The sequence below is a fragment of the Sphingobacterium endophyticum genome (genome assembly GCF_009733535.1).
GTDB lineage: Bacteria > Bacteroidota > Bacteroidia > Sphingobacteriales > Sphingobacteriaceae > Sphingobacterium > Sphingobacterium endophyticum.
Genome location: NZ_SMMI01000004.1, coordinates 1 through 57,671, shown reverse-complemented (window position 1 = coordinate 57,671; position 57,671 = coordinate 1). Strand labels below are relative to the sequence as shown.

The 57,671-nt window shown below is 35.2% G+C and carries 50 protein-coding genes and 1 tRNA gene (1 of these 51 running past the window's edge); 29 read left to right on the top strand and 22 right to left on the bottom strand.

The annotated features are described in order from the left end of the window. A protein-coding gene (locus tag E0Y80_RS06065) for a hypothetical protein (protein ID WP_156306723.1) crosses the window boundary here: on the top strand, positions 1-27 show its 3' portion. 549 nt of this gene lie to the left of the window's left edge; the window shows 27 of its 576 coding nt (coding positions 550-576); the start codon falls outside the window, past its left edge; the stop codon is at positions 25-27. A gap of 15 nt (positions 28-42) precedes the next feature. Here E0Y80_RS06065 and idi read toward each other — a convergent pair whose 3' ends face one another. The 3 genes from idi to E0Y80_RS06050 all read right to left on the bottom strand — a co-directional run bounded on the left by idi (position 43) and on the right by E0Y80_RS06050 (position 2,437). Continuing rightward, entirely contained in the window at positions 43-561 is a 519-nt protein-coding gene (idi, locus tag E0Y80_RS06060) for an isopentenyl-diphosphate Delta-isomerase (RefSeq protein ID WP_156306721.1), read from the bottom strand. 51 nt (positions 562-612) lie between these two features. Further along, the gene (locus E0Y80_RS06055; protein WP_156306719.1) at positions 613-1,650 is read right to left on the bottom strand and encodes a threonine aldolase family protein; all 1,038 of its coding nucleotides are present in this window, start codon (positions 1,648-1,650) and stop codon (positions 613-615) included. A 97-nt stretch (positions 1,651-1,747) separates the two neighbouring features. Next, positions 1,748-2,437 (bottom strand): DUF937 domain-containing protein, encoded by a 690-nt coding sequence (locus tag E0Y80_RS06050; protein ID WP_156306717.1) that lies wholly within the window; start codon positions 2,435-2,437, stop codon positions 1,748-1,750. A 66-nt stretch (positions 2,438-2,503) separates the two neighbouring features. Here E0Y80_RS06050 and E0Y80_RS06045 point away from each other — a divergent pair, with 66 nt between their 5' ends. Then, positions 2,504-3,601, top strand: coding sequence for a DUF2891 domain-containing protein (locus tag E0Y80_RS06045; protein ID WP_156306714.1), 1,098 nt, complete (start codon positions 2,504-2,506; stop codon positions 3,599-3,601). A gap of 321 nt (positions 3,602-3,922) precedes the next feature. On the opposite strand, the gene E0Y80_RS06040 is transcribed toward E0Y80_RS06045, so the two are convergent. Both E0Y80_RS06040 and rpoN read right to left on the bottom strand, forming a co-directional pair. Beyond that, complete coding sequence (locus E0Y80_RS06040; protein WP_156306712.1) at positions 3,923-4,183, bottom strand: 5-oxoprolinase; 261 nt, start codon at positions 4,181-4,183, stop codon at positions 3,923-3,925. A gap of 213 nt (positions 4,184-4,396) precedes the next feature. Next, positions 4,397-5,860 carry an RNA polymerase factor sigma-54 gene (rpoN, locus tag E0Y80_RS06035; RefSeq protein ID WP_156306710.1) on the bottom strand — a complete coding sequence of 488 codons (1,464 nt, stop codon included), beginning with the start codon at positions 5,858-5,860 and terminating at the stop codon, positions 4,397-4,399. Between the two features lie 225 nt (positions 5,861-6,085). On the opposite strand from rpoN, the gene E0Y80_RS06030 reads away from it, so the two are divergent. Together E0Y80_RS06030 and E0Y80_RS06025 are read left to right on the top strand one after the other, a co-directional pair. Further along, a complete protein-coding gene (locus E0Y80_RS06030; protein WP_156306708.1) occupies positions 6,086-8,413 on the top strand; it encodes a transglycosylase domain-containing protein in 2,328 nt (775 codons plus the stop codon). A 49-nt stretch (positions 8,414-8,462) separates the two neighbouring features. Beyond that, entirely contained in the window at positions 8,463-11,585 is a 3,123-nt protein-coding gene (locus E0Y80_RS06025; RefSeq protein ID WP_156306706.1) for a DPP IV N-terminal domain-containing protein, read from the top strand. 62 nt (positions 11,586-11,647) lie between these two features. Here the strand turns inward: E0Y80_RS06025 and E0Y80_RS06020 are convergent, their stop codons facing one another. Beyond that, positions 11,648-11,971, bottom strand: coding sequence for a GIY-YIG nuclease family protein (locus tag E0Y80_RS06020; protein WP_156306704.1), 324 nt, complete (start codon positions 11,969-11,971; stop codon positions 11,648-11,650). Positions 11,972-12,082: 111 nt separating this feature from the next. Between E0Y80_RS06020 and E0Y80_RS06015 the strand changes: the two genes are divergently transcribed. The 6 genes from E0Y80_RS06015 (at position 12,083) to E0Y80_RS05990 (ending at position 20,716) form a co-directional block, all read left to right on the top strand. Further along, a complete protein-coding gene (locus E0Y80_RS06015; RefSeq protein ID WP_156306701.1) occupies positions 12,083-12,856 on the top strand; it encodes an XRE family transcriptional regulator in 774 nt (257 codons plus the stop codon). 104 nt (positions 12,857-12,960) lie between these two features. Next, a complete protein-coding gene (gene rimP / locus E0Y80_RS06010; protein ID WP_156306699.1) occupies positions 12,961-13,425 on the top strand; it encodes a ribosome assembly cofactor RimP in 465 nt (154 codons plus the stop codon). Positions 13,426-13,427: 2 nt separating this feature from the next. Further along, positions 13,428-14,666 (top strand): transcription termination factor NusA, encoded by a 1,239-nt coding sequence (gene nusA / locus E0Y80_RS06005; protein ID WP_156306697.1) that lies wholly within the window; start codon positions 13,428-13,430, stop codon positions 14,664-14,666. Between the two features lie 102 nt (positions 14,667-14,768). Then, positions 14,769-17,879: a translation initiation factor IF-2 gene (gene infB, locus E0Y80_RS06000; protein ID WP_156306695.1), complete on the top strand. Its 3,111-nt coding sequence runs from the start codon at positions 14,769-14,771 to the stop codon at positions 17,877-17,879. A gap of 127 nt (positions 17,880-18,006) precedes the next feature. After that, positions 18,007-19,050 carry a ferredoxin--NADP reductase gene (locus E0Y80_RS05995; protein ID WP_156306694.1) on the top strand — a complete coding sequence of 348 codons (1,044 nt, stop codon included), beginning with the start codon at positions 18,007-18,009 and terminating at the stop codon, positions 19,048-19,050. Between the two features lie 4 nt (positions 19,051-19,054). Continuing rightward, the gene (locus E0Y80_RS05990; RefSeq protein WP_156306692.1) at positions 19,055-20,716 is read left to right on the top strand and encodes a PNGase F N-terminal domain-containing protein; all 1,662 of its coding nucleotides are present in this window, start codon (positions 19,055-19,057) and stop codon (positions 20,714-20,716) included. Between the two features lie 5 nt (positions 20,717-20,721). Here the strand turns inward: E0Y80_RS05990 and E0Y80_RS05985 are convergent, their stop codons facing one another. The 5 genes from E0Y80_RS05985 to E0Y80_RS05965 all read right to left on the bottom strand — a co-directional run bounded on the left by E0Y80_RS05985 (position 20,722) and on the right by E0Y80_RS05965 (position 25,314). Continuing rightward, on the bottom strand, positions 20,722-21,606 hold the full coding sequence (locus tag E0Y80_RS05985; protein ID WP_156306690.1) for a DUF72 domain-containing protein: 885 nt from the start codon (positions 21,604-21,606) through the stop codon (positions 20,722-20,724). 90 nt (positions 21,607-21,696) lie between these two features. Continuing rightward, on the bottom strand, positions 21,697-22,656 hold the full coding sequence (locus E0Y80_RS05980; protein ID WP_156306688.1) for a glycoside hydrolase family 43 protein: 960 nt from the start codon (positions 22,654-22,656) through the stop codon (positions 21,697-21,699). A gap of 150 nt (positions 22,657-22,806) precedes the next feature. Next, positions 22,807-23,244, bottom strand: a complete 438-nt coding sequence (locus E0Y80_RS05975) for a nuclear transport factor 2 family protein (RefSeq protein WP_156306685.1) — start codon at positions 23,242-23,244, stop codon at positions 22,807-22,809. A gap of 260 nt (positions 23,245-23,504) precedes the next feature. Further along, positions 23,505-24,389 carry a 4,5-DOPA-extradiol-dioxygenase gene (gene ygiD, locus E0Y80_RS05970; RefSeq protein WP_156306683.1) on the bottom strand — a complete coding sequence of 295 codons (885 nt, stop codon included), beginning with the start codon at positions 24,387-24,389 and terminating at the stop codon, positions 23,505-23,507. A gap of 94 nt (positions 24,390-24,483) precedes the next feature. Beyond that, positions 24,484-25,314, bottom strand: coding sequence for an AraC family transcriptional regulator (locus E0Y80_RS05965; RefSeq protein ID WP_156306681.1), 831 nt, complete (start codon positions 25,312-25,314; stop codon positions 24,484-24,486). 340 nt (positions 25,315-25,654) lie between these two features. On the opposite strand from E0Y80_RS05965, the gene E0Y80_RS05960 reads away from it, so the two are divergent. From E0Y80_RS05960 to E0Y80_RS05930, 7 genes are all read left to right on the top strand, one after another. Continuing rightward, positions 25,655-26,974 (top strand): ammonium transporter, encoded by a 1,320-nt coding sequence (locus E0Y80_RS05960; protein WP_156306679.1) that lies wholly within the window; start codon positions 25,655-25,657, stop codon positions 26,972-26,974. Positions 26,975-27,098: 124 nt separating this feature from the next. Further along, positions 27,099-27,323, top strand: coding sequence for a hypothetical protein (locus tag E0Y80_RS05955; protein WP_156306677.1), 225 nt, complete (start codon positions 27,099-27,101; stop codon positions 27,321-27,323). 110 nt (positions 27,324-27,433) lie between these two features. Next, the gene (locus tag E0Y80_RS05950) at positions 27,434-28,645 is read left to right on the top strand and encodes a carboxypeptidase-like regulatory domain-containing protein (protein WP_156306675.1); all 1,212 of its coding nucleotides are present in this window, start codon (positions 27,434-27,436) and stop codon (positions 28,643-28,645) included. 94 nt (positions 28,646-28,739) lie between these two features. After that, on the top strand, positions 28,740-29,537 hold the full coding sequence (locus E0Y80_RS05945) for a sulfite exporter TauE/SafE family protein (protein ID WP_156306673.1): 798 nt from the start codon (positions 28,740-28,742) through the stop codon (positions 29,535-29,537). 166 nt (positions 29,538-29,703) lie between these two features. Continuing rightward, entirely contained in the window at positions 29,704-31,485 is a 1,782-nt protein-coding gene (locus E0Y80_RS05940; RefSeq protein ID WP_156306671.1) for a DUF4091 domain-containing protein, read from the top strand. 66 nt (positions 31,486-31,551) lie between these two features. Further along, positions 31,552-33,711, top strand: a complete 2,160-nt coding sequence (locus E0Y80_RS05935) for an alpha-galactosidase (protein ID WP_156306669.1) — start codon at positions 31,552-31,554, stop codon at positions 33,709-33,711. A 217-nt stretch (positions 33,712-33,928) separates the two neighbouring features. Continuing rightward, positions 33,929-36,199 carry a GH92 family glycosyl hydrolase gene (locus E0Y80_RS05930; protein ID WP_394350227.1) on the top strand — a complete coding sequence of 757 codons (2,271 nt, stop codon included), beginning with the start codon at positions 33,929-33,931 and terminating at the stop codon, positions 36,197-36,199. A gap of 79 nt (positions 36,200-36,278) precedes the next feature. Here the strand turns inward: E0Y80_RS05930 and E0Y80_RS05925 are convergent, their stop codons facing one another. The 6 genes from E0Y80_RS05925 to E0Y80_RS05900 form a co-directional block, all read right to left on the bottom strand. Beyond that, positions 36,279-36,944: a hypothetical protein gene (locus tag E0Y80_RS05925; RefSeq protein ID WP_156306665.1), complete on the bottom strand. Its 666-nt coding sequence runs from the start codon at positions 36,942-36,944 to the stop codon at positions 36,279-36,281. A 93-nt stretch (positions 36,945-37,037) separates the two neighbouring features. Then, positions 37,038-37,547 carry an STM3941 family protein gene (locus E0Y80_RS05920; RefSeq protein ID WP_156306663.1) on the bottom strand — a complete coding sequence of 170 codons (510 nt, stop codon included), beginning with the start codon at positions 37,545-37,547 and terminating at the stop codon, positions 37,038-37,040. Between the two features lie 12 nt (positions 37,548-37,559). Beyond that, the gene (locus tag E0Y80_RS05915) at positions 37,560-37,943 is read right to left on the bottom strand and encodes a DoxX family protein (protein WP_156306661.1); all 384 of its coding nucleotides are present in this window, start codon (positions 37,941-37,943) and stop codon (positions 37,560-37,562) included. A gap of 127 nt (positions 37,944-38,070) precedes the next feature. Further along, positions 38,071-39,411 (bottom strand): ankyrin repeat domain-containing protein, encoded by a 1,341-nt coding sequence (locus E0Y80_RS05910; protein WP_231595969.1) that lies wholly within the window; start codon positions 39,409-39,411, stop codon positions 38,071-38,073. An 8-nt stretch (positions 39,412-39,419) separates the two neighbouring features. Then, a complete protein-coding gene (locus E0Y80_RS05905; protein ID WP_156306657.1) occupies positions 39,420-40,616 on the bottom strand; it encodes an ankyrin repeat domain-containing protein in 1,197 nt (398 codons plus the stop codon). 18 nt (positions 40,617-40,634) lie between these two features. Continuing rightward, entirely contained in the window at positions 40,635-41,405 is a 771-nt protein-coding gene (locus E0Y80_RS05900; RefSeq protein WP_156306655.1) for a hypothetical protein, read from the bottom strand. 331 nt (positions 41,406-41,736) lie between these two features. On the opposite strand from E0Y80_RS05900, the gene E0Y80_RS05895 reads away from it, so the two are divergent. Beyond that, the gene (locus E0Y80_RS05895) at positions 41,737-42,525 is read left to right on the top strand and encodes a phosphatase PAP2 family protein (RefSeq protein WP_156306653.1); all 789 of its coding nucleotides are present in this window, start codon (positions 41,737-41,739) and stop codon (positions 42,523-42,525) included. Positions 42,526-42,527: 2 nt separating this feature from the next. Here E0Y80_RS05895 and E0Y80_RS05890 read toward each other — a convergent pair whose 3' ends face one another. Further along, positions 42,528-43,034 (bottom strand): hypothetical protein, encoded by a 507-nt coding sequence (locus E0Y80_RS05890; RefSeq protein WP_156306651.1) that lies wholly within the window; start codon positions 43,032-43,034, stop codon positions 42,528-42,530. Positions 43,035-43,050: 16 nt separating this feature from the next. Further along, positions 43,051-43,770 carry a carboxylesterase family protein gene (locus E0Y80_RS05885; protein ID WP_156306649.1) on the bottom strand — a complete coding sequence of 240 codons (720 nt, stop codon included), beginning with the start codon at positions 43,768-43,770 and terminating at the stop codon, positions 43,051-43,053. Positions 43,771-43,979: 209 nt separating this feature from the next. Here E0Y80_RS05885 and E0Y80_RS05880 point away from each other — a divergent pair, with 209 nt between their 5' ends. The 4 genes from E0Y80_RS05880 (at position 43,980) to E0Y80_RS05865 (ending at position 49,045) form a co-directional block, all read left to right on the top strand. Beyond that, positions 43,980-44,378, top strand: a complete 399-nt coding sequence (locus E0Y80_RS05880; protein ID WP_156306647.1) for a c-type cytochrome — start codon at positions 43,980-43,982, stop codon at positions 44,376-44,378. 14 nt (positions 44,379-44,392) lie between these two features. Beyond that, positions 44,393-44,668, top strand: coding sequence for an Rdx family protein (locus E0Y80_RS05875; protein ID WP_156306645.1), 276 nt, complete (start codon positions 44,393-44,395; stop codon positions 44,666-44,668). A 103-nt stretch (positions 44,669-44,771) separates the two neighbouring features. Then, positions 44,772-45,998: a metallophosphoesterase family protein gene (locus E0Y80_RS05870; protein WP_156306643.1), complete on the top strand. Its 1,227-nt coding sequence runs from the start codon at positions 44,772-44,774 to the stop codon at positions 45,996-45,998. 2 nt (positions 45,999-46,000) lie between these two features. Beyond that, positions 46,001-49,045 carry an SbcC/MukB-like Walker B domain-containing protein gene (locus E0Y80_RS05865; RefSeq protein ID WP_156306640.1) on the top strand — a complete coding sequence of 1,015 codons (3,045 nt, stop codon included), beginning with the start codon at positions 46,001-46,003 and terminating at the stop codon, positions 49,043-49,045. 87 nt (positions 49,046-49,132) lie between these two features. On the opposite strand, the gene E0Y80_RS05860 is transcribed toward E0Y80_RS05865, so the two are convergent. Further along, entirely contained in the window at positions 49,133-49,669 is a 537-nt protein-coding gene (locus E0Y80_RS05860) for a hypothetical protein (RefSeq protein ID WP_156306632.1), read from the bottom strand. 312 nt (positions 49,670-49,981) lie between these two features. Here E0Y80_RS05860 and E0Y80_RS05855 point away from each other — a divergent pair. Continuing rightward, positions 49,982-50,063: transfer RNA gene (locus E0Y80_RS05855), tRNA-Leu, on the top strand. Positions 50,064-50,191: 128 nt separating this feature from the next. On the opposite strand, the gene E0Y80_RS05850 is transcribed toward E0Y80_RS05855, so the two are convergent. Continuing rightward, the gene (locus E0Y80_RS05850; RefSeq protein ID WP_156306630.1) at positions 50,192-50,716 is read right to left on the bottom strand and encodes a DUF5362 family protein; all 525 of its coding nucleotides are present in this window, start codon (positions 50,714-50,716) and stop codon (positions 50,192-50,194) included. 191 nt (positions 50,717-50,907) lie between these two features. Between E0Y80_RS05850 and E0Y80_RS05845 the strand changes: the two genes are divergently transcribed. The 5 genes from E0Y80_RS05845 (at position 50,908) to E0Y80_RS05825 (ending at position 56,208) form a co-directional block, all read left to right on the top strand. Continuing rightward, positions 50,908-51,408 (top strand): hypothetical protein, encoded by a 501-nt coding sequence (locus E0Y80_RS05845; protein ID WP_231595964.1) that lies wholly within the window; start codon positions 50,908-50,910, stop codon positions 51,406-51,408. Between the two features lie 17 nt (positions 51,409-51,425). After that, the gene (locus tag E0Y80_RS05840) at positions 51,426-52,103 is read left to right on the top strand and encodes a GIN domain-containing protein (protein ID WP_156306628.1); all 678 of its coding nucleotides are present in this window, start codon (positions 51,426-51,428) and stop codon (positions 52,101-52,103) included. Positions 52,104-52,223: 120 nt separating this feature from the next. Next, positions 52,224-53,774 carry a glutamine-hydrolyzing GMP synthase gene (gene guaA / locus E0Y80_RS05835; RefSeq protein ID WP_156306626.1) on the top strand — a complete coding sequence of 517 codons (1,551 nt, stop codon included), beginning with the start codon at positions 52,224-52,226 and terminating at the stop codon, positions 53,772-53,774. Beyond that, positions 53,731-55,026, top strand: coding sequence for an ABC transporter substrate-binding protein (locus E0Y80_RS05830; RefSeq protein ID WP_197091496.1), 1,296 nt, complete (start codon positions 53,731-53,733; stop codon positions 55,024-55,026). Before guaA ends, E0Y80_RS05830 begins: the two co-directional genes overlap by 44 nt. Positions 55,027-55,032: 6 nt before the next feature. After that, entirely contained in the window at positions 55,033-56,208 is a 1,176-nt protein-coding gene (locus E0Y80_RS05825) for an RsmB/NOP family class I SAM-dependent RNA methyltransferase (RefSeq protein ID WP_156306623.1), read from the top strand. Here the strand turns inward: E0Y80_RS05825 and E0Y80_RS05820 are convergent. After that, a complete protein-coding gene (locus tag E0Y80_RS05820) occupies positions 56,205-56,672 on the bottom strand; it encodes a universal stress protein (protein ID WP_156306621.1) in 468 nt (155 codons plus the stop codon). The genes E0Y80_RS05825 and E0Y80_RS05820 overlap by 4 nt on opposite strands. A gap of 80 nt (positions 56,673-56,752) precedes the next feature. Between E0Y80_RS05820 and E0Y80_RS05815 the strand changes: the two genes are divergently transcribed. After that, positions 56,753-57,517 (top strand): C40 family peptidase, encoded by a 765-nt coding sequence (locus E0Y80_RS05815; RefSeq protein ID WP_156306619.1) that lies wholly within the window; start codon positions 56,753-56,755, stop codon positions 57,515-57,517. The last annotated feature ends 154 nt before the right edge of the window (positions 57,518-57,671 follow it).

Genomic DNA, 57,671 nt, shown 5'->3' with positions numbered 1-57,671 from the left:
TATCTTCCGGATGCACAGTGGTGGTAAAGAATAGGGTGGAGCTTATATTTTAAGTTTATCTTTTATTTTAGGGAAAATTAATTTAAACCAGAAAGTGTATTGATCTGGATTATTTTGTACATCCATTTCTAATTCAACAAGGTTGACATTTTTGATGGCTTTAATTTCATTTGGGTTTAGATTGAATTTATTGTCGGTATATTTTCCGATGAAGATATGGTCAAATTCATTTTCCCAAAGACCATTTTCTAATTTTTCTTGATAGCTAATTTGGAGAATTTCCTGGATATCAACATGGATTCCCATTTCCTCAAAGGTTCTTCTTTTAGCAGCGTTCAAGGTAGTTTCGTTTGGTCTGGGGTGTCCACAACAGGAGTTTGTCCAAAGGCCGGGGCTATGATATTTGGACAGTGCTCTTTGTTGTAAAATGAAATTGTTGTTTTCATCAAGGAGGAAAACAGAGAAGGCTCTATGTTTTTTATTCAATACATGAGCTTCTTGTTTTTCCATTTCGCCGATTTCTTGATCATTCTGATCCACTAGAATTACATATTCTTCCATAGATTTGACTTAGATTTAGGTATAATTCCTAATATATAGATTAAAGGGAATTTAACCTAAATTCTTAGAAATATCTTTTATAAATTGATCTACGGATGACTCTTGAGTTGCCCAAGAGGTCACTATTCTAAGAGTTACCATGTTATCTTCCAGTTTTTCCCAAATGTAGAAGTCATATTTTTCCATTAATTTTTCTGCAATCGAAATGGGCAAAATAGGGAAAATCTGGTTACTTACAGGTTCAGTAGCAAAATCATAACCATTCTGTTTAAAGATGTTTGCAATTTTAGAGGCTAATTTATTTGCATGAAATCCCAATTCAAAGAACAAATCATCTTGAAATAGTGCTAGGAATTGTGCTCCCAACAATCTTCCTTTAGCCATTAAAGCTCCTTTTTGTTTCAGGGTAAAATCGAAACCCTCTGCCAACCTTTTATTTTGGAATACAATTGCTTCTCCCAATAATGCTCCATTTTTTGTGCCCCCAATATAAAATACATCAGCAAGTTTAGCGATTTCTTGAAGAGTAAGATCATTGGATTGTGAAGTTAAGGCCGTTGCAAGTCTAGCGCCATCAATAAATAGAAGAAGGTTATTTTTCTTACAGCAATTTGCTATATCTTGAAGTTCATTTTTAGAGTAAACGGTTCCAAATTCAGTAGATTGGGAAATATAAACCATTGCAGGTTTGACCATATGGTTGTCTGTATGGTTATTAACGATTTTTTGAATTTCTGCGCCTTTGATTTTTCCATTAATATTTGGTATTAAGTTTATTTTATGACCGGTATTTTCAATGGCACCAGTTTCATGTACTTCAATATGCCCACTATCAGCTGCAATTACAGATTCATAAGGTTTTAGGAGGTGGCTAATGACCAATAAATTAGCTTGGGTTCCACCAGATACAAAAAATACCTGGGCATCTGGATTTTTAGTTGCCCGGATAATATATTCTTTAGCTTTTTGAGATATACTATCTGCTCCATAGCCAGGCTCTTGCGATAAATTTGTTTGTTGAAGAAGTTCTAAAACTTTGGGATGTGCACCCTCGCTGTAGTCATTTTTAAAACTGATTTTAGATTCCATGCGTAAATATAACTGTTTTCGGAAATGAATGGGATGAAATAGAAAAGAGGATAGTTAAAAAAAACTATCCTCTTTTTACTAATATAGAATTGAATTCTTATTTTCCAAACATACCTGCAAGGCTATCAAGGATACTACCTTTAGTACCTTTATCATTTTTTTGATCGAAGAACTGACCGACTAAATCTCCTAAACCTCCGGAAATGTTGGGTTGGCTATTAGTAGGTTGATTTTGTTGGTTATTTCCACCAGCAAGAACAGAACCAATTAAGTCACCAATTCCACCAGAAGATGAAGAAGAGTTCCCCCCACCAAGAATATTCCCCAATAGGTCACCTATACCTCCACCTGAACTGTTATCATCTTGGTTTTGACTTTGTTTTTGCTTTCCGATATAAGCCATGATTAAAGGGGCTAATAGAGCAAGGATTCCACCGATTTTGCCCATACTTATTCCAGACTTTTCTGATAATGATTCCTTGACATTTTCGGTGTTTTTTCCGAATATATGGTTTACCATCTTATCTTCATCTTCTGTAGGACCTTGATTAAAAAGTCCAGTAAGATTTTCCAAAATTCCAGCAGAACTTTTGGAGTCGATTGCTTGTTGAATTCCTTGGGCTTTTTCAGGACTTTTTTGGGCATTATAATTTAATGCAGAAATCATTAAAGGAATTGCAGCAGACACGACCCATTGCGTCTGATTTTTATCGATTCCTAATTTTTCAGATATTCCTTCAGTAGCTTGTGAGCCGAGGCTTCCTGATATTAAGTCTGTAATGTTCATTTTGTAGAATGTTTTAGTTTATAAATGTTATTTTTATGAATCAAATATATTGCCAAAAATACCTTTATGAATAAAAGTTTTATAAACCTATTTGTACTTATAATTTTGTTTTTTTCTGGATGTAAAAACGGATCGGATCAAGAAGAAAATCAACAAGTAGCAGGGATTACATTAGATTCTAAATTATCTGAGATTATTTTTAAAATGCCGACTCATTGCATTGAAATTGAATATCCAAATAAATTAGGTCAGGTTTTAGGATCGGACACAGATTTAAAAAGTCCGAAAAGTTTAAGACCAGTATTTTATGGTTGTTTTGATTGGCATTCTTCAGTTCATGGATATTGGTCTATTATTAAATTATTAAAGCAGTTTCCAGAATTAGATCATGATGGGAAAGTAAGGTTATCATTGAACCAACATATTACACCTGCAAATGTTGCAATAGAGATTTCATTTTTCAATGATAAGAATAATTTGGGATTTGAACGTACTTATGGATGGGCCTGGTTATTCAAATTGCAGGAAGAATTATCAACTTGGGATGACAATGATGGGAAGCGTTGGAAAGCTACTTTGCAACCATTGGTTGATCTGTTAGTCCAACGATATATTGAATATCTTCCAAAATTAGTCTATCCAATTCGTGCAGGACAACATGATAATTCTGCATTTAGTCTTACACTATCATTGGATTATGCCAATACGGTTGGAGATGAGTTGTTTAAAAATGCAATTATTGAGAATTCTGTGCGACTTTTTCAGCATGATAAGCATTGTGATCTATCTTATGAGCCAAGTGGGTACGATTTTCTTTCACCTTGTCTGGAAGAGGCCTATTTAATGAGTAAGGTACTAGGGAAATCTGAGTATTTAAGTTGGTTGAAGAATTTTATGCCAGATTTATATAAAAGCTCTTTTGCATTATCGCCAGCGATCGTTAAAGATCGGAGTGATGGTAAATTGGTGCATTTAGATGGTTTGAATTATAGTAGGGCTGCTTGTTTATTTGGATTATCGAAGGTAGACCCAAAATTGGCACATCTTAAGAAGGTGGGAGTTGATCATTTTAATTATTCCATTGGGAATTTAAGTGCAAAGGATGATTATATGGGAAGTCATTGGTTGGGCACTTTTGCATTATATGCGGTTGGGAGACAGTAGGTGTGTGTTAGACATAAGAAATGACATAAGAGCCGTGATAGTTTCAGATGGGAGTTAAGGGAAGGGGGGAAGAGTTTTGTTTAGTAGGGGTGATATTTTTGGGTTAAAAAAACATTTCACACCTACGGTGTTGATTTGAATTTTATATTTTATTCCAGCCCCAAAAGGGGCTGGCTATAGATATGACACTCCTACGGAGTTATGGATATGACACTCCTACGGAGTTATGGATATAGCCCTCCTACGGAGTTATGGATATAGCACTCCTACGGAGTTATAGATATAGCACTCCTATGGAGTTTTGGTATTGTGCATCTAGATTCAGCAGATTGGGATTAATTTGTTATCTGTTAGTTTAACAGGGACACGGTGAATTTGGGTAAATCCATCTTCGGTGCTAATAATTGCGGAAAGATCAATACCACGACTTGACAAGGTACTTAAAAGTGCGGTTCTAAAAGCTGTTTTATTAGCTCCCCAATTTGAATTAACTAAATCATTGTTAAGGATTACTAATTCATTTGTAGAATAGTTTTGGAATTGTTCAACAAGATGCTGTTGAAGAGGTTTTGTGTTAGACATACAATTAATGTTTAAAGGGTTTAACCATAATTGCATTCAGATAGTCATCAAGACTTTACGATAATCATTTATTTTGGCATGATGCCCGTATCGATTTACCACCGCGGTGATTTTCACTCGGTTGGTATTGCACTTGCAATTCTGAATACTCTACAAACTTAGTAGATTAAATTTAAAAATGCAAAGGTTTAGAAAAAATAGTTGAGAAAAGAATTAAAGTTCTTTTCTCAACCTAGCAACAGGGATATTCATAGCTTCCCGATATTTTGCTACGGTTCGACGGGCAATAGAATAACCTTTATCTTTTAAAATTTCGGTAAGTTTTTCATCAGCTAAAGGTTTTCTTTTGTCCTCATTAGCAATACATTCTTCAAGGATTTTCTTGACTTCTTTATTAGAAACCTCTTCACCAGATTCAGTTTGAATAGCTTCTGAGAAGAAAGATTTCAAGAGAAAAGTTCCAAATTCTGTTTGTACATATTTGGAGTTAGCGACACGAGATACGGTTGAGATATCCATTTCAATTTTATCAGCGATATCTTTTAATATCATTGGTTTAAGCATTCTGTCGTCTCCAGTTAGGAAGTAATCATATTGATACTCCATGATTGCATTCATTGTTTTGAGGAGGGTTTGCTGTCTTTGTTTGATTGCATCAATGAACCATTTAGCAGAATCCAGTTTTTGTTTAACAAATTGGACTGCTTCGCGCATTTTTTTATCGTTTTTTTCGGCCTTTTCATAATGTTCGAACATTTCTTGATAAGATCGAGAAACTCTAAGTTCCGGAGCATTCCTACCATTAAGGGTTAAATGTAGTGTTCCATCATTATTAGAAATATGGAAGTCCGGGATTATTTGCAATTGTTTACCTGCAACAGCGCCAGAGTCTCCAGGTTTAGGGTTTAATTTTAAGATTTCATTTACGATTTCTCTCAATTCCTCTGAATTTACCCCTAGTTGTTTTTCTATTTTATCATAGTGTTTTTTGGTAAATTCATCCAAATAATTTTCTACGACCAACATAGCCTGTTGAATAATGGGATTGTTTTGGTCTTTTTTTCGGAGCTGTATAGCCAAACATTCCTGAAGGTTTCGGGCACCGATACCAGCAGGGTCGAAAGACTGAACGATTTTAAGCATTTCTTCGACATCCTCTTCTTCTACAATAACGTTTTGAGAAAATGCCAAGTCATCAATGAGAGATAGCAGGGGTCGTCTTAGGTATCCGTCATCGTCCAATGAGCCAATTATTTGTTGTCCAACGACATAGTCTTTATCAGAAAGGGCTAAAAGGTCGAGTTGATTTTGGAGGTTTTCATAGAAAGAATCTTGGACGGCAATTGGAATTTCCTTTTTACCTTCGTCATCATCGTGGTCATATCCACCACCGTAGTCTCTATAATCATCCTCTTGGATATATTCATCTACACTAAATTCATCTTCGTAGTTATTATCTTCCATGTTAAAGTCATCATCAGGATCTTTATCTGGATATTCTTCAACAGGATCATTCATGTTAGCCAAGCTTCCATCTTCCAATGCAGGATTTTCTTCAAGTTCTTCTTTGATTCTGGCGTCTAAGGAGACGGTTGGTACCTGAAGAAGTTTAATGAATTGAATTTGCTGTGGTGATAGTTTCTGTAATAATTTTTGTTGTAAAGTTTGTTTTAACATGTCCCCAATAATAATTCAGGTAAAAATAGCGATTAATATTTAATAAGATAATAAATAAGCTAAAGAAAAGGGAATTGGGTACAGTTTTTGCTTGTGAATTTGAGATTAACCAGGCTGATTAAAAACCAAAAAACACATTTGTTAAATTTCGTTAATTTTTATTTGAAGGTTGATTTTTGGGTTAATTGATACGATTTTTTCCAAAGTTTTGTTCATATTTACCGTATGTTTAAACGTGTTCGGAACAAATTTTTGCGCATCGCACTGATTGTTATTTACTTTATAGTTTTATTTACATGTGCGGTTCAAATTAACTTTCTGGGATTGTTTGGTTCCTCGCCAACGAAGAAGGAAATTTTGTTACCTGAACTAAATGTTTCATCAGAGTTATTTACAGCAGATTCTGTTTTAATTGGACGATATTACAAGCAAGATAGAGATCCAGTTCCTTATGATAGTATTTCAAAAAACATTATAAACGCCTTAATAGCGACGGAGGATGTTCGTTTTATGCGTCATCATGGTGTAGATTTTTTGGGTTTGTTTGGGGGATTGTTTTCAACATTAAGCGGGAGTGATCGAGGCGCGAGTACCATTACCCAGCAGCTTGCAAAGAATTTATACCGGACAAGATACCAAGATTCTCAAGGATTGTTGGGAAAGATTCCGGGGGTTGGATTAATCGTAACAAAATATAAAGAATGGATGACTGCTTTTAAGCTGGAGAGTAAATACAGCAAGGAGGAAATCTTAACGATGTATCTAAATACGGTATCCTTTAGTAATAATGCCTATGGTATTAAATCGGCCTCTGTTCGATATTTCGATAAATTACCGAGTGAGGTTTCGGTCAATGAAGCGGCGGTATTAGTGGGTATGTTAAAAGGTACGACCTATTACAATCCAATAAGAAATCCTAAGAATGCACTTCAACGGAGGAATGTTGTTCTAAACCAAATGGCGAAGGAGGGATATTTAAAGAGCGAAGAGGTTTCGAAACTGAGCAAAGATTCATTGGGATTAAATTTAAACAATCAGGAGGTTAGGAATTCAAACGATTCGTATTTGCGGACTGCCGTAGAAAAATGGTTGGAAGATTGGGCAACGAAGAATGAGGTTGATATTTTTACGAGCGGTTTAAAGATCTATACAACTATTGATTCGAGGATGCAGAAGATTGCAGAAGAAGTTGTTGCGAAACAGATGAATGAATTGCAATCGCGATTAGATAATGTATGGGGAGACGAACTGCCATGGCGAGATAAGGAGGGGAATATTATTCCAAATTTTTTGGAGGATCATGCGAAGAAATTGCCTATTTATACTTCGTTAATGAAGAAATATAATGATGAGTCAAGAGTCATTGAGGAATTATCGAAGAAAAAGACCATGGATGTATTTACCTGGGATGGAATGGAGAAAGTAGAATATTCCAGTATGGATTCCTTAAGGCATTATCTAACGATGTTGAATACGGGGATGATGGCTATGGATCCCTATAATGGAGAGATTAAGGTATGGATAGGAGGGATAAATCATGATTATTATAAGTTTGATCATGTGAATCAAGCTAAGCGTCAAGCTGGATCGACGTTTAAGCCGTTTGCCTATGCGGCAGCATTAGAATCTGGGATGGCACCATGCGATAAGTATACGGATAAACCTGTTAAGATAGAGTTTATCAATAACAAAGGTGAGCATGAGATTTGGGAGCCAAAGAATGCGGATTGGACATTTTCACATAGTGAGATGTCGCTAAGACATGCGATGGCTCGTTCATTAAATACGGTTACTGCACAAATTACGGAGCAGGTAGGATGGGATAAAGTTGTTGAGATGGCACATTTATGTGGTATTGACAGTAAATTAGAGTCTGTACCATCGGTTGGGTTAGGTTCGAATGATGTTTCTGTATATGAGATGGTTCGAGGCTACAGTACATTTATGAACGAAGGGAAGCGTACGGAACCTGTACTGGTTTCAAGGATAGAGGATAAGGATGGGAATATTCTTGCGGAGTTCAAGACTGAGACCAAACAGGCCATTACGGCAGAAAATGCATGGTTAATGGGTTATATGTTGCGTGGAACGATAGAGGAATCGGGAGGTACATCTCAAGCGTTGTGGGAGTGGGATTTATTTAAAGATGAGAATGAGATTGGAGGGAAAACTGGGACATCGTCTGACTATGTAGATGGATGGTACATGGGGGTTACAAAGGATCTTGTAGCAGGAGTTTGGGTTGGTTGTGATGAACAAAGTATTCACTTCAAAAGTTCTGCGACAGGAGAAGGATCAAAAACAGCTTTACCAATCTATGCACTATTTATGGAGGAGCTGTACAAACATCCGGAGCTTGGGGTGACTTTTGGTAAGTTTCCAGAATCAAGGGTTGAGATTAAAAAGAAATATAATTGTCCTGGTCCAAGGATTCGTTCCCGAAGGGAAAGTGATAGTACAGGAGTTTTGGAATCAAATTCAGATTTACCAGCGATTGTCTTGCCGGACGTTAATCAGAATGAGTCTAACCAAGAACAAGAAGAAACGAATTAATCAATATAAGTGCATTGAAATTATTATTTTTATTGACTAATCCTAAATTATGAGATTAAAGCATATATTCTTTACAAGATTATTAAGTATAAGCCTTGTTTTCACGGTGTTGATATCTTTAATACCTTCTCAGGTTGAAGCTCAGTATTTTGGGCAGAATAAGATGAGGTATAAGAAATTGGATTTTAAGGTTTATGACACACCTCATTTCAATATATACTATTATCTTCAAAATGATTCGATGATGAATTGGATTGCGAAGGAATCAGAGGTTTGGTATGAGTTACATCAGCAGGTATTTCAGGATACGTTTTCGCGGAAGAATCCGATTATATTGTATAATAACCATCCGGAATTCCAGCAGACCACGGCAATTTCCGGAGAGATTAGTGTAGGAACTGGAGGAGTAACGGAGGCATTCAAGCAGCGAGTTGTGATGCCTATTATGCAAATCAATCAACAAACGCGTCATGTTTTAGGGCACGAGCTTGTTCATGCCTTTCAATACCGGGTATTGATTGAAGGGTCAGATTCGACTCGATTAGAGAGTATTGCCAACTTGCCATTATGGATGGTTGAAGGTATGGCGGAATATTTTTCGATAGGGAAGAAGGATGCATTTACGTCGATGTGGATGCGGGACTCATATGCTAGGAATGATTTACCGAGTTTACGTCAAATGACGGAACAGTCTAGTAAGTATTTTCCATACCGCTATGGTCAGGCCTTTTGGTCATATGTTGGTTCTACGTATGGTGATACGGTTATTATGCCATTATTTATTGAAACTGCGAAATATGGTTATGAAAATGCGATTCGCAGGGTTTTTGGATATGATGCGCAAACCATGGGTACCTTGTGGAAAAACAGTATGGAGAATTCCTATAAGAATTTAGGAAAAGATACAACTTCGAATCCAATTGGGAAGTTATTGCTTTCGACAAAGAATGCGGGACGGATGAACGTTTCACCTGCAATTTCACCGGACGGGAAGTATGTTGTTTTTTTATCGGAAATGGATTTATTTAGTATAGATTTATTTTTGGCAGATGCTGAAACAGGAACAGTTGTTCGCAAGCTGGGCAGTCGATTAACCAACAAAGACATAGATGAATTCAGTTTTATAGAGTCAGCAGGTACATTTTCGCCGGATAGTAAGAAGTTTGCATTTTCAGTATTCAGTGAAGGGAAGAATAAGCTGATGATTGTTGATATTGAATCCGGGAAGACTCTTTCAGTAGAGGCGATGGGAGATATTGCGGAATTTACTAATATCACGTGGGCACCAAATGGCAGTTTGGTTGCATTTTCGGGATTAAAGAATGGTCGAAGTGATATCTATACTTATGATTTAGAATCAAAGAGCCTTAATCAACTAACTGATGATAAATATTCTGATTTTCAGCCGAGTTTTTCTAGAGACGGGAAATTTATAGTGTTCAGTACGGATCGAATGTCCTTAGAATCATCCAGTAGGAGTGTAGATATTCCGATGAGCTTAGCAGTTGTTGATGTAAATACAAAGCAGATTCGTGAAATACCAGTATTTCCTGGTGCAAATAATTTAAATCCTCATTTTTCATCTTCAGGAAAGGAGATATACTTCCTTTCAAACAGTGATGGATTTAGAAATATGTATAAGATTGTAATAGAGACTGCTCAGGTTGAGAGGATGACAGATTTCTTTACAGGGATTAGCGGTATTACAGAATATTCACCAGCGATGAGTGTTTCTGCGAATGATGATATCATTTATTCGTATTTCAAGAACAATTCCTTCACGATTTATAAGGCAAAAAGTTCGGAATTTGAATCGGTTCCGGTAAATGCTGGTGAAGTTAATATGCAGGCGGCGATGTTGCCACCTATTCAAAGTCGAGGTGTTGATGTAGTGAATACGAATCTATTCAATTTTAATGCCTACAATCGGATATCGAATGGACAGATACAGGAGATTCCATATAAGCCGAAATTCAAATTAGATTATTTAGCGAATAGTGGTGTTGGTATGTCTGTAGGGTCGAGGTATGGCGCTGGGATTGCATCGGGAGTACAGGGGATGTTTTCGGATATCTTGGGTTATAATCAGATTTTTGCGGCATTAAACATCAACGGAGAGATTTATGATTTTGGTGGACAAGTAGCTTATATCAACCAACGGAGTCGTTGGAATTGGGGGGGCTCGATATCCCATATTCCATATCGTTTTGGTTTTTACAACTACGATCAAAGAGATTTAGGTCAAGGAATAGAGCCGGTTTTGGATCAGTATTTGGTTCGATCCTTTCAGACTCAGGTGGATGGTTTTGTTGCGTATCCATTTAATAGGCATCATCGATTTGAAACAGGAGCTGCGGCATCATATAATTCTTACCGAGTAGATCGGTTTACCCAAAGCTATTATAATTATTATGGGACTAGGGATCGTGTTCCGAATGATGAAGCGGCAAAGGCGTTGGGTGTTGCGAATTTAGATCCATTTAATCTGATGCAAGTCAATGCCGGTTTTGTGGGGGACAATGCTGTTTTTGGAATAGCTGCCCCATTACAGGGTTTCAGATATAGGTTAGGTGCGGAGCAGTATTTTGGGACATACAAATTTACTGCATTGAATATAGATTTAAGGAAATATCAAAGGATCAAGCCAGTTACTATAGCTGCGAGGGTTTACTCGTATATGCGTATGGGAGATGATGCTGACAAATTGTATAATATTTACATTGGCTATCCATATATGGTTCGAGGATATGAAGCGAATTCCTTTGGTCCAAATAGTATGATTGGTTTTAATGATTTGTCGGGTTCAAAAATGGTCGTTGGTAACTTAGAATTAAGGCTTCCGTTTACTGGTCCAGAGAAGTTGGCGGTCATACCTTCAGGATTATTATTTTCAGATTTAAATTTCTTTATAGATGGAGGACTTGCATGGAGAAATGGGAGTACAATACGTTGGAAAAAGACAGATGCAGATAAATTAACAGAAGAAATAAATGGTGAGATTTATTCAGGTTATGATCCGAATGTGACGATGCCGGTATTTAGTGCAGGAGTATCGTTGCGCGTTAATTTATTTGGGGCGATGATTTTAGAGCCGTATTATGCTATTCAATTAAATAACCCTACAAGAGAGAAGTTTGGGACCTTTGGATTAAACTTTGCGCCTGGCTGGTAGTCTAAACTAGAGTGCGGGTGATTTGGTTGAAGGAGAAGGTTGTTAAGGCCGTTGTTTATAGCTTATGCATAAACAACGGCTTTTTTTAATGATTTAATTTTCGGGGAAACAGGGCATAAACTTAGCCAGTTTGGGTTTGCTTTACGGATCAAGCGTTCTTTAACGATTCTACCCATCTGAGATAATTCATTCATTCTATTTTGGGCATCAGCAAGAGTAGGGAAAGATTCCAGCAAAACAATTCTGTTCAACATAGCGAAAGAAAACAATGCAGGTTCGTTTGAATTTTGATAATCATTAAAGATTGAATTTAAGTCTTGGCTTATTCCAGTTTGTAGGAATCTTCTATTAGAATCAGTTGCGATGTAAGTATAGTAAATGTTCATTTTATTCTTGTTTTAGCTAAATTATTTGGTAATTTGCGAATGTTTTGCTAATTTTATTGGTACAATTATACTAATAAATTTAGTAAATCAAAAAATATTTAAAAAAATAAAATGTCTAATATCTCATCAAATCTCAAGTATCTTCGTAAGAAGAAAGGACTTACACAGCAGCAATTTGCTGATTTAATGGAAATTAAGCGAGCTTCAGTTGGGGCGTATGAGGAGGATCGTGCAGAGCCGAAGTATGAGTTACTAAAAAAAATAGCTGAGTTCTATGATTTAAGTATGGATGAGTTGGCAAATGATGAGATAGATGACAAGTGGAAGCCAACTCCGAAGAGTAATGCTTCGAATCTGCGAGTATTAAGCGTAACTGTTGATTCCAATGATCGTGAGAATATAGAATTAGTTCCAGTAAAAGCGAGTGCAGGCTATTTAAATGGGTATGCGGATCCAGAATATGTAAGTGAGCTTCCAAAATTTTCTTTACCAATGTTTAATCAGGGTACTTTTAGGGCCTTTGAGATTAAGGGTGATTCCATGTTGCCATTGGCTTCAGGATCTTTGATTATATCAGAATATGTTGAAAATTGGCATGATATAAAGCCTGGGCAAACCTATATAGTTGTTTCCTCAAATGACGGAGTTGTCTATAAGCGAATTGGCCAGAAATTTAAGGAGGACAAGGGGTTGAAGTTAGTTTCTGATAATAAAACCTATGAGCCATATTGGGTTCCTGCCTCAGAGATCCTTGAGGTTTGGAAAGCGAAAGCATTTGTGAGCACAGAGCTTCCGGAGCCAAATGCTGAGCCTACCTTAGAAGCCTTGTCTACGATGATGGCCCAAATGCAGAAGACCATAAATTCAGTAGTTGATAAAAATTAGGTATCCATAAATGGTTTGTAAATAAAAAAATATTTTTGTACCTTTGTACTATCTGAAAGGAAGGGGGCATGGTATGCCCCCTTTTTTAATTCATTTATTAAATTATGCGGGTTGAAAATCGAGTTATCGAATTAGTTGAAGAAAAAATTGCGGATAGGCCGGATTTATTTATAGTAAGTGTTCGGTTTTTGAAGAATGGGGTTTTAGAAATACTATTGGATGGGGACCAGGGTATCGCGATAGAAGATTGTGTGCAGGTTAGTCGTCATGTAGGATACCATTTAGAGGAAGAGAATGTGATTGATACGGCATATCGTTTAGAAGTTTCATCACCAGGTATTGATTCTGCGTTAGTTCTTCCAAGACAATTTGAGAAGAACATTGGTCGGGATGTACAGGTTAAGATGTTAGATGGGACAAAAAAGGAGGGTCAGTTATTGTCGATTACAGGTTCAACCGTTAGCATTGAAGAGAAAGTAAAAGAAAAAGGAAAGAAGGCTGTTTTGGTACAGACGGAAATTCCATTAGATCAAATAAAGGAAACAAAGGTGTTAATTTCATTTAAATAAGAATGAGTACTAATATAAACTTGATAGACTCGTTTCAGGAGTTCAAGGACTTTAAGAATATCGATCGTCCCACAGTTATTACGGTTTTAGAGGAGGTTTTCCGCAGTATGATCCGTAAGCGATTTGGAACTGATGAGAACGTAGACGTAATTGTAAACCCGGATAATGGGGATTTAGAGATTTGGCGTACACGTGTTGTTATGGAAGATGGTTTTTCTGAGGATGATGATTTAGAAATTGAATTGGAAGAGGCTCATAAGTATGATGCGGACTTAGAAGTTGGAGACGATTACATTGAGCAGATAACTTTAGAGAGTTTTGGGCGGAGAGCAATTTTAGCTGCCCGTCAGACTTTGGTTTCTAAGATTCTCGAGCTAGAGAAGGACGAAGTTTTCAAGAAGTATAAGGATCGTGAGGGAGAATTAGTAATAGGAGAGGTTTATCAGATTTGGAAGAAAGAGATATTGGTATTGGATGAGGATGGGAATGAATTGATACTTCCGAAGAATGAGCAGATACCTGCAGATTATTTCAAGAAGGGTGATAGCATTCGTGCTGTTGTAGACAAGGTTGATATGATGAATAATAATCCGAAGATTATTATATCACGTACGGCTCCAGAATTTTTGCAAAGGTTATTTGAGTTGGAGGTTCCGGAGATATTTGACGGATTGATAACGATTAAGAAAATTGTTCGTGAACCGGGGGAGCGTGCGAAGGTTGCTGTAGAATCGTACGATGATCGTATTGATCCTGTTGGAGCTTGTGTAGGTATGAAGGGTTCACGTATTCATGGTATTGTTCGTGAATTGCGTAATGAGAATATTGACGTAATTAACTTTACGACGAATCATTCATTATATATTACACGAGCATTAAGTCCAGCACGTATTACCTCGATTAAGATTGATGAGGAGAACAAGACAGCTGCGGTTTATTTAAAGCCGGACCAGGTATCGTTAGCGATAGGTCGGGGCGGTCATAATATAAAATTAGCTGGTAAATTAACTGGTTATGAGATTGATGTTTACCGTGAGAGCGGGGAAGAAGAGGAGGATGTAGACATTGAAGAATTTGCAGACGAAATCGACGGATGGATAATCGACGAGTTTAAGCGCGTTGGTTTAGATACAGCAAGGTCTGTATTGGCATTATCCGAAGAGGAGCTTGTAAGGCGTACAGATTTAGAGGAAGATACCATTCGTGAAATCGTACGTATTTTACAAGCGGAATTCGAATAGTAAAACATTCGGGTTTGAGGGTTTAACAATTTATAATAAATTGTTAAATCCTTGTAAAAAAACATATTTTTGTAGTACGAAATTATATTTAGAAGATAGTAGATGACAGAAGGTAAAAGTATAAACTTGCTTAAAGCTGCGAAGGAGCTCAACATTGGAATAGGCACAGCTGTAGAATATTTGGTTAAGAAAGGGTTTGATGTAGACTCTAAGCCAAGTTCAAAGTTGAGTCCAGAGATGTATGGGGTTCTTTTGAAAGAATTTCAGGGTGATAAGATTGTTAAAGACGAGGCTAAACAAATAGTTATCGGCAAGATTCGCCGTGAAGAAGGTCCAGCCACAGGCACAGGAAGCTCAAGCCCTGAATCTACTGAAGAAAAAGAAAATCCTACTGAGGTTAAAGAGATTTTAATTAAGAATGCTTCTACGGATTCGACAGCAGTAGTTGAAGAGCCGAAGAAGGAAGAAGGGGGATCGTCACCATTAAAAGTAGTTGGAAAGATAGACTTAGAGAGTTTAAAGAGGGGGAAACCAGCGGCAAAAGTTGAGGAGAAAGTAGAGAAGAAAGAAGAGCCAGCGGCCAAGGTTGAGGTTAAGAAGGAGGAAGTTCCAGTTGCGAAACCAGTAGAGGAGCCAAAGAAAGAAGAAACTCCGAAATTTGAGGAGAAGAAGGCAGTTGTAGAAGAGGCTGTAAAACCAGCAGCAACTGAACCTACAAAACCAGCTGAACCTGAAATTAAGCCAGCAGTAAGTGCTCAGGCTACAGCAGAGGAGAAGACTGAGAAAGTTGAGAAATCAGAAAAGATTGAAAAACAACCTGTAGAGGTGAAAAAAAATATAGAAGTAGAAAAGCCTGCTGTGAAAGCAGAACCAGCTGACGAAGTTATACGTGCTCGTTCAGAAACCTTAAGTGGACCAAAAGTAATTGGTAAGATTCAATTACCAGTTTCCAAGCCACACAAACCAGTTGCTTCATCATCGAACAATGCTGGTGGGAACCAAGATAATAAGCGTAAGCGTAAGCGTACGAATAAGCCAAATTCTCCACATGGAGGTCCAGGTCAAGGGCAAGGACATCATCAAGGAGGCCAAGGTCAGCATCAAGGAGGTCATGGACAGGGCCAAGGCCAGGGTCAAGGTCAAGGCCAGCAAGGAAATAGGCAAGATGGGGGGAATCGTCCTCCACATCAGGGGGGAAATAGGCCAAACCGTGGGAATCATCCTAACAATGATCGTCACGGGAATAATAGAGGTCGTAATGATAGGAACAGAAAACCAGATACACCAAAAGAGGAGCCAACAGAGAAGGAGATCCAAGATCAAATCAAGGCAACTTTAGCACGTTTAAGTGGTGCGGGTAAATCTGGGAAGTTTGCGCAACGAGCTAAATTACGTCGTCAGAAGCGAGATGATGTAGCCTTGTCGGCAGAAGAGGCGGCAATGGAACAAGAGGCACAATCAAGGATTTTGCGTGTTACGGAATTCGTTACGGCAAATGAATTGGCAAATTTAATGGATGTTCCAGTTACACAGGTTATTGCTACCTGTATGAGTTTAGGGATGTTTGTTTCGATCAATCAGCGTTTAGATGCAGAGACGTTAGCGATTGTTGCGGATGAGTTTGGTTTTCAAATAGAATTCATTAAGCCTGAGGATGAGGAGACTACTGAGTTAGAGGAGGCTGATAATGAAACACGTTTGGTTCCGAGAGCTCCAATTGTTACGGTAATGGGACACGTAGACCATGGTAAGACATCCTTACTGGACTATATCCGTAAGGCTAATGTAACTAAAGGAGAAGCAGGGGGTATTACCCAGCACATTGGTGCGTATGCGGTACAACTAGATGGTGGTAAGAAAATTACGTTTTTAGATACTCCAGGTCACGAGGCATTTACGGCGATGCGTGCGCGAGGAGCTCAAGTTACGGATATCGTTATTATCGTAATTGCAGCGGATGATGCGGTTATGCCTCAGACAAAAGAGGCGATAAACCATGCAATGGCAGCAGGAGTTCCAATCGTATTTGCATTTACGAAAGTAGATAAGCCAGGAGCGAATGCTGATAAAATTCGTGAGCAATTATCGATTATGAACATTTTAGTTGAAGACTGGGGTGGTAAATATCAAGCTCAAGAGATATCGGCAAAAACTGGTGAGAATGTTGATCTGTTATTAGAGAAAGTATTATTAGAAGCGGAATTATTAGAATTACATGCGGACCCTAAGAAGCGAGCTGTAGGATCAGTAATTGAAGCTGCATTAGATAAGGGTAGAGGTATCGTAACTACAGTGTTAGTTCAAGGAGGTACATTGAAGATTGGGGATCCAATTCTTGCGGGATCTTATTCAGGAAAGGTAAAGGCCTTGACGAATGAAAGGGGTGAGCGCGTAAAAGAGGCAGGTCCATCGATGCCAGTTCAGATCTTAGGTATGTCTGGTGCACCAACTGCAGGAGATAAACTTTATGTAATGGAGAGTGAGTCAGAAGCTCGTCAAGTTGCAAATAAGCGTTTACAATTACAACGTGAACAAGGAATGCGTGCTACCAAGCACATTACCTTGGATGAAATTGGTAGACGTCTTGCGATTGGAAACTTTAAAGAACTTAATATCATTGTTAAAGGGGATGTTGATGGTTCAATTGAAGCGTTATCCGATTCCTTATTGAAATTATCAACTGATGAGATTCAAGTTAATATTATCCATAAATCTGTTGGTGCGATTTCAGAGTCTGATGTTTTATTGGCATCGGCTTCAGATGCAATCATCATTGGTTTCCAAGTACGTCCTACACAAAATGCTCGTAAATTAGCTGAGAACGAACAGATTGACATTAGATTATATTCAATCATTTACGATGCAATTGAAGAGATTAAATCGGCGATGGAAGGGATGTTGGCACCAAAACTTGAGGAGAAAATTGTTGCTGAGGTTGAGATCCGTGAAGTATTTAAGATTTCGAAAGTTGGATCTATTGCCGGATGTATGGTATTGGATGGTAAGATCAACCGCAATAATGAAATTCGCATTATTAGAGATGGTGTAGTTATTCATACAGGTAAATTAGCATCATTGAAACGATTTAAAGATGACGTTAAGGAAGTTTCTCAAGGATATGAGTGTGGATTGAGTATAGAAAGATTTAACGATATTCAAGAAAAAGATATTGTTGAAGCGTTCGAACAAGTAGAAGTAAAACGTAAACTTTAATTTGGTTTACTCGGAAATAATATGAGGTTTAGTCATTGGCTAAACCTCTTTTTTTTATCAAAAAATGAGATAAGTCATCGACTCTTTCTATTTGACAAATCTCTTTCAAGATGGTATCTTTAGCGCTATGTATACATTTAGGATTTCAGAAATAATTAAACAGCCTAATCATAATATTTCAATTCGATTTGAGGATAAAAGCAATAGTTTTCCGGTTTATAAAGCTGGACAATTTTTAACCTTATCCTTTGAATTTGGGGATCGCGAGGTTAGACGTTCCTATTCATTTTCAAGTTCACCAGATGTCAATGAACCATATGAGATAACAGTTAAGCGGGTTGACAATGGTGAAATTTCTAGATTATTACATCATAGGACAGCGGTTGGAGAAGAAATTCAAGTGATGGACCCACAGGGACTTTTCACTTATGAGCCGAATGATGAGCATAAGAATACCATTTTCCTGTTTGGTGCAGGGGTTGGCGTAACACCACTATACAGCATTTTAAAGTCAGCATTAGTTGGAGAAAAAAACAGTAAAGTTGTTTTAGTTTATAGTAATAGTTCCAAAGAACAGACTATATTTTATGAAGACCTTATTAAATGGCAAGAGGAATTTCCAGATCGATTGCATATTGAATTTATATGGTCGAATGCTAAGAATTTATTGAAGGCAAGGTTAAATAGGGATTATATTATTAGCTTAGTTAATTCTGAGCTGAATGGTTCAAAGGATGCAGTATTTTATACATGTGGTCCATTGTTTTATATGGACTTAGTAAGATTTACTTTACTAGGAATGGGTTTTCCTGAAGAGTCGATAAAAAGGGAAACCTTTCATTTTCCAGAAGAGGAAGAAGATGAGGATGAGAAGGAGGAGGAAGCGGTAGATGAAACAAGTTATGATATCGTACTTAAGTTTCAAGGAGATGAATATCCTTTGACCATTCCATATAATAAAACCATATTAGATGTTGGATTAGAAAACAAATTGAAACTTCCATATTCTTGTAAATCGGGTATGTGCAGTACTTGCATATCTCAAGTAACTAATGGATCGGTTAGGATGGATTATAATGAAGTATTAACGGACCGGGAAGTTGAAAATGGTAGGTGCCTGATTTGTACGTCACATCCCTTAGAAAATGGAACCACTGTAGAGGTATTTTAAGCGCATGAAAAGATATTTACTGATTTTAATATTAATTTTTGTTTCTATTGTAGGGAACGGACAGGACACATACAAGATTACGTACCATTATTTTAGGGATGGGGCGATGATTAAACAAGATCCTGTTGTAGTTTATGCTAGTGAAGGCCGCTCCTTTATTACTAAAGAAAGCATGATCTCGGGGAGTCCTAGATATCCATTAGAAGTTTCAAGCTTTGATTATGTTCATAAATTAGTTTACCGTATTTCCTATTTATCAGATTCCAGAATAATTCAAGCAGTTGATAGTAATACCCTAAATCGATATGAATATCAAGAAGATGGAGAAGGAAAGGAGATTTTAAAGCACAAGACCAAAAGAGCTGTTACCTCGGTAAATTCTAACAAAATAGAGTTATTATATACCAAAGATTTCAATTTAAATGCTGCTCCAAATGATTTGGGTCAAACATTGGGATTAGTATTAGAATATAGGAGAAATGGGAATTCTGGTCTAGTTGCATCGTCTATAGAAAAGGTGAAAGGATGGCCAAAGGAATTGCCTTCGATTAACAAGACTAATTTATTGGACGAGCTTAGTTATCGAGATCTTTTATGGAAAAGCAAGTTTATTCAGGTTCCAATATTTGAAGATGAACAGATTTGCTATCAACCAGGGATAAAATCAGATTCGATATTGAGATTTGCAGAAGGTACAGTACTATTAAAAAAAGTGAGGATTCCAGAAGTTGAGAAAGGGAGTCAGGCGTTCATTGAGTTAATTGAGAAATCAAATGGGGATGCATATGATCGTACTGGATCAGTTTTTATTATTTCCGAAGATCAGGAGATCAGCTTTTTAGATGGAATGAAAAATGGGATGGAGACTTTGCCGATGTATGTTGATTCAAGTGGGGTTAAATACCCTGGGATGGTTCGTACGGAAGGTTTTTCTCCAATTTTAGAGCTAATGAGGTTTTTTACTCCATTTGGGGTTTCTCATTTTAATGATCGTTTGACATTAAAGGGAAAAACATGGCAGGACAGTGTAATATACAGACAGGATGTTTCTGAGTTTTTATCAGTTTTATCGGGTAGGGAGGTTTATATTGGTACCTATATTGGTAATTATGATAAAGGTGGGCATAAAGTTAGCTTAGAACTAAGCATACATCCCGGGAGTTCAAATTATGCAGAAGGGATGATGATTATGCCATTATTCAACACGACCAATGTGATGGAAATGGCGGGACAAACCTATCCGACGATGTTTTCTGATGAGAGAGGGTTGGAGTTTAAGTTTACTCTTCCCGAAAATAGGAAAGGGGTTAAATTGCGCTATATCACAACAGGACATGGAGGATGGGGTAATGGGGATGAATTTGTTCCAAAAGCCAATAGTATTTTTATCGATGGTGAATTGAAAGCACAGTTTACACCATGGCGATTAGATTGCGGAAGTTATCGGTTATATAATCCAGTAAGTGGGAATTTTGATAATGGACTTTCTTCCTCCGATCTAAGTCGTTCGAATTGGTGTCCAGGGACGATTACCAATCCAGTATTTATAGAATTAGGTGATTTATCGGCAGGAGAGCATATAATACGAGTAAGAATACCACAGGGTCCAAAGGAAGGTGAGAGCACCAGTTTTTGGAATGTAAGTGGAGCATTAGTCTATCAATAGAGAATTCAAGACTTAATTCCTACTGATTTATTTGCAAGCGGTAAATTACAGTCTAAATTTTTGTTTAATTCTTGAATGAAGTCATCTGAAAGAAACTCAGTTTCTTGATCTATTTTTTGATGAATAAAGAAATAAGCTTGATGTAATCCATCTTGTTTCCATTCTTTTAATTTATTCACCCATTGTTTGAGTCTTAATTTGTCAATTTCATGTGTCGATGATACAAAACGAATGAAAGCAATTGGGGTTGTCAATCTAAAATTCAACATATCTCTTCGAGCAGGAGTATCTACAATAATATTGGTAGTATTTGTTTCCGAAAGTAATTGTAAGTATTCCTTTAGAACATGAGGGTCATTAAACCATTCTTCATTTCTTACTTCCATTGCTAATGGATATCCTTTTGGGAATCTTTTAAGAAATCCTTGCAATCTATCGAAAGCTTTAGGTCTAAAGTTTTCTGGCATTTGGACAAATCCCAATCCCAATTTTTCCTCAAATAAAATCGTAGAGTCCACAAATGCGGCCACTTTTTCATCTGTATTGTTCAATCTTGAATAGTGGCTAATGCTATTGGTGAATTTTGGACAAAATTTAAAGTTATCCGCTGTACGGTTTTTCCAGGTCAAAACTTGCTCTTTGCTAGGAGACCTGTAAAATGTACCATTGAATTCAATTGAATTAAATTTGTTGGAATAATAAAAAAGTTCATCTTTCGTGCCACGCGGATAAAATCCCTTTAGGTCAGCTTTAGACCATTTAGGATAACCAACAAAGATTTCAAAATCCTGTTGACCTTTATGTTTATTCAAAAGATTCCTGGTTTCTTGAGGAGTTTGCGGCAAGGAAAAATCAATTGCAGTAGGATCTAATACTTTTCCGAATTTCATAATATTTATTTCGAAGAATTCAATTGCATTATTTACAGTAAAAGCCATTTCTGAAATTCAGGAATGGCTTTTCTAAAATTATACTGTTATTTATTTTAAAACATGTTTAACGCCTTTGAAAGTCATTTTGACTGGTTTTATGATTCCATTTTTATCAAAGATCATTTCATCAATACAGGTTTCTCTTTCAAAAGATTGTTCTTTGTCCAAGGGTCTTCTATGGTAAACGATATAATATTTATCCTGATTAGGTATTTTAATAACGGAATGGTGTCCAGCACCTTTTGCGACATTAGGGTCTTTTTCTAAGATAGTTCCAATTCTTTTAAATGGCCCTAGCGGGTTATCAGCAATAGCATAAGCTACTTTATAATCAGGTCCAGTCCAACCACCTTCAGACCACATAAAATAGTATTTTCCATCTTTGATAAACATTGTTGGACCTTCCACATAATTTTCAGGGGTAACTTCTTTATAGATAGTTCCATCATCAAAAGGGACAAGGCTTTTAAAGTCGTTACTTAGTTTTACAACATTACAGTGGCCCCAACCGCCGTAGAACATATAATGTTGACCATCTTTATCTCTAAAAACATATTGATCAATAGGTTGTGCACCATTTACGATATCATTAATCAATGGTTTTCCTAATAAATCTTTGTAAGGACCTTCAGGATTATCGGCAACAGCAACGCCAATTCCACCAATTTCACCTTCGTGAACATCATTAGCCGCGAAAAAGAAATAGTATTTGCCATCATTTTCAATAACACTAGGAGCCCACATAGCTTTTTCGGCCCATTTTACTTCATTATTGTCAATTATTTTAGGGTGTTTTTTCCAGTTTACTAAATCTTTAGATGAGAATGCGTCAAAATGTGTTTGTTGTTCATAAGGAGCAGAATAAGTTGGGAAGATCCAATATTCATTATTGTAGATTATTGCTTCAGGGTCAGCGTACCAACCTTTGAATACTGGATTTTGCTGAGCGTTTAAGTTAGTTGAAATCATTAAGCATAACGATGTCACAGCACCTAAAAAGTTTTTCATTTGAATATGGTTTAAGAAGTTTCAAAATAGCAAATTAGAAGTTTAAAAGCAATAAATATAAAAGGTTTTAGCTGATTGAATAGCAAAAAAGGTATAACAACTGTTATACCCTTAAGTAAAAACTATATTAACTAAACCTTATGAATTGTATTATTTTCCTGGATAAGTAACGGTTACATTGCTGATTTTCCAGCCATCTTTGCTGTTGCAAAGCGTTACGTAGTCGTATCTGTCAAAGTTTTTGAATCGAGTAGTTACTTTCACTATACTACAATCATCATTTTTTTCGACGAAAGAATAGTCTGTATCGGCATTTAATTTTACACCTTTATTATTTTTAAGATATTTTACGAGACTAGACCGATAGATAATTTCATTTTTACCATTGTTTGGCGTTGAGTATTTAAAATCTTCTGTGAAAAGATGGTCAACTAAAGCTGTTTCACCATTGTTTGTTGCATCGATGTATTGATCAATAATTGATTCTACCTTTACAAATTTTACAGGTTCAGGGAAATTTCCGGCAAATACGAATGAACTTACCAAAGTGAATACTGTTGTTGCGATTAGAGAGATTAGCGTTTTCATGATTTATATTTTTTAGTGATTGATTATGTAATTGTTTGATTCAAAGGTAGATTGAAAAGGGTATCATGAATAGAGGGAATAGGCGGGGGTAATTGAAAAGTCGGCGAATCCAATGATAAATTCGGTAAAATAAATAATGGAAAAGATTTTTCGGTGAAATTGAAGAATTAATATGCTTTTAGGGCAGGGACTATGATAAATAAAAAAGCTGCTCAATAAATAAGCAGCTTAATTGCAATTCAAGGGTAGTGTGATATTTTTTATCCGATTTTAAAGGAAGTCATTGTAAGAGCGCCAGCCACTGCGGCATCATTAAAGATTTGGAGATCTTCATTTTTATCTTGTAATGCCAATGCATAAATCATGGGCAGGTAATGTTCGGGAGTTGGAATAGCCATTTGAAATGCGGTTCCTTGATTTTGAAAATCTATCAAAGGTTTGTGATTTCTGTCAAGGATGTATTCTTTCATTTTTTCGTTAGCTTCATTTGCCCAGTCAAAGGCAAATCCCACAGTATTTAAGTGTTTCCAGGATACCATTCTTAGATTATGGACATTATTTCCAGATCCAATAATCAGCACACCTTTTTTTCTTAGGGCACTTAATTCTTTCGCTAAGGCATAATGATCAGCTGGAGCCATACTATAATCGATACTCATTTGAATAATTGGTACATCGGCATTAGGATAGAGGTGTTTAACTACTGACCAAGCGCCATGGTCGAGTCCCCATTTATCATCAAGATGTACATCTTTACTTGAGACCAATTGTTTGACGGCGGTTGCAAGTTCAGGAGAGCCAGGAGCAGGGTATTGCACATCGAATAGTTCTTGAGGGAAACCGCCAAAATCATGTATTGTAGTTGGGTTTTCCATCGCGGTAACAAAAGTTCCTTTAGTTTCCCAATGGGCCGAAATAACCAATATTGCTGTTGGTTTTTCTATTTCTTTACTTACGTTTTTAAATCCTTGCACAAATTCATTGTCTTCAATAGCATTCATAGGACTACCGTGACCAAGGAATAGGACGGGCATATTGTTCGTACTATTAAGTCCGTCAATAAATTTATTAATTGCGTTCAATTTTACTGCTGCACCAGCTAGAGGTAATGTTGCGGCCGCTGCTAAAAATTGTTTTCTTGTCATATCATCCATTATAAATTCCTTTCCAATTTATAATACAAATATCGACAGAAAGAGAATTGAGGTGGTATGAAAATCTGGAAGAAAGATATAGGAATTAGGAAATCAATTTATTCATTTCAATTCGGAAATCAGAAGGTGTTATTCCGGATTTCTTTTTGAAGACACTTGTAAAATAGGCTTTATCTGTATATCCTAATTCGAAACCTATTTCAGAAATTGTTTTATTAGTTTTTAGGAGTAGATTTTTGGCTTCGGTAAGTTTTCTAGTTTCAATAATTTCAGAAACGGATTGTTGAAGGATGCTTTGGGTGATTGAATTAAGGTTTCTTGCACTCATAAATAATTTTTCAGCGTAATAATTTACACCTTCAGGTCTTTTGAAGTTATCTTCAAGGATATTAAGAAAGTTTTTAAAGGTAATATCTTGATTTTTGTAAAGGTTTAAATGGTCAGGGTTCACTTTTTTACGTTCAGATTCGATCATTGCAAATAAAGTATTCAACAATTCTCTCACGACAGCTAATTCAGGTTTATCCTGTTTCATTTCATCGTTGATAATTTGGCATATTTGATTGATACGATCAAAACAACGATCTTTTTTAAGGTTAATATTTGCGGCATCATGGTAGTATCCATAAAGATTAAATGTTGTTTCAGGGATAAATTCACTTTTAAATCGGATAACCCAAAAATCACATTCACCATTTTCAAGCATTGGAAGGACGCGATGTATTTTTCCTCTGCTAACAAAACAAATAAATGGGGCAGAATAGGATTCAGTTTTGAAGTCTATAAAATGTTCAATTTTTCCTTTTATCCCAATAATAAGTTCCTCGAATTGGTGGTTATGAGGTTCGTTAATTTGAGATTGAATATAAAGAGCTTCTTTGTTATCAACTTTGTATATTTTGAAAAGGTTTTCCATTGTTGGATTATTATGTTAATCTGCTATTTCATTCAGAATTTTATTAAAAATATGCAAGATTGATGATTTGTTTTGATATTTTTTTAAAAATTGAAATCAAATGAAATTAAAACATGATGAAAAAGGTGTTTTGAGGTTTGAAACGTTGTTTTTTACCTTTAAAATCAATAAAAACACAAAAAATATGTGTTTTTATTGATTTATAATTGTTTTTGTACTGGTATTTTTATTAAAAACATATATAAATCATGTTTTTTATGAATAAAAATCAAAAATATTTCATTTTTATTTTGATAAATATAATAAAAATGTATTTTTGCTATATAAAAAATAGACAAATATGGTTTTATCAGGCAAAAAATCTTATATCCCATTAGTTTTTATGGGAATTCTTGTAATAATATCGCTATTATTTACAAAATCACCTCAAATTCATTCAGGTTCTGAGTATAATTATGCAGATGTTGCATGGATGTTGACTTCGACTGCATTGGTTTTAATTATGACGCCGGGATTAGCATATTTTTATGGTGGAATGGTTAAAAAGAAGAATGTAATTTCAACGATGTTGCAGAGTTTTATCTGTATGGCTGTAGTTGCAGTTTTGTGGGTTGTATTTGGATTTAGTTTAGTATTTGGAGAATCAGTTGGTGGAATCATAGGGAATCCAAGCACCTATTTTATGTTTAATAATGTATTAGAGCGAGGACCATGGGATGGGGCACCGACAATTCCATTTGCATTATTTGCAATTTATCAGTTAAAATTTGCGATAATTACTCCAGCACTAATTACAGGAGCATTTGCAGAGCGGATTCGATTTACATCCTATGTGTTATTTATATGTTTATTTTTTGTATTTATATATGCACCATTAGCACATGCAACCTGGCATCCGGACGGTGTATTGTTTAAGATGGGGGTTTTAGATTTTGCGGGAGGCACAGTTGTGCATATGTCGGCTGGCCTGACGGCACTAGCCTCAGCGCTTTACCTCAAGAAGGGCAAGGATATGCATAGTCATACACCAGCACGAATTACCTATGTATTATTAGGTACAGGTCTATTATGGTTTGGCTGGATAGGATTTAATGCTGGGTCTGCATTTTCAGCTTCGGAATTAGCGGCTACAGCTTTAATTACAACCTCAACTGCATCAGGAGCTGCTGCATTAACCTATATCTTCTTTGATGCTTCAAAAGGAGTTAAGCCATCAGCTATGGGAGTCTGCATAGGCGCAGTTGTCGGATTGGTTGCTATTACACCCGCTGCGGGCTTTGTCACCGTTGGACATTCACTAGTTATCGGGGCAGTAGCTGCAATAATTAGTAGAGTTGTCATAGCGTGGAGAACTCGATCAAGGATCGATGATACCTTGGATGTATTTCCGAGCCATGGAGTAGGCGGTATGGTTGGTATGATCTTAACTGGAGTTTTTGCTACAAGCACTATAAATTCAGTTGTTGTTGATAATGGCTTATTTTATGGAGAATGGAAATTATTTTCAGCTCATATCATAGGGTTGATTGGGGCAACGATATTTATTCTGATTGTAGCATTTATTTTATTGAAATTAACAGATTTAGTGAGCCCATTACGAGTGTCAGAGGCGGAAGAAGAAGTAGGATTGGACATTTCACAGCATGGGGAAAAACTTTGACCTTTATTAACTCCTTAATAACCTAAATTATGCCTGGCTTTTAACCGAGAGCCAGGTTTTTTTATTTCATAAAAACTTTTTAGGGCTTAAGATGGTTTACTATATAAATCAACGTGCCAAGCATATGAATAAGATAAAATTATTAGTTTCAGGAATTTTTGCCATGGGATTAATTACTATGATAAGTTGTACGAATAATAGCGACAATAAAGAAACCGATGCTGAAGAGCTACCCAATCCACAAGAGGGAGGGGACCAAGAGCGCTATAATATTAATGCACCAGATGAAGAAGTGATTAAGCTTGATTCGACTGCTGCAGATACAACAATAACACCTCCAGCCCAATAATCACATTCTTTTATATTTTTGTTAGTCAAAAGCCTGTTTTTTTCCAGATTCAGGCTTTTTTAATTTAGTATTATTATGGAGTTTTAGTATATTTACGAAAATATCGTAGTATGATTCGAATCTTTCTTTTTATAGTAGCTATTCTAATATCAAATCAAATAATTGCTCAGCACATTATTGAGGGAAGGGTTATCAATTCAGATGATCGTAGTCCAATCTTTGGTGCATCCATCTATATTAATAATTCGTCATTAGGCACAAGTTCGAATAAGGAAGGATATTTTAAAATAAATTCGCCTAATCGTATTGTTGAATTAGTTGTCAGTAATATGGGTTTTGACAAACGTGTTTTAGAGATTCAATTACCACTGGAGCATGAGTTGGTCATAGGGATAAAAGAAAAATCTACAGCTATTGAGGAGGTTGTTGTCAGAAATTACCTAAAGGATGGATGGAAGGAATGGGGCAGTTTTTTTATTGAGAATTTAATTGGAGTAGGAGATTTTGCAGATGACTGTAAAATTCTGAATCATGAGGTTGTTAAATTTCGATTTGATAAGAAGGCTAATGTTTTAACAGCTATTTGTACAGAACCGCTCAAGATATTAAACAAGGCATTGGGATATGAATTAACATACGATTTAGGTAGTTTTAGGATGGAATTCGGGACTAGGATGTTTTTTTTCGAGGGTTATGCGTTTTTTAAGGATATAGGGAAAGGGCGATCAAAGTTTAAAAAAAACAGGCAAGTATCCTATCTATTATCGATGAATAGATTTGTTAGTAGCACCTATCATAATCAATGGGAAAAGGATGGATATGTTGTTAGGAAATTGGTTAAAAAGGACAATGAGGTACGAATAGAAGCAAGGCAAAAACATAAGGCAATAATGGATACGATTCAAAAGAAATATCATGGAAATTGGAATTTATTTTATGCCTCGCAAAAGGAGATCACTGTCGATAAAATGAACAGCCTTCAGAAGCAGATGTCACAACCGGAAAAGATCAGTTATTTAATGGGGATTATGAAGCCAGAAGAAATTATCGTTGAAGAAGATAATTCAAAGAATTTAAAGAGGCTGAATTATTCTGATTATCTATATATTATTTATCCGGCATATTTTTCAGAATCCAAGAATAAAATATTACAAAGAGCAGCTACACAAGATTCGGAGCTTTTCATAGTTGGAAATGAAGGGATAATAATAGAGTCGCAGGGAGGATATTTTCCTACTGCAAATTGGATTTTAAGTGGTTATGCGGTTGGTTATTCAAAGTTGGCCTATCTACTGCCGTTGGATTATATTCCTTCAGAATAAAAAGGGAGAAATCCTTTATGGTTCATATAATTCTATTAATTTTATTGGTACTAAAGTTAAACAATGGGAATAAGGTGCCATTAAATAAATTGATATGATTATCCTTGGCTGTATTTTAGCGATTATTGTCGGCATAACATTAGGATTAATAGGAAGCGGGGGAACCATATTAACGGTACCGATATTAGTTTATATTATGGGAGTAGATCCCGTTTTGTCCACCACCTATTCATTATTTGCCATCGGTGTTACTTCGTTAATTGGAGCAATCCGTGGAATAGTGAAAAAGGAGGCGGACCTTCCTAAGGTTTTAAGTTTTGGGATTCCCTCCCTAATTGTTGTATTTATTACCAGGTTATTTATATTACCGTTAGTTCCGGAAGTTATACAAATAGCAGGTTATAGTTTTCATCAAAATGTCCTTTTGATGATATTATTTTCATTTGTGATGGTTGCTTCTTCATTAAGTATGATAATAAGTGCTAGGCATAATTTGGAAATTCCCGCTGAAAATGTAAGAATCCCAATTGAGATTGTTGTTTTACAAGGAGCCATTGTCGGTCTCATTACAGGATTAGTAGGTGCAGGTGGAGGTTTCTTGATTATACCAGCATTGGTTAATTTCTACAGGCTTCCCATGCGCCGAGCAGTTGCAACTTCCTTGATAATTATTTCCATAAACTCGTTTTTTGGTGTCATGGGTGACATAGAGAAATTTGAAATCTTTGATTGGAATTTATTGCTATTGTACACAGGCGGAACGGTTTTGGGAATATTTATAGGATTTTATTTTGCGGAAAAAATTCCGAACAAGATACTGAAAATAGGTTTTGGATATATGATCTTATTTGTTGGTCTTTATATTCTTATAAAAGAGACCCTGATAAGGTGATTAATAATAAGACTGATTTCGTATTGGCATTAAAAGAATAATATAAATAAAATTTTGTTTACAAATACTAAATAATGTAAACAATTCATTATAAACCTGTATATTGTATTCCGGAAATGGAGAATTCCTATTTGGAAATTCACTAAGGTCAACTAAACTATTCAAGATGATAATCAATAAACCACATTGGGTTATATTACTTGCCCTAAGTAGCACATTATTAAATTTTTCAACAGGTTTTTCGCAGTCAAAACCAGGGCTGTCGGAGACATTTGTAGAGCTAGCAGATCCAACTGGAGATGTTAATTCAGATTGGTCGAAAGTTGGTTCAGGCTTACAAAGTTCCTTTGTAACAGTTGATAAACGCTTTGCAAAATCCTTGGCACCAGAAATTGAAAAACAGAATAGGGTTCTTATTAAGGGATGGAAAGGAGAAAAGCTATCTGCTCAGGTTCTGTTATGGTCAAAGACTGATGTAGAGGATGTAGAGGTTCATATTTCGGACTTTGTTTCAAAAGATAAGTCGAAGATTTTAAGTTCTTCAACGAAAGCTAGGTTTGTCAGGTACGTAATGACAGATGAGTTTGCAGGAGGATGTGGTCATCGGAAACCTGAGGATTTTGCCTCGTCATTATCAGCAGATATGCTTGACAATTTGACATCATTTAATATTTCGGGAAAAACAGCACGACCAGTATGGATAAGTGTTGATATACCTTCCGAAGCGAAATCTGGGAATTATATAGGTGAAATCCTCATAAGTGGGAAAGGACAAAAAACAGAGAAGTTAGCATTAGAGGTTGAAGTGATCAATCAAATTCTTCCAAAATCCTCAGAATGGACCTATCATTTAGATCAATGGCAACATCCATCCTCAGTTGCTCGGGTTGAAGGATTGGCAATGTGGAGTGATGCCCATTTTGCAGCGATGAAGCCAGTAATGAAGCTATTGGCGGATGCGGGTCAAAAGGTTATTACCACTACACTTAATAAAGATCCTTGGAATGTTCAGACTTATGATCCATATGCCGATATGATTAGTTGGACTAAAAATACGGATGGAAGTTGGACGTATGACTATAAGGTTTTTGATAAATGGGTGGATTTTATGATGGATTTAGGGGTTGAGGATATGATTAATTGTTATTCAATAATTCCATGGAATAATGAAATACATTATAAAGATGCGTCCAATAATTCCATGGTTAATGTAGTTGCAAAACCTGGCACTCCGATTTTTGAAGATCTATGGACCCCATTTTTAAAGGATTTTGTAAAGCATCTTGATTCCAAAGGCTGGTTAGAAAAAACGAACATAGCTATGGATGAGCGAGAACGAGAGCAAATGGATGCAGCAATTGCCTTACTAGAGAAAGTTGCTCCAAAAATTGGTATTTCGTATGCGGACAATCAGAAAACCTATCAGCGATTTCCAAATTCAGAGGATATCAGTATTTCAGTAGGTCATCCATATTCCAAGGAGGATATTATTTCCCGGAAGGAGAGAGGATTAAATAGTACATTTTATATCTGTTGTTCAGATGGGTTTCCAAATCAGTTTACATTTTCAGAACCGGCAGAATCGACCTATTTAGGTTGGTATGCATTAGCCACAGGCTTTGATGGGATGTTGAGATGGGCTTATAATTCATGGGTTGAAAACCCATTACAAGATTCCAGGTTCAGGACATGGCCAGCAGGAGATACTTACATAGTTTATCCTAAAGGAAGGTCATCGATTCGATATGAAAGAATGCTTGAAGGAATTCAAGATTATGAAAAGGCAAGGATTGTCATAAAAGCATTAAAGGAAAAGAAAGATCAGAAAAATTTAGACCTGTTTCAATCCGCTATTCACAAAATGGAAGCCAACCAAAGATTTGAAGGTTGGAATGAAGATTTGAATGAAGCTAAAGAATTACTTAACAATATTTCAAAAACTCTTTAAAAAAGAGGTTATTAACAAATTTTGGGCAGATCAAATTGACGTCTGCCCTTTTTTATAAAAAGACATATGAGAATCAATCCTAAACTAATCCTAATTACATTATTCACTATTTCCATCAGCCAATTTTGTTTAGCGCAAGGAGGAAAGCCGAAGGTAGATTGGTTAATCCAGCCTAAGGGATTCGAGGCAACAATTAAAGAGAACGGTTCAGACATTTTATTAACAAATGGTTTAATTGAACGAGCATTTAAAAAGGCAGATAATCTAGTTTGTTATGATTATCGAAATCTTAGCAATGGTCAGCAATTGATCAGATCTGTGGAGCCGGAGGCCTATGTTAATATAAATGGGAAAGAATATGAAGTAGGCGGGCTAAAAGGACAGAAGGAAAAGGCTTATTTACTAAACGAATGGTTGTCTGATTTTAAAGCCAATCCAGAGGCATTTACTTTTAGAGCTTCAAAAATAGTGCCTTTAGAGGCTTCAATACAAGACAGAGGTCCGTTCTGGTCAGGTTCAAAGGAATCGGCAGGAGGAAAGGGTTTGATTTTGGAATTCATTCATTCGGATCTGAAAGGCATCGTCATAGAGGTTCATTATGAAATTTATGATGGATTACCAGTTTTACGAAAATGGGTAGAGGTAGTTAATGATAGTGGAAGAGAAATACAAGTTAATCGAGTTGTCAATGAGGTGCTTTCATTAGTAGAAGGGGAGTCTGCAGTTGTTGGGAGCAAGGAAGATATGTTAAAGCAGTCTGGGATTTATTTTGAGACGAATTATGCATTTAACAATGCTATGAAATACAGGCTTTCAGATCAAACTTTACATTGGGAGACAGATTCTACATATACATCCCAAGTAAATTATTATTTAACGACTCCGGCGAAAGCATTGGTTTACCCTAAGGATGTTTCAAAGATAAACATCTCCCCAAAAGGGAGATTTACCTCAGTGAAAACCTTTGAGCTATTACATGATAGTGAAGATCATGAAAGGCGAGGGTTGGCGATTCGGAAAATGTACAGAAAGTTGACACCATGGACGAATGCCAATCCAATATTTATGCATTTAGTGAGCAAAAACAGGGAAGAGGTAATTACAGCGATAGATCAATGTGCAGCAACTGGTTATGAGGCGGTAATTTTGAGTTTTGGGAGTCATTTAAGGATGGAGTTGAACACGGCGGAAAACCATAAGGAATGGAAATCATTAGCAGACTATGCAAAATCTAAGGGTATAAAATTAGGGGGATATACCTTATTTAGTTCAAGGACAATTAATGCAGAAACGGATGTAATTAATCCAAGAACGGGAAAGCCAGGAGGGGCATTTTTTGGTAATGCACCTTGTTTTGGTAGTCAATGGGGTTTGGATTATGCCAAAGCGATTAAGGATTTTTTCAGGAATACAGGATTTAGTATTTTGGAAATGGACGGTCCCTATCCAGGAGATGTCTGTGCATCACATGATCATCCAGGGCATGAAGGTTTAGAGGATTCACAATGGGCACAAATGGAAATTCAGAAATCGATTTTTCATGAATTAAATAAAATGGGAGTATACATCAATGCACCAGATTGGTACTTTTTAGATGGGACTAATAAAATTGCGTTAGGCTATAGGGAGGTTAATTTTTCATTAAGTAGAGATCAGCAGAAGATTTTAAATCGCCAGAATATATATGATGGTACATGGGAGAAAACACCCTCGATGGGTTGGGGTTTTGTTCCCTTGACGGCTTATCATGGAGGAGGAGCGGATGCGGTTTTGGAGCCATTAAATGATCACCTTGAAGATTATAAGCAATTGATGATGCAGTATTATGGTTCAGGAATTCAAGCATGTTATCGTGGGCCGAGACTATACGATACGGAAAGAACAAAGTCTACTGTAATTGAAGTTATAGATTGGTATAAAAAATATAGAGATATTTTGAATCAAGATATTATACATCTAAGAAGAGCAGATGGACGGGATTGGGATGGAATATTACATGTAGATCCATCTGGAAAAGAAAAAGGATTAGGAATGATTTATAATCCTACTGATAAGGAGATGAATATTACGATTGAATTGCCTGTTTATTACACAGGATTAAGCGATGAGGTAAATATTTCATTTGAGGAAAAGAATAGTTTGAAATATGAGATAACTAGGGATTATAAAATAAATCTTCCCGTCAAGATTCCTGCGAACGGGTATACATGGTTTACCTTAAAATAATTAAAGAAGGTGATTCTATTTTGGAGTCACCTTTTTTTATGACTATATGGAAGCTTTTTATTGGATATAAATTAGTTTTATAAATATAATTTGAAGAATGTTTTAGATATATTTGATGATAACATTATCGATTTAGTAGCTTATAAACCCATTTTAAATTAAATAAGATTCTTTGAAAATGATAAATAATAAATATAAGAAGTTAGCTGGTATTTTTATGGTAATCCTATTACCTGTGATAGGGTTTTCTCAACAAACAAATTTAAGTCAATATGTTAAGCCATTAATTGGTACAGCAAAGATGGGGCATACATTTCCTGGCGCCACAGTTCCGTTTGGGTCTATACAATTAAGTCCTGAAACAGATACGATTCCATATGCAGTTAATGGAAAATATACCGGCGATGTTTATAAATATTGTGCAGGATATCAATATGATGATCCGACGATAGTAGGATTTAGCCATACACATTTTTCAGGAACAGGTCATTCTGATTTAGGGGATATTCTAGTGATGCCAACCCAAGGGAAAGTTCAACTAAACCCAGGGACGAAGGACCATCCGGAGAATGGATATCGATCTAAATATAGTCATGATAATGAGATTTCGGAGGCGAATTACTATAGCGTTAAGCTTGATAAGCATAATATTAAGGCAGAACTAACGACTAGTACGCGAGTTGGAATGCATCGATATACATTTCCTTCATCAGACCAATCGCATTTAATTTTAGATCTTACCTCTGGGATTTATAATTATGAGGGAAAGAATGTTTGGACGTTTGTGAGAGTACTAAATGATTCAACGATAACTGGATATCGTCAAACCAATGGATGGGCAAGAACAAGGACAGTTTACTTTGCGATTAAGACGTCTAAACCATTTAAGAATTATGGGGCAAAATATTTAGATAAGGATGTTCAGTATAAAGGATTTTGGAGGAAATTTGATCAAGAGAATAATTTTCCAGAATTGGCTGCTCATAACATTAAGATGCATTTAGATTTTGATACCAAAGAAGGCGAGCAAATTGGTTTGAAAGTGGCATTAAGTCCAGTTAGTATGAAAAATGCATTATCAAATATGGAGGTTGAGACAGCGGATTGGAACTTTGATAGGATTGTTTCCAAAGGGAAAGAGGATTGGAATAAGGAATTAAATAAGTTTAAAGTAGAAATGCTGAACAAGGAAGACTTAGTTAATTTTTATACTTCTGTTTATCATGCTAATTTAATGCCCACGGTTTATATGGATTTAAATGGGGAATATAAAGGTTTAGATCAGGAAGTTCATGTAGCAGATGGATTTACGAACTACACTTCATTTTCATTATGGGATACATTTCGAGCCTTTCATCCATGGTTAAACTTAGTTTCTCCACAAAGGAATTCAGATATGGTTTCATCGATGATGGCCCACCATAGTCAATCTGTTTTAGGGATGTTGCCAATATGGTCACATTATGCAAATGAGAATTGGTGTATGAGTGGATATCATTCAGTATCTGTAGTTGTAGATGCTATCATGAAGGGTGTTTATAAAGGTGATGCAGAAGCTGCATTATCTGCATGTGTTGAGACGGCCAATTCACGGAGATATGAAGGAATAGGAGATTATATTGATTTAGGTTATGTACCTGATGATAAAAATGGGACCTCAGTATCAAATACCTTAGAATATGCATATGATGATTGGTGTATAGCACAATTAGCTGAGAAACTAGGCAAAAAAGAAATTGCTGCAGAATTTACTAAGCGAGCAGGGAATTGGCGTAATCTTTATGACGAGCGTATTGGTTTTATGCGACCAAAGGATAGTCAAGGGAAATTTAGGGAGAAATTTGATGTATTAGACACTCATGGGCAAGGATTTATAGAAGGAAATACCTGGAATTACACTTTGTATGTTCCGCATCAGCCAGTAGAGTTAATGGAGACCATGGGAGGAATATCTCGTTTTGAAAACTATTTGGATTCACTATTCAGTATGCATCTACCAGACCACTATTTTGAAAATACGGAAGATATTACTAGAGAGGGTATTATTGGGAATTATGTACATGGCAATGAGCCATCTCATCATGTTGCGTATTTATATAATGTAACAAAAAGTCCATGGAAATCTCAAGCGCGTATAAGGCAAATAATCCGGAATCAATATCATAATGGACCTGCGGGTTTAGGGGGGAATGATGATTGTGGTCAGATGTCAGCTTGGTATTTATTTAGTTCACTAGGTTTTTATCCAGTTGCACCGGGAGAACCGATGTATTGGATAGGCAGTCCATTAGTAAAATCGGCTGAAATTCAATTAGAAAACGGGAAATTATTGAAGATTGTGGCAAAGAATCAGTCTGAGAAAAATGTATATGTAACTAAGGTCTTCTGGAATGGAAAAGAGGTGCTTGGATTTAAGCTTCCACATGAAGAAATAGCAGAGGGTGGAGAGCTTCAGTTTATAATGTCCTCTAAGCCTAAAAAAAGTTAGTACATAAATTTAGATTTTATAGGATTAAAAAAAGGCCATTGAATTAAATGGCCTTATTAAATAGTTTTAGTATAAAATTTTATTCAGGAAGTTTATCAAGATTGAGTTTGTCCATTAGATTACCTAATTGATCAATCGTATAAGTTTTACCTTCAATCTTCATTAAATATCGTTTTTTTTGAATCCATTCAATTGTTGATGTTAATTCTTCGTTGTATTTAGATTCAGTTAATTTAGCACGTTGACCTTTGAATTCAGTAGTTTTTTCGGTTCTATCATCGGATATTTCTTCGGAATCTGTATTAAATCCATAAAATGCCAATCCTGTAATAGCACTAGCTGCTTCACCTGCGCCATCCATAATAGATATGTCCAATGTTTTTGATCCATCTTCATTTTCATAGGATGCATTTGCTGTTGAGATTCCAAGGGATGCAGAGTCACCAACACGGATTGATTTTCTTTTCAAACCGTCTAAGCTTTCAGGAAGGACGTTTTTAAGTTCGTCATTAGTAACTGGAGATTTTGCTTTTAAAGCATTAGTTTGTGTTTCGACATCCTTCATTGCTTTTTCTAAGCCGCTTAATCCTTTAACTGCATCGCCGGCATCACTTAAATTTTCAATAACACTTTTTTCATCAGTTTCCTCAGCATCATTGGATTCGGAGGAATTATTGTTGTTTCCGCAAGCAAAGAATAAAGTACTGCTTAAAATTATTGATGCAAATAAGAACTGTTTTTTCATATAAGGTTATTTTAGTGAATTACAAATCTAAAATATAAGATCTTAAACAGCAGTGTTTTTTTTAAATTACCTGAATACAGGTACACAAAGGTTTTAGTTATTCAATTTATTCAGATAAGGATTCAAGGTTTCGGCAAGTTCTTTTTCTGGGGCATTCACCTCATTTAATGAAATTCTAAAAATTCCTTTCATTGCTTTCATATAAGTGTCTCTCACGAAGAAGTTTTTCATTCTATCAGCATATTTATTTGGATCAATAACCTCAATATCTATGGTATTCCCTACATAGAATACATTTGTGATGTCGGTCCATTCAATTAAATCTGCAGCATTCAGAACAGGAGTAGTGTTTGATTTAATACCTTGAGGACTAATTGACAAAGCAATTTCATTTGGTTTTTTTCCGAACAATTTCAAATAAATAAATGCTCCAATTCCTAACAAAGCTAAGAAGACTACAACCACTCTTCCAATTAAATAAATTCTTTCTTCAACAAACCAGATATAGTAAATTCCTATTAATCCGGCAATTCCTAATAATAAGAATTTGATTGCCAAGGCATTCATTTTTTCTTTCCCGTAAAAAAAGTTTTTAGTTTCCATATTTTATGATGATTAATTTTTATCTACAGAATATTTTCCTGCTCCAGTAAATATTAGTGCTGCGGATATAAAGAGCATTGCTAAGGCAGGGGTCATCACTTCTATTGAATCCTTATTTGGAAGATGAACCATTATTAATGCAATTAAGAAATTTAAGAAAAGTAACAATGATGACCATTTAGTTTGCCATCCGATTAATATTAAAAATCCGCAGAAAAGTTGAATTGCAACAGAAGTAATTGCTGATACAATTGGGAATGGAAATTTATATTGAGATAGGAATTGTGCAAATTCATTCATTTTGTCCCAATTTATTACATTGTCAATAACTCCATAAAGAATTCTCGCTCCAATGAAAATTCTAAGTATTAATAACCCTATAGCAACATTGTTCATTATAATTTGGTTTTACAATTAATTATTTAACGTATAAGTTTATTTCAAATTATATGAAAAGTATTGTCTATCAATATTTTTTTATTGAAACACAGTAATTATGTTATAAGTTTTATCTAAAGTAAGTTTATGTACCCAATATTTTACTCTTTTCCTGATTAAACTCCTCTTGAGTCAAAATTCCAGCATCCAAAAGTTCTTTCAGATCCATTAATGCTTTTTTCTTATCCATGACAGGTCCTGTATTACTATTTGATGGATGATTTTGTTGAGAGGGACTACTCTGATTTACACTTTGGGTGGATCCAAATTGGATTAATAACGCTGTAATTTCATTATAGCCTTTAATGTTTGAATAATCGATTGCTTTTTGTTCTTTTATATTAGTTAATTGAGGATCAGCATTGTTTTCAAGAAGGAATTTCAGCACATCCTTTTTGCCATTAGCGGCAGCATAATGAAGGGCAGAATTACCAGATTCATCTTGTAAATCAATGTTTGCACCACGTTCTATTAATAATTTCACCATGCTTAGGTGACCATTTTTTACGGCATGATGCAATAATGATTCACCACCTTGTGCATCTTTTGGATTAAAATTGAATTGAGCATCTACTGAGAGATTATTATTTGTTTCCACATAATCTAAGTACCCGTATAATGCCTGATCATTTCCAGTGATAGGTCTGCTATGGTTTACATCGAGACCATTGTCTAGCAGTAAATTCACAATTTCTTTTTGATTATGAGCGCAAGCATACCAAATTGGGGAAATACCTTCTGAGGAGCTTATATTTACATCTGCTCCATTTTCTAATAATAATTTCACCAATGCTTTATTTCCTTCGTAACAAGCTACTAGGAGGGCAGATTCTCCGAATTCATTAGCTTGGTTGATTTCAGCTCCTTTATCTATCAAAAGCTCTACCATAGGAAGTTGTCGGTTCTTTACCGCTAACAAAAGTGCAGCATTTCCGGTTTTATTACTATTATTGAGATTTGCAGCAGTGTCCAATAAAATCTTTGCAGATTCCAGGCTCCTGTTCATTACAGCGAGTATAAGAGGAGTTTCTGTATTGTTATTAACGGCGTTGACATCTAATCCTTTTTCGATAAGAGTTTTTACAACTTCTGCTTGACCAGTGGCTGCGGTAAGATGGAGTAAGCTATTTCCTTTTAAATCGTTTATATTGACATTTGCACCCTGATCGATTAAATATTGAGCAGTCTGTTTTTGTTTTTGGAGGCATGCAAAAAAAAGAGGAGTTTCGCCTTGATGGTCTTCGTAATCATAGTCAGACCCTTTTTCAATAAGAAGTTTTACCAAATCTATATATCCTCTATGAGCAGCGTAATGAAGGGCAGTTCTTCCTTTTTCATCGGCATAAGTTACGTCTACTTCGTTATTGTTTAACAAAAGTTCAGCGATTTTTCTTTTTCCGCCTTCACAGGCAATTATAAATGACATTGACATAATTACTTTTCTTTTTGTTGAGCTATTAATAATAATTCGACCGTTTTAGTTTTTAAGTTATCCTCAGAAGCAATCATCATTGCGGACCTTTCATCATTGTTTAATATTGTTGGAGATGCACCCTTATCCAGAAGGAATTTCACTTTTCTATAAGTTTCTTTAGCGATATTTTGGTCATTATTGCTGTCCTTGCTAACCACTTTATGTAAAAGTGTATTTCCCAAATCATCCTGTTCATTTATATCAGGTTGAATAGTATTAAATACTTTTTCGAAAAGGACAGCTTTTTTCTGGACAATCCAATCCCATGCTGAAACTTCCTTACTGTAAAAAGGGGAGGTACTATTTAGGTTCGCGCCATCATCGATTAATTTTAAAAGTAATTCTGGATTTTCAGAACCAAAGCCATCCAAAATCCTTAGATATTCATGTAGTGCTTTTTCTCCTCTATGATTGGTTTGTTCAAAGTCCATGCTGTCATATTCAGCAAGCTGATTGTATATGTCCAAATCGAGTTTATGCGCAACAGCAATGTGAAAAGGGGAATTTCCTTCTGCATCTTGTACATTCGGGTTAGCGCCATTTTGTAGTAATATTTCTAGGATTTGAGGTTTGTTAGATTCCACAGCATGATGCAATGCAGTTTTTCCGACTTTATTTTTTTCATTGATATCTACACCTTCCTTACTGAAAATTTGAATATATGATATTAGGTTACTGCTACTTATCCCATATTTCTTAATGCTTATATTTATTAGATTATCTTCTGCTTGATTTTTAAAATGGGTATTGCAACCTGCGTCAATCAAAGTTTGAAGGATTTTAGGATCTGCCCCACTTTCAATGGCGTAACTAATTAATGAGTGACCAGCAACCTCATCGTTAATGTTCTGGGAACTATCTAAAAAGCTTTTAAAAAATTCAAGGAAGCTTTCATCTAAGTTTTTTACTCTTATTAATTTTGAAAACATGGAATTCTCAATATTATCAAGCATATAGACATCATTTTCAATTTCCCCGTTCTCAACCATTAAGTTGATTAATTCATATGCCCTAATTCTGATAAGATTATCAAATAATTGAGAATAATCATAAGCATGAGGACTGTTTGGAATTCTATTGCCTTCATTATAAAGTTTAACAGCAGTATTTAGATCAGCTTTATCAATGGCAATTATAAGATCTGTTTTTTCGAACATAATGTTTTAGTTTTAATTTTAATACACATCCCTGTTTAGCGTGTCTTTAATCATTTGAAGATCATTTAATGACCATTCTGAGGTCAAAATCAAAGAATTATTTTGAAATAATGGTTCATGACTTACAATTGAAATCAATTTTTTATCAATAATCAGGACTAAGTCAGCCTTTTGATTTTTGATTATTTTTTCTATTAAATTCTGATCATTTAGATTCAATTGAATATTAATACTATTTGTGTAGGCGTCAATTTGTAAGATTTCAATTGAGATAAATTTTGCTGCAGGAATTAAAGGTTTCGGATTAATTTGTATGTTTTGGGGTAGGAAATTATCATATGCAGTGGCCTCGTAAATACCATCCGGTCGGTTTATAGTAAAAAATTCAAATGGTTTAGACTGAATCGGAATATCTATAATTTTAACCCCAGAGAGTGCTCGGTTTACTTCAAGATACATTTGATCATAATATCCTTCTAATTTATTTTCCAATTCTTTGAATTTGTTCTGGTTATCTTCAATTATAGATTCAGGTTCCATTGAGGAAAATTTCTTTATTTCATCATGGGAATATACTTGTTGAATGAAATTCAGGAGTGTTTTTCTGATTTCTTGCCGATTATATTTTTTCTCAATATCAATGAGAAGGTCAGCTTGAGATTCTTTAAGTTCTTGAGGCAGCAACTCATGGTATCCATTTATTATCTGTGACTCAAAATCAAATTTTTTCAAGAGCAGATTTGTTTCTGAATTTTCTGAATTCTGCCCCATGCAATGATTTATATTCATAAGTGTGAAAAATAAGAAGACAAAAATTTTCATTATTTGAATTTCCTAAATCTACCTCAAGCATGCTTTAAAAAAGAAGATTGTTAAGTCGGAGTATTGTTGAATTATATAATTATACCAGAGTATCTTCCAAAACAGGTCCTTGTAGGCTATAACTTGATAAAAATGATGATGATTATTAAATAATTAAAGCATAAAAAATACACGATGTTAGGTATTTTATTTATCGAATTTTAATAATAATTTCGTTTTGAAAGATATGGCAATAACATATGTGTAGGTTGATTTAGAGAGGTGTAAATATCCAATTAATAACCGAAAGTATAATTTAATGAAGCTATTGATCTTCTGGTTTAATCTAAGATTACGAGTATTAATCTTACTTATTTTAAATCTTAACAGCACCTATTGCATATGTCAGACAGATAGTTTAGCAGGGCAAATAGAAAGTGGTTTTCATAAAATATTTCAACAACATGTTTTACGTTCAGAATTAATTGCACCTGTTGGCTTTATTACAATTGGAGTAGTTTCGATTAAAAATCCATATATCAAAAATCAGAATGTTTTTATACGAGATAACCTGCAAACAAATCATCCTGGGAAATTTCCAATTGATGATTATTCTCAATACATTCCTACCGCTTCCTATTTTGCGTTAGATGTTTTAGGGGTTTCCGGTAAGCACGAAATTAAAACAAGATTGTTTACTGCTGGGATTTCGCATTTAATAATGGCAGGAGCGGTTAATTTACTGAAAGGGACTATTCCTACTTGGAGGCCAGATTTTTCTGCTAATAATTCATTTCCTTCTGGACATACAGCAACTGCATTTGTTGGGGCAGAATTAGTTTGGCAGGAATATAGTCATCAATCTATTTGGTATGGGATAGGTGCCTATGGGATTGCGGCAGGGACAGGTTTTTTCCGAATGTATAACAATAAGCATTGGTTATCTGATGTGATCATGGGAGCAGGAATAGGTATATTAAGTACAAAAATATCCTATTGGTTGCTTCCAGTGTTGAAAGAAAGAATTCAAAAGAAAAAGCATCCTTATTTATTATATCCCACTTATAATGGCCGACAAATGATGCTCAGTTTTAATTGTAAAATATAGGATTACATATTTATGCTGTCATAAGCCCAATGAAGAAGAGCTTGTCTTTGTTTAGGTCTACATTGAAGGTCGCCGAACTGACAGTTGTTTTTAATTTGAGCGATATGTCTTTTCATTGCTTTCCAACGTTTAATCTGTCTTAGATCATCAGCAGATCTTCTTCCCATAAAGTATCTGCAATACCATTGGAACCATCCTCTGGGGTCTTGAGGGTTAATCCATCCTTTTTTTTGCCATTCTTCAAGTGGTTGAGAAGCTCTAACTTTGAAGTAATTGAGGTCTGGATTTCCATTCTGACTTTCTCCAAGAAACAGGTTTACATTTTTAAACCAGTCGATTGGGAATTCATTTTGGCAAGAATTGAGGTATTTTCCATTAAATACACCTAATTCTAACATTTCTTTAGGAGTTAATTCTGGAGTAAATTCAGGATGAAAATTTTTGCCTACAGGTTCCGTAAGTTCGTACGCATAATTTTTTTGCATTCCATCATTTACTTGGATTAGCATGATTTTCCTAAATTGATTATTTATATGAAATTGTATTGTTATCTGAGTATGAGCCTTTAGAGTGTTTAAACATAAAATCATATATTTTTTCACCATGAAAAAGACTTTCGACACTTCCATGAGTTCCACCAGGAATAATTGTTAAGGTAGCGTCGGCTTTACTATTACATTTTTTAATTGCATTATAGATTTTTTTAGATTCAGAAGCAGGTACCGCGCGATCTGCACTACCATGTTGTATCCAGATTGGTACTTGCGTTAAATTGCATGCATAACTAGTTGTTCCGCCACCACAGATTGCGACTGCCGCGGCAATTCTTTCAGGATATTTACCGGCAACATCCATTGTGCCATAACCACCCATGCTCATTCCACAGACATATACTCTACTTTTGTCTGCGGGATAATTTTTTAGGACTTCATCTAACACCTTGATTACCTTGTCTGGATCCCATCCGTTAGCGGTTTGAGGGGCAACGATAATAGCGTCTAAATCTTTTCCTTTTTCTATTGCCCTTAGTACCCCATACCTTTTTACTCTATTTAAGTCATGGCCAGAAAGACTTCTGCCATGGAGAAAGATAATTATAGGGAGTTTTTCTTTTTTATCCATATTCTCAGGTGTTCTTACCCAGTAGGAATAACCAGATTTAGCTTTAACCGATTTTAACTGTGCAAAGTTTGGTACTGCGAATCCAATTAGAAGCGTAAATAGTAATGAAAAATGTTTATACATAGTGATAAATACATATTTTGCTGAGAAAGGTTGTCAGCAAACTATAAGCTATTATAAGATCAAGGGTTGCAAGATAAAAACAAAGAAGTGTTTAACAAAATAAAGATGTTTAAGTTGTTGGTTATTTGCGTTTTATAGTTTTTCATGACATTTCTATTACAATTTAATAATTTTTGCTAAATTGGCAGTACCAACTAAAATCAAGAGAGATGAAGAGAAAAATCAGCACGCTATTAAGTTTATTCGCTATAGTTTTAGGTTTAAGTGCCTTTCATATAGGGGGTCAAGAAGAAAAAAAGCCACAAAATTTAAAAGTACTTCCAAAAAATATAACTCATGAAGAGTTAGATAGTACGATGAAATCATTTAATATGGCCTTAGGGGTAAAATGTAATCATTGTCATGCTCCGAAAGCCAACGGCGAGAAAGGATTAGACTTTGCATCGGATTCAAATCCGAAGAAAGATGTTGCCAGACATATGATTAAAATGACGAATCAAATTAATAAGAAACATTTTAAACATGCGTATGATGGTATAGTTTACAATATTTCATGTAATACCTGTCATAACGGTAAAACTGATGCATATACTGTTCAAAAGCATTAATTTAATTTAAATTAGTGAAAGCAATAGTTCGTATAATTTATTGTCCAAAATGTGGTTGGATGCTTCGGGCTTCATATATGGCTCAGGAGTTGCTAACCACATTTTCGGAAGATTTATTTTCTGTAAACTTGGAGCCTGGGGAAATAAGTGGTCGTTACACAATTATTGTGAATGATGAAATTATTTTTGATCGCAAGCGTGAGGGTAGATTTCCAGAAATCAAAGAACTTAAACAATTGGTTCGCAATAAGGTAAATCCTGAAAAGTCATTAGGTCACTCCGACCGATAGGTGTTATATGTTTTCTCTTATACCTAAGGTGTTTCACATTTCTTAACCATTTACAAAGATAAAAATCTGTATTTTTAATCTTCACCATACAGATTTATTGTAAATGCGCATATTACATACAGCAGATTGGCATCTGGGTAAAAAGCTTGATTTCTTTTCTCGAATAGATGAACAGAAGGAAATTTTAGACGAGATATGTCAAATAGCAGATAAGGAGGATGTTGATATTGTTGTAGTATCAGGAGATTTATATGATACTTTTAATCCTCCCGTTGAGGCAATTGAGTTACTTTATAGAACATTAAAGAAATTATCAAAGAATGGACGGAGGCCGGTTATTGCGATAGCAGGTAATCATGATTCACCAGATCGCATAGATTCTCCGGATTCATTAGCAAGGGAATTGGGGATATTCTTCTTTGGTCAGCCACATTTAAAAATTAATCCTATTACTGTAGAGGGTCATTTTGATGTTATCAGAGTTGATGAGGGATTTGTGGAGATCAAGATTCCAAAATACTATTATCCCATTAGAATATTGAGTACATCATTTGCCAACGAGATTAGGTTAAAGCAATTTCTAGGTTTTGAGGATAAATCTGCCCAATTGCAAGAAGTATTGAAACAACGCTGGCAAGATTTAGCAACTCAATATTGTGACAGCTATGGGGTTAATTTATTATGTACTCATTTATATATGTTGAAGCGAGGAGGTGAAGTTTTGGAGGAGCCAGAGGGAGAAAAGCCTATTCGACTAGGATTTGCTGACTTAATATATTCTGATGGTATTCCATCTCAAGTTCAGTATACAGCGTTAGGACACTTACATAAATTTCATGAGATTGGGCATAGTACCTCACCCGTTATTTACTCAGGCAGTCCTTTGGCATATTCATTTTCTGAGAGTGGACAGAAAAAGCAGGTAGTGATTGTGGATTTAGAACCTAATAAAATTGCGCAGTATCGTACTGTACAACTTCTGAAAGGAAGGCCATTAGTAAGAACAAGATTTAAGGATATAGACGAAGCTGTGAGATGGTTACATGATAATCAAGAAGCTTTAGTAGAACTTACAATAGAATCAGATAATTTTTTAACAGCCAGTGATTTAAAGAGAATTCATGAGGCGCATAATGGAATCATTCACATTATTCCAGTAGTTAACAATAAGCGCCTTTTAGAGAGGTCTGAAATCAAAGTTAATTTAGACCAAAATATGAAGGATCTTTTTAAAGATTATTTCAAGTTTAAATATGGACAAGAACCCAATGATGAAATATTGACCTTATTTGATGAGGTTTCTACGAATACTTTAGAAAAAGAGGATTAAGCATGCTGCCAATATTATTAAGCATAGAAGGATTATATTCCTATCAAGAGAAACAAACAATTGATTTTACCGAACTGACGCAGGCGGGATTATTTGGAATCTTTGGATCTGTTGGTTCTGGTAAGTCATCTATTTTAGAAGCTATAAGCTTCGTTTTATATGGAGATACTGAACGTTTAAACAAAACGGATAAACGAGCTTATAATATGATGAATTTAAAATCTAATCAGACAATGATTGATTTTGAATTTTTAAATTTTGAAAACAGAAAATTCCGATTTGTTGCGCAATGGAAGAGGCGAAAGAACTTTGATGATACCACTCCAATTGAACGCACTGCTTACGAATGGAAGGATGAGAATTGGGTTCCAATGGAGTCAGCAGATGGAGCATTGGTTACCAACCTTTCCTATCCAAACTTTCGAAGGACCATCATAATTCCTCAGGGTCAGTTTAAAGAATTTCTTGAATTAAAAGGTAAGGACCGTTCAGAAATGATGAAAGAGATCTTTTACCTTAATAAATTTGATTTGGGGCCGAAAGTTGGGAATTTGCAAGCAGGAAATAATAGGAAATTAGAAAACCTTAAGGGTGCATTATCAGGTTTTGAAAGTATATCATCTGAGGCTTTGGGATTAAAGCAGCGTGAGGTTGAAGATGCTAAGGTAACATTAGCACAGACGAAAGAGGATTTTCAAGTCTTACAGCAAAAGGTTCAATCTTTACAGGAATTTAAAGATAAGAGAATTGAATTAGATCAAAAAGAAGCCCAATTTACTGAACTGAATTCTAAGAAGGCCCGTATTCAGCAACAGGAGCAGGATTTGAACCGATATGAACGGACTTCTCATGCATTTAAAGAGCCTTTAGCTTTTTTACAATCTTTAAATAATGAAAGAGAGTCATTAATTCATCGAATTGAGAATTTTCAATCCATAAAGGAAAGGCAATTGCAGGAAATTGATGTTGTAGAGAGGGAGATAGCTGAAGTTCAGTATGATTATTTGAATCTAAATGTGTTAAGGGGCCAAGCCGAGGATTATAAATTAATTATTCAGATTAAAGAAAATAATAAGAAGGAGAAGGAATTAGAGACTCGCTTAATTAAAGGGACTCCCTTTGTAGAGCGGACCAAGGAGTCTGAGGTTGTTCTTAATCAAAAACTTGAAGAAGCCGAAGAAAGATTAGCAGAATTGAAATCTGAAAAGATTGATACTTCTCAGCTTATTGAGATGGAGAAGTGGTATCACTTGAAAGACAGTTTGCTACAAAAAGTCGGTCAAGTACAAGAAGAAATCCAACAACTAACTCAAGAGATCACTGAAGAACAGTCTCAATATCATAAGCATGGCTATACAGAGGATAATTGGGGTCAAATGACTGGGAATGAACTTAAATTGATTGAGAATAATTTTAATAAGCTAAGAGACCAAGAAACACAATTACAAGTTCAGGCAAAATTGAGTCAATTTGCAACAGATCTTTTGCCAGGGATGCCCTGTCCATTATGTGGAGCTCTGGATCATCCAGAGCCTATGGTTGCTACACATGTTCAAGAAGAGTTAAATAAAATACGCTTGAATAAACAGGAATTGGAGGAACAGAGACAATCCTATCAAAGCCTAAAAGAGGAATTTGCAAAATCAAGTTTTGGTTTGGGGTCAAAACGGTTAAGGTTAGAGCAAAAAAATATAGAAGCAGAAAATCACAGGAGGCAATTGGAAATTCATATTTCTCAATTTAATTGGGTAGGATATTCCAGTGAAGATGATGGGGCATTTGCAACACAAAAGGAAAGAATAAAACAATCAGAGCAAGTTACCCAAGTTTTGGAAAATGAGATCAAGCAATTAAGAATAGATCTACACAAAAACAGGGAAAATGTCCAAAAGTTTGAAAAGGAATTGGATAATATTAAGGCAGAAATTGCTGTTGTGCAGGGTGTAAGTACGCATAGCAAAAATTCATTGCAACATCTTAAGTATCCGGAATTTGAAGATTTAGAATTAGAGGAAGTACGTCGTTCAAGGTTAAACCTTGACCAAAAGATTATTCATATTGAAAGTCAATATCTTACTTTAACGCAAAAGCTTAATACACTTAAAACGAAGTTGGCTGAAATAGCTGGACAATATAGTTCAGCAAAGGATCAGTTAAGTTCCTATAACCAACAGATTAAAGTAAGGCAAGAGCAACTTGCTAAATTATTGAGGGAGTTTAATTTTGCAGATATTACCCAAGTTCAGCAAATTATTCAAAGGCCAATGCCGGTAGAACAACTTAGGAGAGATATTCAACAATATTATGTTCGATTGGAAGTTTTGGAAACTCAAATTAATTCATTGCGTGACTTTTTAAAAGATAAACAGTTTTCAGAGGAGGATTTAGAAACTAGTGTCAAGCTTTTTGAATTTAAAAAGGAAGAGCTGGAATTGCAATTATCATTGACAGGAGGGTTGGAAAAGGAATTAGCACAATTGACGTTGGAAATAGGGAAGAAGGAGAAGTTGCTAGAAGAATTTGACCAATTAAATTTGAGGGCATCAAATTTAAAAGTTTTAGAAAATCTTTTTAAGGGGAATGGTTTTGTGAATTACGTTTCAAGCATTCACTTAAGGCAAATGTGTGAGATGGCCAATGAGCGATTTCATCGTTTAACCAGGAACCAACTAAGTTTGACTATAAATGACAATAATGAATTTGAGGTTATCGATTATTTAAATAATGGATATAAAAGGTCTGTAAAAACTTTGTCGGGCGGACAGGGATTTCAAGCATCCTTATGTTTAGCATTAGCCTTAGCGGAAAATATACAATCATTGAATAAAGCAGATAGGAACTTCTTCTTTATAGATGAGGGTTTCGGAACGCAGGATTCAGATAGCATTAATACGGTTTTTGATACATTACAGTATTTGCATCACGAGAATAGAGTAGTAGGTATTATTTCACATGTTGAAGAGCTTAAGGAGCGGATTCCGAGATCTGTAACAGTTGTTAAGGATTCAGACAGAGGGAGTAAAATTGAAACCTCCTGGGGGCAGTAATTATTATTATTGATGAAAGGCCCCGTTCACACGGGACCTTCATCAATTAAACATATAACCACTAACTAATAAAAACTTTAATTAAACCTATCCATTAGAACTTTCAACATTCATAGTTTTTTCAGCTGGTTTTTCCACAGGTTTTCGATCGAGATCTCTACGTTTCATTTGTCTTTTATTATTTCTATCTCCACGATCAAATCTTTCCTTACGGTTTTCAGCCATTTTATTTTTTAATACTTCTTGTTGTTCAGGAGTCAACATTTTCAAGAATTCTTCACGTTCTGCCTTCATTTCGTTTTTACGAGCTTCACGGTCAGCTTTTCTATCTTCTTGTTTTTCCTTCCATTTTTTTGCCTGGTCTAAATGATAGGCATAAATATTTTTCTTTTGATCTTGAGATAATTGAAGTTCTTTATCCAAACGATCAGTTTTCATTTTAGCAATATCTTCAGGGGTTTTATTTTCCATTCTACCCATACGATCTCCGCCACGAACATGCTTTCTATGTTTCATTTCCTGACGAACTTCAGATCTATCTTTTTTTACACTGTCTTGTTGTTGTGCAGAAGCTGCGAAACTAAGTCCAGCGAATAATGCAGCAAATGTTAATATCTTTTTCATAGTGTTTTTAAATTTTATTGTCTATCAGTTTGAGTAAAAAGAAAGGGAATCGTTTAATCGAACATTGTTAAAGTATGTTAAGGATCGCATTGTTAATATTTCCCTTTATGTTTTACTTATTATTGAGATAGAAAAGAGTTTGAAAGGTTTATTTATATGGATGTTAAAAATTGTTAATGCAACTAATTTGTATTTTAAATTGTGGAATTGAAAATAAATGGGCTTAAAATCAATTAGTTTAAGAGAATGGTTAATTTTATTTTTGGAAAATAAGAGAGAGTCCCTATATTTGCAACGTTCCAAAGGGAATAAGCCCAGGTGGCGGAATTGGTAGACGCGTTGGTCTCAAACACCAATGAAGCAATTCGTGCCGGTTCGATCCCGGCCCTGGGTACAGAAAAAAGCTCGACGAAAGTCGAGCTTTTTTAGTATTAAGTAGTGAGTAATTAGTAGTTAGACCTTTGGTGGGCTATAGGGGAGTAGATATTTTTTGATTATAGAAAGATTTATAATTTTTCAATTTTATCTTGCCATTAAAGTTGTTAGGACTCCAGATCCTATTATGCCAATAAATCCCAAAATATAAAGTCCAATAACTATTAAAGTCATTATTCCAATGAATTTATAATGTTTTTTTAAGAAACTAAATGCTGTAGTTAATTGTTCGGTGTTTTTCAAGATAATTGCCTGTTGGAGGTTTGTGCTAAATTTATAGAGCCACCATATTGGAGCAATATATATTGCGCAAATGATGATCATCATAAATAATAGAGGTATCATTGCTACAGCTCCAACATTATTTTGACTTGTACCAAAACTTGATCCAAAATAAACTAAAGACATAATAATCCCCATTAATACATAAAATGCCATTCCAATCATCCCTAGAATGGATAAGAATTTAGTCCACTTTGCAACTTCTCGTAGGTATTCAGTACTAATTGGGGTGACTTTGAGTTCTCTATCAAAATGGGATGGATTTAATCCGGGATTTGATTCATTGTTTGAATCAAGATTTTTTCCTTCAAAATTTTCATTGTTTTCCATAGGATTATAAATAAGGTTAGTAATATAATAATACAAGCAATTTAATCATTTTTAAAGATAATGGTTAATTTATTATTGTCTACGGATATAAGAGCAAAGCGATAATAATAAATTTTTGCTTGAAATGTGTTAAAGTTTATTTGAGTTGGCTTGTTTTTTGTAATTTAAAGGTTAATAAACCATTTTTAATTATGATAAGAGTGATGATTTTAGCCTTTGTGCTGTTGATTTCCAATGAGATAAATGCTCAAGATTTGGATTTAAATACAGTTCGCAATGACTTCAATAAGGGAGTTAAAGATGAGGAATTATGTAAAAAACATTTAGAAACTTTAGAGGAAAAGGCAGATTCTCCAGTTGAGAGAGGTTATGCTGCAGCATATCATATGTTTATGGCCAAACATACCTCCAACCCATTTAAGAAAATGAGTTATTTCAAGGAGGGAAAAAATAAACTTGAAAAAGAATTAAAATCCAATCCTAACAATGTTGAATTGCGTTTTATTAGATTAAGTATACAGTATCACATTCCCAAATATTTAGGATACCATAACGAAATAGAGAAGGATAAGGATTTTGTGATGAATAATCTATATAAAATGAATGATAAATTCACAAAAGATAAAATTTACAAATATTTAAAGGGTGCAAATATGTATACTGCCGATGAATTAGCGTTATTAGGTAGGTAAATATTTATATTAGCATTATGAAGATAAGATACATTTTATTAATTGCCGTAGTGATGTTAGTTCATTCGGTCGAGGCGCAAATTAAGCAGTCGGTGAATGAATTTTCAATTTTAGAGGTAACTGATCGATTATGGGTTAGCATTGTTCCCAGTGAAAGACAAGAGATGGAAATCAATGGAGAGTTAGCAGATAAGGTCGAGGCTGTATATTCGAATGGAGAGCTAAGGCTGAAGATGAAGGCAGGATATAATATGCAAGGGAATAAAGCGAATGTTGTGATTTATACACCATCTATTTCCAATATTAATGCTAGGAAAGGTGCAGAGGTCAATATTGAAGAGTCAGCAATGGAATCGGAAGCAATGAGTTTTACTGCTAGTGAGGGTGCTAAAATTAGAGCCCTTATAAAAGCTGTAGGAGTGGATGCTACCTCGAATACAGGTTCAGCGATTGATTTGTTAGGCAGCACGACAAAACTAAATGTTAGGACTACTGCTGGAGGAAATTTTTATGGTAAGGATTTAAAGGCAGATATTGTACATGTGAGGGTAAATGCAGGTGGGAAGACGGAGGTTTATGCTTCTGAGTCTGCTGATGTTGAAACTAGGGCAGGGGGTACTGTTGATGTTTATGGTAATCCATCGAACAAAAGAGATAAAAAAGTAGCTGGAGGAAAGATTACATTTCATAAATAAGTTTGATAAAAACTATAAGATTAAAAGAAAGCGAACACTTTTTGGTGTTCGCTTTCTTTTTTGCTTCAATAAGTTAACATTTCCTCTGATAAATTAGCTATTGATTTGTAACTTTGCGCCATGTCAGAAAAAATTATCATTCTCGATTTTGGATCGCAATATACTCAGTTAATTGCGCGTCGTGTTAGGGAGCTAAATGTTTACTGTGAAATACACCCATTCAACAATCTTCCAGAATTTGATGGAACTGTAAAAGGTGTGATTTTTTCAGGGAGTCCATATTCGGTTCGTCAAGAAGATGCACCTCAGATTGACTTTAGAACAATTCAGGAGAAATTCCCATTACTTGGTGTATGTTATGGTGCACAATATATAGCTCAACATTCAGGAGGCGAGGTTTTACCTTCAGAAATTCGAGAATATGGACGTGCGAACTTACAGTTTGTAAATCAAGAGAATGATTTATTAAAAGGCATACCTACCCAATCTCAAGTTTGGATGTCTCATGGAGACACTATAAAAGAAGTACCCTCAAACTTTAACATTATTGCAAGTACTGATAAAGTAAAAGTTGCTGCTTATCAGATTGAAGGGACGAATACTTACGGTATTCAATTTCATCCTGAGGTAACGCATAGTACAGATGGTCAGGTTTTATTAAAGAACTTTGTTATCAATATATGTGGTTGTTCACAAGACTGGACAGCTGATGCATTTGTAGATACAACGATTGCAGAACTTAAGACGCAGCTTGGGAATGATCATGTAATTATGGCGTTGTCGGGAGGTGTTGATTCAACTGTTGCAGCGGTGTTATTGCACCATGCAATTGGAGATAAATTACATTGTTTCTTTGTTGATCACGGACTATTGCGCAAAGATGAATACGAACAAGTTCTAGCATCCTATAAGCATATGGGTTTGAACATCAAAGGAGTTAATGCGAAGGAATTATTTTATTCTAGGTTAGCTGGTGTTTCAGAACCTGAGCAAAAGAGAAAGATAATAGGAGCATCCTTCATTGATGTTTTTGATGAGGCTGCAAAAGAGATCCAAAAGGAATTACCAGCTGGTGTTGAGGCAAAATGGTTAGGTCAAGGTACGATTTATCCAGATATCATTGAATCAATATCAGTAAAGGGACCATCGGCGACAATTAAGTCACATCACAACGTTGGTGGCTTACCAGATTACATGAAATTAAAGGTAATCGAGCCATTAAAAACCTTATTTAAGGATGAAGTTCGTCGTGTAGGAAAGTCGTTAGAGGTTGATCCTTTGATTTTAGGTAGGCATCCATTTCCAGGTCCAGGATTGGCAATTCGAATTTTAGGAGACATTACAGAAGAAAAGGTACGGATTTTGCAAGAAGCTGATGACATTTACATTCGTAACCTGAAAGAATCAGGTTGGTATGATAAAGTATGGCAAGCAGGAACTATTTTCTTGCCAGTTCAATCGGTTGGAGTAATGGGTGATGAACGCACCTATGAACACGTTGTAGCATTAAGAGCAGTTGGTTCATTAGATGGTATGACAGCAGATTGGATTCATTTGCCATATGATTTGTTAGCTAAAATTTCAAACGAGATTATTAATCATGTCAAAGGAATCAATAGAGTCGTATATGATATCAGCTCAAAACCACCAGCAACAATTGAGTGGGAATAATTTGAAAAACATTTATAGAGGTACTTTTGCTGCCTTTTGCTTAGGTGCGGTACTAGCTGTTAGTTCTTGTTCGCCAAAAACCACAGGTGGTGTTTTAAAAAACCCAAATGTGTATGGTAATACTGGAAATAATACTGGTAATACAAAATCAGAAGAGAAAAAAGAAGACTCAAAAAAAGAAGATGCGGTAAATGCAGCAGATCAATCGAAGAACATTGCTCTGCTTTTACCATTTCAGTTGAACATGATTGCTAACCAAAATGTGGTTGAAGCAGATGTTAAGCGTTCTGCATTAGCTTTGGATTTTTACCAAGGGTTTCAATTAGGTGTAAATGAAGCATCTAAGAAGCCTGGTGATTTCAATTTAAAGGTTATGGATACGCAGGATAATGAGATGAAGAATCTTACAATAGCTGCATCTAAAGAGGTTGAAAATGCTAGCTTAATTGTTGGTCCTGTCTATCCAAAAGAAATACGTTCCTTTGCGAAAGGTAATAAAAACAACAAAGTCCTACAGGTAAATCCATTGGCAGCTACTATGCCTACGGAATTTAATATTGCAAATTTAGTTTCCTTAACTCCTCCTATTCGCATTCATATGCGGGCTATTGTTGGGGAAATGATGAAAAATTATAGGGATGGTGACGTTATTATTGTTTTTGACGCAAGAGATAATGATCATCGTAATTTCATTGCTGGATTCGATGAGGAAGTGAAGAAAATAAATCCTATGGCAAAGATTGTTCATGTAACATCGGTATCTCAATTAGGACAGACTATTCCCGAAATGGGCACAGCACTAGTAATCAGTGGAACTACTGAAAAGACTCAATTAAGATCATTAATTAACTCATTAGATTCAAAAGTTGGTAGTGGATCATTAATTAGACTTTATGGACATCCACTTTGGTCACGTATTGATTTCAAACCTTATGATAATTTTTATAGGATGGATCCAACAATTACTTCAGAAAGTCATTTAAAAGTTTGGAGTACGGAGGTTCAAAATTTCCAAAAGAATTATAAGAGTATGTTCAAAGTTGATCCTTCTGATTATGCATATAAAGGATTTGATGCTGGCAAATATTTTGCAACCTTATTAAATAAATATGGGCCAGCATATGCAGAAAAAGTTGTAGAAGAAAAATACGCTGGTATATTCAGTGATTATCAATTCAACTATAACCCAACTTGGGGCTATGTGAATCAAGCGGTGAAAATTAGGACTTACCGAAATGGTTCATTTCAATAAACTACCTTGGAAATAAATAGTAAAAGAACACAGCAACAAGTTCGTAATTTTGAGCGAACTCTTCAAGAATATCAATTTAAAGAACCTTTTTCTAGGTTTTTAACTCAATTTTATAAGAATAATAAGCAGATGGGTTCATCCGATAGAAGGATGAATTCCAGATTCTGCTATAATTATTTTAGGTTAGGTAAGGCTTTTATAAACTTAACTGTTGTTGAGAGATTGACGATTGCTGAATATCTATGTGAAGAAAATTCCGGTGTTGTTTCGATATTCAAAAATGAATGGGTTAATACTAACCATTCTCCAATAAATGAAAAAATTGAAAATGTAAGGCAGGAGTATGGAGACTTCTTGGAAGAGGTTTTTCCTTTTCCAATCGATTTATCTGCTTCAATTGATAAAAATCATTTCATTATTTCACATTTTATTCAACCCAATCTATATATCCGAATTAAAAAAGGGATGGAAGATAAGGTAAAAAAAATATTGTTAAAGAATGAAGTTCCATTTGAGGAGCTTAGTTCTCAGGCTTTGTCATTGCCAAACGGGACCAAGCTTCAACAGATTAAATCTATAGACGGAGATTACGAGGTTCAAGATTGGTCATCTCAACAATGCTTATCTGGAATCGAAATAAAGCCTAGAAGTTCTTGGTGGGATTGTTGTGCGGCTTCCGGGGGTAAATCTCTACTATTATTAGATAAGGAGCCTAATATTAAGTTATTGGTTTCAGACGTTCGTTTGAGTATTTTAAGAAATTTGGATGAACGATTTGAGAAGGCTGGTGTTAAGACTTATTATCGTAAGAAAATTTTAGACTTAAGTAATTCTGTACAACATATTATGGCTGAAGAGAAATTCGATGGAATTTTATTGGATGCGCCATGTTCAGGGTCAGGTACATGGGGTAGAACCCCTGAAATGATATCAAAGTTTAAAAGCGAGGAAATATTGAAGTACAGTTCTTTGCAAAAGAATATTGCAAAAAATGTAATTCCGTATTTAAAACCTGGAAAAACATTAGTTTATATTACTTGTTCAGTATTTGCAGCTGAAAATGAAGAAATAGCAAGTTACATCTCAAATGAATTAGGGCTTGAATTAGTGAGTCAGCATTCTATAATAGGCTATGATAAAAAAGCTGACTCAATGTTTGTTGCCGAATTTATTAAGATTTAATCACAATTTAAAGGAATTACAAGTACAGGGCAACTTGCTTTCCGAATTAGTGCTTCGGAAACAGATCCTGATAGAAAATGATCAAATCCGGTCCTGCCATTATTTCCCATAATAATTAGATCTGCAGTCCATTCTTTTGCGACCTGTAGAATTTCGTCTCTAATATCACCAACACGGTTAAATGTAAATGTTTCAGAAGATCCGGTAAATTCAGTAGCGAGTTTATTCAAGAAATCTTGTGAAGCTTGTTGTTGAATTTCTGATACTTCAGGCACTATGATAGGTTGCTGACCTAGTAATGGATCTACACCATAAGAAGTAGGTGATGTTGGTGGGACGACAGTAACTAATGCCAATGCTGGATGTATATCTTGAACAATATCTTTTGCATACTCGATTGCTCTACGTGAGCAAGGGGTTTCATCGATTGCTAACAATATACGATTGAACTTTTTGGTTGTCATGATATTTAGATTATAATGTATATCTAATATATAAAAAACGTTTAAATTAGCTTAATTGTTTTAACAAACAACATAAATATATGGCATTAGGAATATGTGTTTTAAGTTCTATTTCGGTTTTGGAGTCACCGGAATTTTCGTCAAATAGAGTTTATGAGCTCCTTTTTGGGGAAGCATTTACAATAATTGAAAGAAAAAAATCTTGGACAATGATTCAAATATTGGATTCAGAAATACAAGGTTGGATAATGGAAGGACAATTTGATTTAGTTGAAGAAATTATACCTATAGATTATATTATTGATGAGGTTGGAGGTTATGCGGTAGCTGGAGAAAACAAAACATTACAAATTTTTCATGGAAGCCCAATACCAGAAAATAAAAGCATTGTTACTTCAAATGACAATTATAAAATATTATCTGATCTGAGGTCGACATTAGATGGATATGAAGAAGAGCGGGATCGGGAGCACTTGGAAAATTTTGTAGCTTCTTATTTAAATACTCCATTTTCTTATAAAGGAAGGACCATTCATGGGGTAGACAATATTGGATTATGTGGGTTATTTTATCGTCATTTTGGAATTGAGATTCCAAAAGATATTCCTTCAATACTACAGTTAGGTACTACAATAGATTTTGTGTCTGAAATAAAAGGCGGAGATTTAGCTTTTTTTATAGATGATGAAGGTACTGTAAATCATATTGGAATTGTGATTTCCGATGAGGAAGTCCTTCATGTTGTTGAAAAAGTAAGAATTGATTCAATTGATAATGAAGGGATTTTTAATCATGACCTAGAGCAGACCACACATAAGTTGAGAATAGTTAAGAGATTAATATAGGAAAGACTAGATACAAAAAAAAGCGGCTAGTAAAGCTAGTCATGGTCGGAAGATTTTCTTCCGACTTTTTTGTTTTTTATATGTGCAAAAATAATTTTATAATTATTTGATAATCAAATAATTAACTTGTTTTTATCGTTTAAATTTTGTATTT

Bases quoted from the DNA above. Each gene is read 5' to 3' on its own strand.
- E0Y80_RS05925 (WP_156306665.1), bottom strand. From the start codon at position 36,944: ATGAAAAAACAGTTCTTATTTGCATCAATAATTTTAAGCAGTACTTTA.
- E0Y80_RS05940 (WP_156306671.1), top strand. From the start codon at position 29,704: ATGATAATCAATAAACCACATTGGGTTATATTACTTGCCCTAAGTAGC.
- E0Y80_RS05930 (WP_394350227.1), top strand. From the start codon at position 33,929: ATGGTAATCCTATTACCTGTGATAGGGTTTTCTCAACAAACAAATTTA.
- E0Y80_RS05815 (WP_156306619.1), top strand. From the start codon at position 56,753: ATGGCATTAGGAATATGTGTTTTAAGTTCTATTTCGGTTTTGGAGTCA.
- E0Y80_RS05905 (WP_156306657.1), bottom strand. From the start codon at position 40,616: ATGTTCGAAAAAACAGATCTTATAATTGCCATTGATAAAGCTGATCTA.
- E0Y80_RS05895 (WP_156306653.1), top strand. From the start codon at position 41,737: ATGAAGCTATTGATCTTCTGGTTTAATCTAAGATTACGAGTATTAATC.
- ygiD (WP_156306683.1), bottom strand. From the start codon at position 24,389: ATGACAAGAAAACAATTTTTAGCAGCGGCCGCAACATTACCTCTAGCT.
- E0Y80_RS05900 (WP_156306655.1), bottom strand. From the start codon at position 41,405: ATGAATATAAATCATTGCATGGGGCAGAATTCAGAAAATTCAGAAACA.
- E0Y80_RS06015 (WP_156306701.1), top strand. From the start codon at position 12,083: ATGTCTAATATCTCATCAAATCTCAAGTATCTTCGTAAGAAGAAAGGA.
- E0Y80_RS06030 (WP_156306708.1), top strand. From the start codon at position 6,086: ATGTTTAAACGTGTTCGGAACAAATTTTTGCGCATCGCACTGATTGTT.
- E0Y80_RS05850 (WP_156306630.1), bottom strand. From the start codon at position 50,716: ATGGAAAACAATGAAAATTTTGAAGGAAAAAATCTTGATTCAAACAAT.
- idi (WP_156306721.1), bottom strand. From the start codon at position 561: ATGGAAGAATATGTAATTCTAGTGGATCAGAATGATCAAGAAATCGGC.
- nusA (WP_156306697.1), top strand. From the start codon at position 13,428: ATGAGTACTAATATAAACTTGATAGACTCGTTTCAGGAGTTCAAGGAC.
- E0Y80_RS06040 (WP_156306712.1), bottom strand. From the start codon at position 4,183: ATGTCTAACACAAAACCTCTTCAACAGCATCTTGTTGAACAATTCCAA.
- E0Y80_RS05950 (WP_156306675.1), top strand. From the start codon at position 27,434: ATGATTCGAATCTTTCTTTTTATAGTAGCTATTCTAATATCAAATCAA.
- E0Y80_RS05860 (WP_156306632.1), bottom strand. From the start codon at position 49,669: ATGAAAAAGATATTAACATTTGCTGCATTATTCGCTGGACTTAGTTTC.
- E0Y80_RS06055 (WP_156306719.1), bottom strand. From the start codon at position 1,650: ATGGAATCTAAAATCAGTTTTAAAAATGACTACAGCGAGGGTGCACAT.
- E0Y80_RS05995 (WP_156306694.1), top strand. From the start codon at position 18,007: ATGTATACATTTAGGATTTCAGAAATAATTAAACAGCCTAATCATAAT.
- E0Y80_RS05820 (WP_156306621.1), bottom strand. From the start codon at position 56,672: ATGACAACCAAAAAGTTCAATCGTATATTGTTAGCAATCGATGAAACC.
- E0Y80_RS05975 (WP_156306685.1), bottom strand. From the start codon at position 23,244: ATGAAAACGCTAATCTCTCTAATCGCAACAACAGTATTCACTTTGGTA.
- rpoN (WP_156306710.1), bottom strand. From the start codon at position 5,860: ATGTTAAAACAAACTTTACAACAAAAATTATTACAGAAACTATCACCA.
- E0Y80_RS05915 (WP_156306661.1), bottom strand. From the start codon at position 37,943: ATGAACAATGTTGCTATAGGGTTATTAATACTTAGAATTTTCATTGGA.
- E0Y80_RS05955 (WP_156306677.1), top strand. From the start codon at position 27,099: ATGAATAAGATAAAATTATTAGTTTCAGGAATTTTTGCCATGGGATTA.
- E0Y80_RS06050 (WP_156306717.1), bottom strand. From the start codon at position 2,437: ATGAACATTACAGACTTAATATCAGGAAGCCTCGGCTCACAAGCTACT.
- E0Y80_RS05935 (WP_156306669.1), top strand. From the start codon at position 31,552: ATGAGAATCAATCCTAAACTAATCCTAATTACATTATTCACTATTTCC.
- E0Y80_RS05965 (WP_156306681.1), bottom strand. From the start codon at position 25,314: ATGGAAAACCTTTTCAAAATATACAAAGTTGATAACAAAGAAGCTCTT.
- E0Y80_RS06045 (WP_156306714.1), top strand. From the start codon at position 2,504: ATGAATAAAAGTTTTATAAACCTATTTGTACTTATAATTTTGTTTTTT.
- guaA (WP_156306626.1), top strand. From the start codon at position 52,224: ATGTCAGAAAAAATTATCATTCTCGATTTTGGATCGCAATATACTCAG.
- E0Y80_RS05890 (WP_156306651.1), bottom strand. From the start codon at position 43,034: ATGCTAATCCAAGTAAATGATGGAATGCAAAAAAATTATGCGTACGAA.
- E0Y80_RS05980 (WP_156306688.1), bottom strand. From the start codon at position 22,656: ATGAAAAACTTTTTAGGTGCTGTGACATCGTTATGCTTAATGATTTCA.
- E0Y80_RS05845 (WP_231595964.1), top strand. From the start codon at position 50,908: ATGATAAGAGTGATGATTTTAGCCTTTGTGCTGTTGATTTCCAATGAG.
- E0Y80_RS05885 (WP_156306649.1), bottom strand. From the start codon at position 43,770: ATGTATAAACATTTTTCATTACTATTTACGCTTCTAATTGGATTCGCA.
- E0Y80_RS05830 (WP_197091496.1), top strand. From the start codon at position 53,731: ATGATATCAGCTCAAAACCACCAGCAACAATTGAGTGGGAATAATTTG.
- E0Y80_RS05870 (WP_156306643.1), top strand. From the start codon at position 44,772: ATGCGCATATTACATACAGCAGATTGGCATCTGGGTAAAAAGCTTGAT.
- rimP (WP_156306699.1), top strand. From the start codon at position 12,961: ATGCGGGTTGAAAATCGAGTTATCGAATTAGTTGAAGAAAAAATTGCG.
- E0Y80_RS06020 (WP_156306704.1), bottom strand. From the start codon at position 11,971: ATGAACATTTACTATACTTACATCGCAACTGATTCTAATAGAAGATTC.
- E0Y80_RS05880 (WP_156306647.1), top strand. From the start codon at position 43,980: ATGAAGAGAAAAATCAGCACGCTATTAAGTTTATTCGCTATAGTTTTA.
- E0Y80_RS05985 (WP_156306690.1), bottom strand. From the start codon at position 21,606: ATGAAATTCGGAAAAGTATTAGATCCTACTGCAATTGATTTTTCCTTG.
- E0Y80_RS06025 (WP_156306706.1), top strand. From the start codon at position 8,463: ATGAGATTAAAGCATATATTCTTTACAAGATTATTAAGTATAAGCCTT.
- E0Y80_RS05865 (WP_156306640.1), top strand. From the start codon at position 46,001: ATGCTGCCAATATTATTAAGCATAGAAGGATTATATTCCTATCAAGAG.
- E0Y80_RS05840 (WP_156306628.1), top strand. From the start codon at position 51,426: ATGAAGATAAGATACATTTTATTAATTGCCGTAGTGATGTTAGTTCAT.
- E0Y80_RS05990 (WP_156306692.1), top strand. From the start codon at position 19,055: ATGAAAAGATATTTACTGATTTTAATATTAATTTTTGTTTCTATTGTA.
- E0Y80_RS05910 (WP_231595969.1), bottom strand. From the start codon at position 39,411: ATGTCATTTATAATTGCCTGTGAAGGCGGAAAAAGAAAAATCGCTGAA.
- infB (WP_156306695.1), top strand. From the start codon at position 14,769: ATGACAGAAGGTAAAAGTATAAACTTGCTTAAAGCTGCGAAGGAGCTC.
- E0Y80_RS05920 (WP_156306663.1), bottom strand. From the start codon at position 37,547: ATGGAAACTAAAAACTTTTTTTACGGGAAAGAAAAAATGAATGCCTTG.
- E0Y80_RS05960 (WP_156306679.1), top strand. From the start codon at position 25,655: ATGGTTTTATCAGGCAAAAAATCTTATATCCCATTAGTTTTTATGGGA.
- E0Y80_RS05945 (WP_156306673.1), top strand. From the start codon at position 28,740: ATGATTATCCTTGGCTGTATTTTAGCGATTATTGTCGGCATAACATTA.